The 56,919-nt window shown below is 60.3% G+C and carries 50 protein-coding genes (1 of these 50 only partly in view); 30 read left to right on the top strand and 20 right to left on the bottom strand.

Going from position 1 to position 56,919, the window contains the following annotated elements:
- Window positions 1-1,938, bottom strand: the 5' portion of a protein-coding gene (locus APH34_RS22275) for an LPS-assembly protein LptD (RefSeq protein WP_054902950.1). Its footprint begins 867 nt before the window's first position; the window shows 1,938 of its 2,805 coding nt (coding positions 1-1,938); its start codon is at window positions 1,936-1,938; the stop codon falls past the left edge of the window.
- A 130-nt stretch (window positions 1,939-2,068) separates the two neighbouring features.
- Between APH34_RS22275 and APH34_RS22270 the strand changes: the two genes are divergently transcribed.
- The 3 genes from APH34_RS22270 to APH34_RS22260 are packed head-to-tail and all read left to right on the top strand — an operon-like array spanning window position 2,069 to window position 4,522.
- Complete coding sequence (locus APH34_RS22270; protein WP_054902949.1) at window positions 2,069-3,088, top strand: aminoglycoside phosphotransferase family protein; 1,020 nt, start codon at window positions 2,069-2,071, stop codon at window positions 3,086-3,088.
- On the top strand, window positions 3,085-3,756 hold the full coding sequence (gene murU / locus APH34_RS22265) for an N-acetylmuramate alpha-1-phosphate uridylyltransferase MurU (protein WP_054902948.1): 672 nt from the start codon (window positions 3,085-3,087) through the stop codon (window positions 3,754-3,756). The genes APH34_RS22270 and murU overlap by 4 nt, the downstream gene beginning before the upstream one ends.
- 1 nt (window position 3,757) lies before the next feature.
- Entirely contained in the window at window positions 3,758-4,522 is a 765-nt protein-coding gene (locus APH34_RS22260; RefSeq protein WP_054902947.1) for a TerB family tellurite resistance protein, read from the top strand.
- Between the two features lie 42 nt (window positions 4,523-4,564).
- Here the strand turns inward: APH34_RS22260 and APH34_RS22255 are convergent, their stop codons facing one another.
- Window positions 4,565-5,563 (bottom strand): alpha/beta hydrolase family protein, encoded by a 999-nt coding sequence (locus APH34_RS22255; protein ID WP_054902946.1) that lies wholly within the window; start codon window positions 5,561-5,563, stop codon window positions 4,565-4,567.
- 95 nt (window positions 5,564-5,658) lie between these two features.
- On the opposite strand from APH34_RS22255, the gene APH34_RS22250 reads away from it, so the two are divergent.
- The 9 genes from APH34_RS22250 to trpE all read left to right on the top strand — a co-directional run bounded on the left by APH34_RS22250 (window position 5,659) and on the right by trpE (window position 16,534).
- Complete coding sequence (locus tag APH34_RS22250; RefSeq protein ID WP_054902945.1) at window positions 5,659-8,046, top strand: PAS domain S-box protein; 2,388 nt, start codon at window positions 5,659-5,661, stop codon at window positions 8,044-8,046.
- Between the two features lie 7 nt (window positions 8,047-8,053).
- The gene (locus tag APH34_RS22245) at window positions 8,054-8,686 is read left to right on the top strand and encodes a response regulator transcription factor (RefSeq protein WP_176513870.1); all 633 of its coding nucleotides are present in this window, start codon (window positions 8,054-8,056) and stop codon (window positions 8,684-8,686) included.
- A gap of 238 nt (window positions 8,687-8,924) precedes the next feature.
- Window positions 8,925-10,049 (top strand): ABC transporter ATP-binding protein, encoded by a 1,125-nt coding sequence (locus APH34_RS22240; RefSeq protein WP_054902943.1) that lies wholly within the window; start codon window positions 8,925-8,927, stop codon window positions 10,047-10,049.
- A gap of 40 nt (window positions 10,050-10,089) precedes the next feature.
- Window positions 10,090-11,124: an ABC transporter substrate-binding protein gene (locus tag APH34_RS22235; protein WP_054902942.1), complete on the top strand. Its 1,035-nt coding sequence runs from the start codon at window positions 10,090-10,092 to the stop codon at window positions 11,122-11,124.
- Between the two features lie 138 nt (window positions 11,125-11,262).
- Window positions 11,263-12,510: an ABC transporter permease gene (locus APH34_RS22230; RefSeq protein WP_054902941.1), complete on the top strand. Its 1,248-nt coding sequence runs from the start codon at window positions 11,263-11,265 to the stop codon at window positions 12,508-12,510.
- 11 nt (window positions 12,511-12,521) lie between these two features.
- Window positions 12,522-13,349 carry an ABC transporter permease gene (locus APH34_RS22225; protein WP_054902940.1) on the top strand — a complete coding sequence of 276 codons (828 nt, stop codon included), beginning with the start codon at window positions 12,522-12,524 and terminating at the stop codon, window positions 13,347-13,349.
- A gap of 146 nt (window positions 13,350-13,495) precedes the next feature.
- Entirely contained in the window at window positions 13,496-14,170 is a 675-nt protein-coding gene (gene rpe, locus APH34_RS22220) for a ribulose-phosphate 3-epimerase (RefSeq protein WP_054902939.1), read from the top strand.
- Complete coding sequence (locus APH34_RS22215; RefSeq protein WP_054902938.1) at window positions 14,167-14,985, top strand: phosphoglycolate phosphatase; 819 nt, start codon at window positions 14,167-14,169, stop codon at window positions 14,983-14,985. The genes rpe and APH34_RS22215 overlap by 4 nt, the downstream gene beginning before the upstream one ends.
- A 70-nt stretch (window positions 14,986-15,055) precedes the next feature.
- Window positions 15,056-16,534, top strand: a complete 1,479-nt coding sequence (gene trpE, locus APH34_RS22210; protein WP_054902937.1) for an anthranilate synthase component I — start codon at window positions 15,056-15,058, stop codon at window positions 16,532-16,534.
- A 35-nt stretch (window positions 16,535-16,569) separates the two neighbouring features.
- Here trpE and estP read toward each other — a convergent pair whose 3' ends face one another.
- Window positions 16,570-18,471 carry an esterase EstP gene (gene estP, locus APH34_RS22205; protein WP_054902936.1) on the bottom strand — a complete coding sequence of 634 codons (1,902 nt, stop codon included), beginning with the start codon at window positions 18,469-18,471 and terminating at the stop codon, window positions 16,570-16,572.
- A 551-nt stretch (window positions 18,472-19,022) separates the two neighbouring features.
- On the opposite strand from estP, the gene APH34_RS22200 reads away from it, so the two are divergent.
- On the top strand, window positions 19,023-20,222 hold the full coding sequence (locus APH34_RS22200) for an integrase arm-type DNA-binding domain-containing protein (RefSeq protein WP_033999474.1): 1,200 nt from the start codon (window positions 19,023-19,025) through the stop codon (window positions 20,220-20,222).
- 97 nt (window positions 20,223-20,319) lie between these two features.
- Here APH34_RS22200 and APH34_RS22195 read toward each other — a convergent pair whose 3' ends face one another.
- Entirely contained in the window at window positions 20,320-21,171 is an 852-nt protein-coding gene (locus tag APH34_RS22195) for a hypothetical protein (RefSeq protein ID WP_054902935.1), read from the bottom strand.
- Window positions 21,172-21,615: 444 nt separating this feature from the next.
- On the opposite strand from APH34_RS22195, the gene APH34_RS22190 reads away from it, so the two are divergent.
- Both APH34_RS22190 and APH34_RS22185 read left to right on the top strand, forming a co-directional pair.
- Complete coding sequence (locus APH34_RS22190; protein WP_009408457.1) at window positions 21,616-21,816, top strand: AlpA family transcriptional regulator; 201 nt, start codon at window positions 21,616-21,618, stop codon at window positions 21,814-21,816.
- Between the two features lie 303 nt (window positions 21,817-22,119).
- A complete protein-coding gene (locus APH34_RS22185) occupies window positions 22,120-22,773 on the top strand; it encodes an inovirus Gp2 family protein (RefSeq protein ID WP_054902934.1) in 654 nt (217 codons plus the stop codon).
- 55 nt (window positions 22,774-22,828) lie between these two features.
- On the opposite strand, the gene APH34_RS22180 is transcribed toward APH34_RS22185, so the two are convergent.
- Entirely contained in the window at window positions 22,829-23,704 is an 876-nt protein-coding gene (locus APH34_RS22180; protein WP_054902933.1) for a WYL domain-containing protein, read from the bottom strand.
- A gap of 244 nt (window positions 23,705-23,948) precedes the next feature.
- Here APH34_RS22180 and APH34_RS22175 point away from each other — a divergent pair, with 244 nt between their 5' ends.
- The 7 genes from APH34_RS22175 to APH34_RS22145 all read left to right on the top strand — a co-directional run bounded on the left by APH34_RS22175 (window position 23,949) and on the right by APH34_RS22145 (window position 36,824).
- Window positions 23,949-24,512, top strand: coding sequence for a hypothetical protein (locus APH34_RS22175; RefSeq protein ID WP_177337047.1), 564 nt, complete (start codon window positions 23,949-23,951; stop codon window positions 24,510-24,512).
- Window positions 24,513-24,629: 117 nt separating this feature from the next.
- Window positions 24,630-28,163, top strand: coding sequence for a helicase-related protein (locus tag APH34_RS22170; protein WP_054902932.1), 3,534 nt, complete (start codon window positions 24,630-24,632; stop codon window positions 28,161-28,163).
- 157 nt (window positions 28,164-28,320) lie between these two features.
- A complete protein-coding gene (locus APH34_RS22165; RefSeq protein WP_054902931.1) occupies window positions 28,321-29,376 on the top strand; it encodes a hypothetical protein in 1,056 nt (351 codons plus the stop codon).
- Window positions 29,377-32,265, top strand: coding sequence for a DUF1156 domain-containing protein (locus APH34_RS22160; protein WP_054902930.1), 2,889 nt, complete (start codon window positions 29,377-29,379; stop codon window positions 32,263-32,265). It abuts the gene before it with no gap.
- Window positions 32,266-32,277: 12 nt separating this feature from the next.
- Window positions 32,278-33,321 carry an ATP/GTP-binding protein gene (locus tag APH34_RS22155; protein WP_054902929.1) on the top strand — a complete coding sequence of 348 codons (1,044 nt, stop codon included), beginning with the start codon at window positions 32,278-32,280 and terminating at the stop codon, window positions 33,319-33,321.
- Window positions 33,305-33,886, top strand: a complete 582-nt coding sequence (locus APH34_RS22150; protein WP_054902928.1) for a hypothetical protein — start codon at window positions 33,305-33,307, stop codon at window positions 33,884-33,886. The genes APH34_RS22155 and APH34_RS22150 overlap by 17 nt, the downstream gene beginning before the upstream one ends.
- A 103-nt stretch (window positions 33,887-33,989) precedes the next feature.
- On the top strand, window positions 33,990-36,824 hold the full coding sequence (locus APH34_RS22145) for an ATP-binding protein (protein WP_054902927.1): 2,835 nt from the start codon (window positions 33,990-33,992) through the stop codon (window positions 36,822-36,824).
- 37 nt (window positions 36,825-36,861) lie between these two features.
- Here APH34_RS22145 and APH34_RS22140 read toward each other — a convergent pair whose 3' ends face one another.
- The 6 genes from APH34_RS22140 to APH34_RS22120 all read right to left on the bottom strand — a co-directional run bounded on the left by APH34_RS22140 (window position 36,862) and on the right by APH34_RS22120 (window position 41,016).
- The gene (locus APH34_RS22140; protein ID WP_054902965.1) at window positions 36,862-37,164 is read right to left on the bottom strand and encodes a hypothetical protein; all 303 of its coding nucleotides are present in this window, start codon (window positions 37,162-37,164) and stop codon (window positions 36,862-36,864) included.
- Between the two features lie 123 nt (window positions 37,165-37,287).
- On the bottom strand, window positions 37,288-37,452 hold the full coding sequence (locus APH34_RS29640) for a hypothetical protein (protein WP_177337046.1): 165 nt from the start codon (window positions 37,450-37,452) through the stop codon (window positions 37,288-37,290).
- Window positions 37,453-37,462: 10 nt separating this feature from the next.
- Window positions 37,463-37,960: a DNA repair protein RadC gene (gene radC, locus APH34_RS22135; protein ID WP_054902926.1), complete on the bottom strand. Its 498-nt coding sequence runs from the start codon at window positions 37,958-37,960 to the stop codon at window positions 37,463-37,465.
- A complete protein-coding gene (locus APH34_RS22130) occupies window positions 37,932-38,882 on the bottom strand; it encodes a hypothetical protein (protein WP_054902925.1) in 951 nt (316 codons plus the stop codon). Before APH34_RS22130 ends, radC begins: the two co-directional genes overlap by 29 nt.
- A gap of 87 nt (window positions 38,883-38,969) precedes the next feature.
- Complete coding sequence (locus tag APH34_RS22125) at window positions 38,970-39,974, bottom strand: YqaJ viral recombinase family protein (RefSeq protein WP_054902924.1); 1,005 nt, start codon at window positions 39,972-39,974, stop codon at window positions 38,970-38,972.
- A gap of 73 nt (window positions 39,975-40,047) precedes the next feature.
- Window positions 40,048-41,016 (bottom strand): DUF932 domain-containing protein, encoded by a 969-nt coding sequence (locus tag APH34_RS22120; RefSeq protein WP_054902923.1) that lies wholly within the window; start codon window positions 41,014-41,016, stop codon window positions 40,048-40,050.
- Window positions 41,017-42,084: 1,068 nt separating this feature from the next.
- Between APH34_RS22120 and APH34_RS22110 the strand changes: the two genes are divergently transcribed.
- The 4 genes from APH34_RS22110 to APH34_RS22095 all read left to right on the top strand — a co-directional run bounded on the left by APH34_RS22110 (window position 42,085) and on the right by APH34_RS22095 (window position 45,420).
- On the top strand, window positions 42,085-42,678 hold the full coding sequence (locus APH34_RS22110) for an aminodeoxychorismate/anthranilate synthase component II (RefSeq protein WP_054902922.1): 594 nt from the start codon (window positions 42,085-42,087) through the stop codon (window positions 42,676-42,678).
- 9 nt (window positions 42,679-42,687) lie between these two features.
- A complete protein-coding gene (trpD, locus tag APH34_RS22105; protein ID WP_054902921.1) occupies window positions 42,688-43,737 on the top strand; it encodes an anthranilate phosphoribosyltransferase in 1,050 nt (349 codons plus the stop codon).
- Window positions 43,734-44,567, top strand: a complete 834-nt coding sequence (trpC, locus tag APH34_RS22100; RefSeq protein ID WP_054902920.1) for an indole-3-glycerol phosphate synthase TrpC — start codon at window positions 43,734-43,736, stop codon at window positions 44,565-44,567. Before trpD ends, trpC begins: the two co-directional genes overlap by 4 nt.
- A gap of 148 nt (window positions 44,568-44,715) precedes the next feature.
- Window positions 44,716-45,420 carry a lipoate--protein ligase family protein gene (locus tag APH34_RS22095; protein ID WP_054902919.1) on the top strand — a complete coding sequence of 235 codons (705 nt, stop codon included), beginning with the start codon at window positions 44,716-44,718 and terminating at the stop codon, window positions 45,418-45,420.
- On the opposite strand, the gene crp is transcribed toward APH34_RS22095, so the two are convergent.
- Window positions 45,417-46,061: a cAMP-activated global transcriptional regulator CRP gene (crp, locus tag APH34_RS22090; RefSeq protein ID WP_054902964.1), complete on the bottom strand. Its 645-nt coding sequence runs from the start codon at window positions 46,059-46,061 to the stop codon at window positions 45,417-45,419. The genes APH34_RS22095 and crp overlap by 4 nt on opposite strands.
- A 190-nt stretch (window positions 46,062-46,251) precedes the next feature.
- Here crp and APH34_RS22085 point away from each other — a divergent pair, with 190 nt between their 5' ends.
- The gene (locus APH34_RS22085; RefSeq protein WP_054902918.1) at window positions 46,252-46,674 is read left to right on the top strand and encodes an OsmC family protein; all 423 of its coding nucleotides are present in this window, start codon (window positions 46,252-46,254) and stop codon (window positions 46,672-46,674) included.
- A 73-nt stretch (window positions 46,675-46,747) separates the two neighbouring features.
- Here the strand turns inward: APH34_RS22085 and APH34_RS22080 are convergent, their stop codons facing one another.
- The 6 genes from APH34_RS22080 to hemJ all read right to left on the bottom strand — a co-directional run bounded on the left by APH34_RS22080 (window position 46,748) and on the right by hemJ (window position 51,176).
- Complete coding sequence (locus APH34_RS22080) at window positions 46,748-47,788, bottom strand: hypothetical protein (protein ID WP_054902917.1); 1,041 nt, start codon at window positions 47,786-47,788, stop codon at window positions 46,748-46,750.
- 10 nt (window positions 47,789-47,798) lie between these two features.
- Entirely contained in the window at window positions 47,799-48,446 is a 648-nt protein-coding gene (coq7, locus tag APH34_RS22075; protein WP_054902916.1) for a 2-polyprenyl-3-methyl-6-methoxy-1,4-benzoquinone monooxygenase, read from the bottom strand.
- 65 nt (window positions 48,447-48,511) lie between these two features.
- On the bottom strand, window positions 48,512-48,850 hold the full coding sequence (locus APH34_RS22070; RefSeq protein WP_003255518.1) for a histidine triad nucleotide-binding protein: 339 nt from the start codon (window positions 48,848-48,850) through the stop codon (window positions 48,512-48,514).
- Window positions 48,851-48,913: 63 nt separating this feature from the next.
- Window positions 48,914-49,696, bottom strand: a complete 783-nt coding sequence (locus tag APH34_RS22065) for an SDR family oxidoreductase (protein ID WP_054902915.1) — start codon at window positions 49,694-49,696, stop codon at window positions 48,914-48,916.
- A 67-nt stretch (window positions 49,697-49,763) separates the two neighbouring features.
- The gene (locus APH34_RS22060) at window positions 49,764-50,720 is read right to left on the bottom strand and encodes a nitronate monooxygenase family protein (protein WP_054902914.1); all 957 of its coding nucleotides are present in this window, start codon (window positions 50,718-50,720) and stop codon (window positions 49,764-49,766) included.
- A gap of 30 nt (window positions 50,721-50,750) precedes the next feature.
- On the bottom strand, window positions 50,751-51,176 hold the full coding sequence (gene hemJ, locus APH34_RS22055; RefSeq protein WP_054902913.1) for a protoporphyrinogen oxidase HemJ: 426 nt from the start codon (window positions 51,174-51,176) through the stop codon (window positions 50,751-50,753).
- A 141-nt stretch (window positions 51,177-51,317) separates the two neighbouring features.
- On the opposite strand from hemJ, the gene argC reads away from it, so the two are divergent.
- Together argC and erpA are read left to right on the top strand one after the other, a co-directional pair.
- Complete coding sequence (gene argC / locus APH34_RS22050; protein ID WP_054902912.1) at window positions 51,318-52,352, top strand: N-acetyl-gamma-glutamyl-phosphate reductase; 1,035 nt, start codon at window positions 51,318-51,320, stop codon at window positions 52,350-52,352.
- 146 nt (window positions 52,353-52,498) lie between these two features.
- The gene (gene erpA, locus APH34_RS22045; RefSeq protein WP_003255511.1) at window positions 52,499-52,849 is read left to right on the top strand and encodes an iron-sulfur cluster insertion protein ErpA; all 351 of its coding nucleotides are present in this window, start codon (window positions 52,499-52,501) and stop codon (window positions 52,847-52,849) included.
- A gap of 59 nt (window positions 52,850-52,908) precedes the next feature.
- Here the strand turns inward: erpA and APH34_RS22040 are convergent, their stop codons facing one another.
- Both APH34_RS22040 and APH34_RS22035 read right to left on the bottom strand, forming a co-directional pair.
- Complete coding sequence (locus APH34_RS22040) at window positions 52,909-54,000, bottom strand: anhydro-N-acetylmuramic acid kinase (protein WP_054902911.1); 1,092 nt, start codon at window positions 53,998-54,000, stop codon at window positions 52,909-52,911.
- 4 nt (window positions 54,001-54,004) lie between these two features.
- Complete coding sequence (locus APH34_RS22035) at window positions 54,005-55,423, bottom strand: peptidoglycan DD-metalloendopeptidase family protein (RefSeq protein ID WP_054902910.1); 1,419 nt, start codon at window positions 55,421-55,423, stop codon at window positions 54,005-54,007.
- A gap of 215 nt (window positions 55,424-55,638) precedes the next feature.
- Here APH34_RS22035 and tyrS point away from each other — a divergent pair, with 215 nt between their 5' ends.
- Window positions 55,639-56,838, top strand: a complete 1,200-nt coding sequence (tyrS, locus tag APH34_RS22030; protein ID WP_054902909.1) for a tyrosine--tRNA ligase — start codon at window positions 55,639-55,641, stop codon at window positions 56,836-56,838.
- The last annotated feature ends 81 nt before the right edge of the window (window positions 56,839-56,919 follow it).

Below are 56,919 nucleotides of genomic sequence, written 5' to 3'. Positions count from 1 at the left end.
GTAAGGAACATAGAGGTAGAACAGGCGCGGTTCGAGGGTCTGGCGATAATTGGAGCCGAACAACTGGGTCTGGCGGTCGAAATACAGCCCGCTGTCGACGCTGAAGATCGGTACGTCGCGGTTCAAGGAACTGTTGTAACTGCCGTAACCTGGCAAGCTTGACTGGGCGGCCGCCTCGGTCTTGCCTTGGCCATCCAGATCAAGATCGTACTGGGTATAAACGTACTTCAGCCTAGGTGTGATGTAGCCGTAGGAGGCCTGCATCGGGAGGCTGATTGCGGGTGCGATGTTAAGGCGATTGCCGTTTGCCCGAGCAATGCCGCTGACGTTCTGGTCAAGACGGCGGCCAGCGGCGCCAGCACTGAAGTCGGGGTTGCCATCCTTGTCAGTAACGAAGTCGTCCTTCAGGTTCCGGTCAAAGCGTACAGCCTCGGTCTGGTAGCTGAAGTCGAAGCCGCCCGGATGGTACGGCAGCATGCCGTCGATGGTGATCTGCGGCAGTTTGTTGTACGGGGTGATCTGCGACAGGGTCGCCATCTCGTACGCCTGGGCATTCAGGCGAGCGGTGTAGGTGTCGCCACGCCAGGTCAGTGCACCTTGCTGGTTCACCACGTCATGGCTTTCAACGCCAATCTGGTCGCTTTCCAGGTCCTGGAAGTAGAACGGGTCGCTGATATCGGTGTAATCGACTTCAGTCATCAGGCGCTCGTCCAGGCCACCTTTGTGCTGCCAGTTGATCATCCAGCGCTGTTCTTTGTAATCAGTCTGGTCTTTACGATCGTCGTTCTTGTCGTTCAGGTACGCGCCGCCGAACTGGCCTTCGCTGGACTTGGTCAGGTAGCGGAACTCGCCTTCCATCAACAAGCCGCGTTTGGTCATGTAGCGCGGGTACAAGGTGGCGTCGTAGTTCGGCGCCAGGTTGAAGTAGTACGGCGTGACCAGCATGAAGCCGGTGTCGCTGGTGCTGCTGAACGAAGGCGGCAGGAAGCCGGACTGGCGACGGTCGTCGATCGGGAAGTAGATGTACGGTGTGTAGAACACCGGGAAATCCTTGACCCGCAGGGTGACGTTGGTCGCGGTACCGAAGCCGGTCGCCGGGTTCAGGGTGATGTTGTTGCCCTTGAGCTGCCAGGCGTTGCTGCCCGGTTCGCAGGTGGTGTACGTGCCGTCCTTGAGACGGATGATGGCGTTTTCGCCACGCTTGGCGTACAGGGCGTTGCCGCGAATGTGCGACTTGTGCATCACGTATTCGGCGTTGTCGACCTGGGCTTCACCCGTGTCGAGCTGGATCTGTGCCTGGTCACCGACCACCAGCGAGCCGTTGTCGCGGATCTTGACGTTGCCCTTGAGCTCGCCGCGATTCTCGGTCTGGTACAGGTTGGCTTCGTCGGCCTCGGCCTGCATGCTGCCTTGGCGCATGACCACGTCACCGGCGAGGGTCGCGATCTGCTGCTCCTGCTGGTACTTGGAAACCTTGGCGTTGATGTAGGTCGGCGACTCGTCCTTGGGCGTGGTGTCAGCCATGCCAGGGCGGGTTGGCTCGATGTACGCGCCACCACAGTACGGGCCGGTCTCGGCCAGCTGGGCTGCGGTGAGTTTTTCGCGCGGGACCCAATCGAGATGGCTGTAGTCTTCGCTACGCGACTTCAGGCCGCGGCCCTTGCTCTGGGTAACCAGCACGGGCTTGTCGGCGCTTTCGGCCTCGGCAGACGGGGCCTCGGTGCCTGACGTGAGCGCAGCACCCTCATGCACCGGGCGCGGTGGGAGGTTGTTGACTGGGGCCTTGGGCTTGCAGTCCCAACCACCGGAGGCGGACACTTGGCAGTCGAACTGCTCGGCTGCCACCACGTACGAGGTGGCCAGAGGTTGCAGGGCCAGCAGACCGCCGGTCACCAGCAACGGAAACTTTCTACGAAACGCGGGGGATTTCAATGCCATCTTATTAGTCCGGGCTTCCTGCGTGCCATCTGCCCGCGTGTGGGGCCGCACGCCTCTCGATGGTCTGAAAAAGATGCTGGATAATAAAGCATGACCCGCTTGACGGCTAGGGCCGTCGGAGACCCTTGTAATGCCTGAACACGATGTACGCCTGCAACAGCTGACAGTCTGGCTCGCTGAGCAGCTCGATGATCTTTTCCGCAACAACGCCTGGGGCGAGGTGCCCGAGGGCAGCCTGACCGCCGCCAGCAGCGATGCCAGCTTCCGCCGTTACTTCCGCTGGCAGGGCGCAGGCCACAGTTTCGTGATCATGGATGCACCGCCGCCCCAGGAGAACTGCCGACCATTCGTCGCCATCGATCACCTGCTCGCCAGCGCGGGGGTGCATGTGCCGGTTATTCACGCTGAGGATCTGGAGCGCGGCTTCCTGTTACTGGGGGACCTGGGGCATCAGACATATCTGGACATCATTACTGACGACAATGCCGATGCACTGTTTGCCGACGCCATCGAGGCGCTGCTGGCGTTCCAGCGCCTTCCGATGGAGGCGCCGTTGCCAAGCTACGACGACGCCCTGCTGCGCCGCGAAGTCGAACTGTTCCCCGAATGGTATGCAGGGCGCGAGCTTGGTCTGGCCTTCAGCCAGGCGCAGGCCGCTACCTGGCAGCGCGTCAGCCAGTTGCTGATCGACAGCGCCCTGGCCCAGCCCAAGGTGCTGGTGCACCGCGACTACATGCCGCGCAACCTGATGCACAGCGAGCCCAACCCGGGTGTGCTGGATTTCCAGGACGCGGTCTACGGCCCGGTCACCTATGACATCACCTGCCTGTTCAAGGACGCCTTTCTCAGCTGGCCGCAGGCCCGTGTCGAAGGCTGGCTGCGCAATTACTGGGAGAAGGCGCAAGCCGCCGGTATTCCGGTGCAGGCTTCATTCGAGGATTTCCACCGCGCCAGTGACCTGATGGGCGTGCAGCGCCACCTCAAGGTGATCGGTATCTTCGCACGCATCTGCCACCGGGACGGCAAGCCGCGTTACCTCGCCGATGTGCCACGCTTCTTCGCTTATATAGAAGAAGTGATCAGCCGACGCCCCGAGCTCGACGAGTTGGGTCAACTGCTGGCAGAGCTCAAGGCGGGAGCACAGGCATGAAAGCGATGATCCTGGCAGCAGGCAAAGGCGAGCGCATGCGCCCGCTGACCCTGCACACCCCCAAGCCTCTGGTGCCGGTCGCCGGCCAACCCTTGATCGAGTATCACCTGCGCGCCCTGGCGGCCTCAGGCTTTACCGAGGTGGTGATCAACCACGCCTGGCTCGGCCAGCAGATCGAGGCGCACTTGGGCGATGGCAGCCAGTTCGGCCTGAGCATCCGCTACTCGCCCGAAGGCGAGCCGCTGGAGACGGGGGGCGGGATCTTCAAGGCACTCCCTTTGCTGGGAGACGCGCCGTTTGCGTTAATCAACGGCGATGTCTGGACCGACTACGACTTCTCGCGCCTGCAGGTACCGCTGCGGGGCCTGGCGCACCTGGTGCTGGTCGACAACCCGGGGCATCACGGCCGTGGGGACTTCCGGCTGGAAGGCGAGCGGGTGGTGGACGGCGACGAGGCGCCGGGCACCCTGACCTTCAGTGGGCTGTCGATCCTTCACCCAGCGCTGTTCGACGGTTGCCAGGCGGGCGCCTTCAAGCTGGCGCCGCTGCTGCGCCAGGCCATGGCTGCAGGCCAGGTCAGTGGCGAGCACTTTCGCGGCCACTGGGTGGATGTCGGCACCCTGGAGCGCCTGGCCGAGGTCGAGCGCTTGATCGGCGAGCGCGCCTGATATGTGGTGGCCAGGCACGGTGATCGGGCTGGGCGCAGGCTTTGCGGTCGCCAGCATCCCCGGCGCGTTGCTCGGCGCGCTGCTGGGACAGGCCATGGACCGGCGCCTGCGTGTGCAAGGCTGGGACGACATGCGCGAGCGACTGGGTGGCCGGCCGGCATTACGCGACGAAGAATTGCTGTTCGTTCTGCTCGGGCGCCTGGCCAAAAGCGATGGTCGGGTGGTGGAGCAGCATATCCAGCAGGCTCGCCAGGAAATGGTGCGCCTGGACCTGGCCGAAGCGGCACGGCTGCGCGCCATCGCCGCATTCAACCGCGGCAAAGCGGGCAAGGATCGCCTCACCGGCCACCTGCGCCGTATCCGCCTGCAACCCCATGCGGCCGAGGGTACCCTGCGTGCGTGCTGGCGCATGGCCTGGGCCGATGGCAAGGCGGGGCAGCAGGAGCGCGAACTGCTGCTGGACTGGGGGCAGAAGCTTGGGCTCAGCCGCCGTCAGGTGCAGGCCCTGTCGCTGGAGTATGAGCCGCGCAAGATGAATGCAGCCAGCTCTGGCATGACCTACGCGGCCGCGCTGCGGTTGCTGGGTGTCGAGGCCGACAGCGAAGGTGATCGGGTCAAGCAGGCCTATCGGCGGCTGGTCAGCCGGCATCACCCGGACAAGCTGGCAGGGAGCGGGGCCAGCGACGCGCAGGTGCGCGAAGCGACCGAGCGAACCCGAGAGCTGCACCAGGCCTATGCATTGATCCGCAAGCGGCGCGGGTTTTGAGGCTGCCCACGCAGACCCTTGTAAGGTTGTCGTGGGCGCCGTTTATTCCTGCGGCGCCATCCAGCCGCGTACCCGACGGAACAACTGTTCCTGCTCGGCCTCCTTGTTCGCTGGCATGGCAATCAGCGAAAGCTGCTTGTATTGGCTGTCCTTCTGCCGTTTGCTGGCTTGCAGGCGCTGCGCCGCGGCGTTGCGGTCAGCGGTGCGGGTGGCGTAGTAGAGGTCGGCAGTCGGCACCTTGAGGGTCGGCGTCAGGCTTTCCAAGTCATGCTCGACCCGTGCCGGGGTCTGCGCGGCGATCATCACCAGTTTCTGCACCTGCGGCGGCTGCTGCTCGCTGAGGTAGCGCGCTGCCCAATAGGCACCGCTGCCATGGCCGATCAGCACGATACTGCGGGCGTTGTGCTGCTGGGCATAGGCCACGGCCGCATCCAGGCGAGCGAAGATGCGTTCGGCGTCGGCCTGGTCGTTCTGTTCGCTGGCCTGTTCGGCGTCGGTGCTTTCTGCGGTGTCAGCATCGGCGGCGGTGGCCTGGGCGACGTTGGCGTTGGCATCGGCGGGCGTGTCTTTTACCGGTGCGGTCTCGCCCGTGCCTTTTGTCGGCTCGGCAGCGGGCGTGGCTTCTACCCGCGCCTGCGGGCTGTCGGCAAGCAGGTCGGGAAGGCTCAGGCTCAGGCTGTGCCAGCCGATATCGGGGAACTTGCGTCGCAGTGGGCCGACCGTGTTTGGCCAGTCGGCGTTCTCACCGGCACCCGGAACGATGATCACCGCGCCTTTCGGGTCGCTGTCGTTGGCGGGTTTCCACAGGGCCAGGAAGCTATCGGCACCGGCCTGCAGCGTCTGCTGCTCAGCCTTGGGTACCAGGCGCTCGAGGGCCTGTGCTTCTTCCTGGCTACGCTCCAGCAGAGGCGGCCTGGGAGTGGGCGCGGCAGTCGCTTCGGCAGCAGCTGCAGGTTTTTCAGCGTCGGCGGCCAGCGCGCCGATAGGTAGAAGTGAGGCGAGGCAGCACATTGCCAGCGTCGTGCGATAAAGTGTGAACATGAATCAACCCAAGGCCAGAATGATACCGGCAGCCTAATAGTATTTGCCCGCGACGGCCATGCTGCATGGCCGCCCTTGCCAAGACGAGCGTGTAGATGAAGCGATTGCGTCGCCTGTTGGTTATCGGCGGGTTGTGGTTACCCTTGATCGCCCTGGCAAACCCGCACGTACCACCGACGGTGTCGCTCGAGGCTGCGCAGCAACAGTGGCTGGATGCGCACCGCAGCCTGCGGGTGGGCGTGGTGTTGCATGCCCCCTACGCTCAGTTCGATCGCCGCCTGCAGCAACTGTACGGCGCCAATGTCGAGCTGGTGAACTGGCTGGCGCAAGCGCTCAGGCTGGACCTCACCTGGCGCAACTTCCCCGACCAGGCCAGCCTCGAGCATGCCTTGCAGGCAGGCGAGGTCGACTTTGCCCCAGGCCTGATGCAAACACCCGCGAGCTTGCGCCTGTGGCTGTTCAGCGACCCGTACATGCGCGTCCCGCAACTGGTGGTCGGGCCGCGTACGGGCGCGATGGCCGTGGAGCTGGAAAAACTCCAGGCCGGCGACCGCGTGGCGGTGCGCATGCCCAGCGTGCTGGCTGACTATCTGCGGGGCAACTACGTCAACCTCAGCCTGCAGGGGGTGCCCAACGAGCGCCAGGCCTTGCAACGGGTGATCGGCGGTCAGGCCAGCTATGCGGTACTGGATGAAGCTCAGCTCAGCCGGTTATCCCGTGAGAGCGAGTTCGGCGAGTTGGCGATTGTCGGCGATATCGGCCTGCCACAATTGCTGCGGGTGGGTTCGCGGCGTGACTGGCCGCTATTGGCTGATGTGCTTGAGCGTGGCCTGCAAGCCATGCCGGCCAAGGACCTGGAGCAACTTCACCAGCGTTGGTTGCAGCCTAAGTACCCGCGCCTGAGCGAATCGGCCGGCTTCTGGCAGAACCTGGCCTTGCTGTTCGGCCTGCTGTTGCTCTGTGCCCTGGCGACGCTGGTATGGCAACGCCGGCAGCAGCGCCAGCTGGAGCGCAGCTTGCTGGCAACGCGGGAAAGCCTGGCTGAACGGCAGGTGCGCGAAGAGGCGCTGCGCCTCAGCCAATTCGCCATCGACCAAAGCACGGTGGGTATCCTCTGGGTCAATTGGGACAGTCATGTGCGCTACGCCAACCACGCTGCCGAACGCATGCTGGGCTATGACGAGGCCGCATTGCTGGAGCGCCCACTGATCGACTTCGAACCGAACCTGAGCATGGACCGCTGGCTGCAGCTATGGAAGGGCGCACGCGCCGGGGAGACGGGGGCACGGCAGTTCGAAACGCACTGCCTGCGCGCCGATGGCAGCCTGTTGCCCGTGGAATTGTCGCTGAGTTTTCTGCGCTTTCGCGATGCCGAGTACCTGGTGGTCTATCTGGCTGATGTCACCGAGCGCCACCGCGCCCTGGCGGCGCTGCGCGAAAGCGAGGCGCGACTCAAGGGCATTGCTGGCAACGTGCCGGGGTTGGTGTTCCGCCTGGAACCCACGCCAGCGGAGGGTGACCTTGAGTTTCCTTATATCAGCGAGGGCAGCGAGGCACTGGTGGGCTACACGCCCGCGCAAATCCAGCACCCGCAGATGGGCTTGCGCAATCTGGTCCACCCAGAGGACAGGGCGGATTATCACCAGGTACAGGACTTGGCCATAGCCAGCGATCGGGACTGGTCCTGGCAGGGCCGCATCCTGACCCGCGACGGCGAAGAGCGCTGGGCCGATATCAAGGCCAGCACCCGGCGCCTGGCCAATGGCCGTGTGGTCTGGGACGGCATCGTCTGGGACATCACCCAGGGCAAGCGGGCAGAGTTGGCGCTGGCCAGGTCTCAAGAGCAGTTGCGCGAGCTGTCGGCGCACCTGGAGAGTGTGCGTGAGGAAGAAAAGGCGCGCATTGCCCGTGAGGTGCACGATGAACTGGGGCAGATGCTCACGGTGCTCAAGCTGGAAGTATCAATGTGCGAGCTGGCCTTTGCCGAGCTCGACCCCGGGCTGAACGAACGGCTGGCCAGCATGAAGCGCCTGATAGCCCAGCTGTTTCAACTGGTACGAGATGTGGCCACGGCGCTGCGCCCGCCGATCCTCGATGCTGGCATCGCCTCGGCCATCGAATGGCAGGCACGGCGTTTCGAGGCGCGCACGCAGATTCCCTGCCTGGTGCAGGTGCCGGATAATCTGCCAGCATTGAGCGATGCCAAGGCCACCGGGCTGTTTCGCATACTGCAAGAGGCCCTGACCAATGTCATGCGCCATGCCCAGGCGCACAGCGTTGAGATCGAGCTGGTGCACGAGCAGGGGCTGCTGCGCATGACGGTCAGCGATGATGGCATCGGTTTTTGCCATGATCAGCCCCGCCCCTCCTCGTTCGGCTTGGTCGGGGTGCGTGAGCGGGTGCTGATGCTCGGCGGCAGCGTGCAGTTGCACAGCGAGCCAGGCGAGGGCACCAGCCTGAGCGTGACCATTGCGTTGGACTAGGAGAGCGATTGTGATTCGAGTGTTGGTGGCAGAAGACCACACCATTGTCCGCGAAGGCATCAAGCAGTTGATCGGCCTGGCCAAGGACCTGCAAGTGGCGGGGGAAGCCGGGAACGGCGAGCAACTGCTCGAGGCGCTGCGCCATACGCCCTGCGAAGTGGTGCTGCTGGATATCTCCATGCCAGGGGTGAATGGGCTGGAAGCGATTGCGCGCATCCGTGCGTTGCACAACCCGCCGGCGATCCTGATGCTGTCGATGCACGATGAGGCGCAGATGGCCGCTCGCGCGCTCAAGGCAGGTGCGGCGGGGTATGCGACCAAGGACAGTGACCCAGCGCTGTTGCTCACGGCCATCCGGCGGGTGGCTGGAGGCGGGCGCTACATCGACCCGGCGCTGGCCGACCGCATGGTGTTCGAGGTGGGCCTGACCGAGAACCGGCCGTTGCATACCCTGCTCTCGGAGCGCGAGTTCTCGGTGTTCGAGCGCTTGGCTCAGGGCGCCAACGTCAACGACATTGCCCAGCAGCTGGCGCTGTCGAGCAAGACCATCAGTACCCACAAGGCGCGGTTGATGCAGAAGCTCAAGGTCAGTTCGCTGGCCGAGCTGGTGAAGTACGCCATGGAGCATAAGCTGGTGTGACTGTTCTGGTTACGACACCGGCCTCCCGGGCAACTGCTGTGCCCTGGGAAGCGGATTTGCCCGTGAAGAGGCCAGACCAGACACGGTGCAGCATTCCAATCCCGCCATCTTTGTAGGGCGATCCCTACAGCAAGTCTTCTCTCAGGATGATGGCATTCTCTCTGCGGCCCCGATTTCCGGGCCTTTGCGCCTTCTCTAGTCTTTGCCTACGCAGTCATTCCAACAAGAAGGTGCAGGCATGAGCGAGGCGAATTCGAACGCGGCTACCAGCGAGACGCTGGTCAGCTTCCGTGGTGTGCAGAAGAGCTACGACGGCGAGTCGCTGATCGTCAAAGACCTCAACCTGGACATTCGCAAAGGTGAATTCCTCACCTTGCTTGGCCCGTCCGGCTCGGGCAAAACCACGAGCTTGATGATGCTCGCCGGCTTCGAGACCCCCACCGCCGGTGAAATCCAACTGGCAGGCCGCTCGATCAACAACGTACCGCCCCACAAGCGCGACATCGGCATGGTGTTCCAGAACTATGCGCTGTTCCCGCACATGACCGTGGCCGAGAACCTGGCCTTCCCGCTGAGCGTGCGCAACCTGAGCAAGACCGATATCAGTGAGCGGGTCAAGCGGGTGCTCAACATGGTCCAGCTCGATGCCTTCGCCAAACGTTACCCTGGCCAATTGTCCGGCGGCCAGCAGCAGCGGGTGGCCCTGGCCCGCGCATTGGTGTTCGAGCCACAGCTGGTGTTGATGGACGAACCCCTCGGTGCCTTGGACAAGCAACTGCGCGAGCACATGCAGATGGAGATCAAGCACATTCACCAACGCCTGGGCGTGACCGTGGTGTACGTCACCCACGACCAGGGCGAAGCGCTGACCATGTCCGACCGTGTGGCGGTGTTCCACCAGGGCGAGATCCAGCAGATCGCCGACCCGCGCACCCTCTATGAAGAACCGCGCAATACCTTTGTCGCCAACTTCATTGGTGAGAACAACCGCATCAACGGCACGCTGCTGGCCAGCGACGGCCACCGCTGCCAGGTGCAACTGGCCCGTGGCGAACGGGTCGAGGCCCTGGCGGTGAACGTTGGCCAGGCCGGCGACCCGGTCACCCTTTCGGTGCGCCCGGAGCGTGTGCGCCTCAACGGCCACAGCGAACATTGCGTAAACCGCTTCTCTGGCCGTGTGGCTGAATTCATCTACCTGGGCGACCACGTGCGGGTGCGCCTGGAGGTCTGCGGCAAGGCCGACTTCTTCGTGAAGCAGCCGATCGCCGAGCTCGACCCGGCTCTGGCCGTGGGCGATGTGGTACCGCTGGGCTGGGAGGTGGAGCACGCTCGCGCGCTCGATCCGATTGCCGAAGCCCACTGATGGAATGCTTCACCAACCCTGTACTGTGGAGAGAATAATAATGCGCAAGCAGTTGAAACTGACCGCCCTGGCCCTCGGCCTGTTCGCCGCCGGCCAGGCCATGGCGGCTGACCTGACCGTGGTGTCCTTCGGCGGTGCCAACAAGGCGGCCCAGGTCAAGGCGTTCTACGAGCCGTGGGAGAAAGCCGGCAACGGCAAGATCGTCGCAGGCGAGTACAACGGTGAGATGGCCAAGGTCAAAGCCATGGTCGACACCAAGAGCGTGTCCTGGAACCTGGTGGAGGTGGAGTCGCCAGAGCTGGCGCGTGGTTGTGACGAGGGTATGTTCGAGGAGCTCGATCCGGCCCTGTTTGGCAACGAAAGCGATTACGTGAAGGGGGCTATCCAGCCGTGCGGCGTGGGTTTCTTCGTCTGGTCCACGGTGCTGGCCTACAACGCCGACAAGCTCAAGACCGCGCCTACCAGTTGGGCGGATTTCTGGGACACGAAGAAATTCCCGGGCAAGCGCGGCCTGCGTAAGGGCGCCAAGTACACCCTCGAGTTCGCCCTGATGGCCGATGGCGTGGCGCCGAAGGATGTGTACCAGGTGCTTGGTACCAAGGAAGGCGTGGACCGCGCGTTCAAGAAGCTCGATGAGCTCAAGCCCAGCATCCAGTGGTGGGAAGCTGGCGCCCAGCCACCGCAGTATCTGGCCTCGGGTGATGTGGTCATGAGCTCGGCCTACAACGGCCGCATTGCCGCCGTGCAAAAAGAGAGCAACCTCAAGGTGGTCTGGAACGGCGGCATCTACGACTTCGACGCTTGGGCCATTCCCAAAGGTGCCAAGGATGTCGAGCAGGCAAAGAAATTCATTGCCTACACCGTGCAGCCGGAACAGCAGAAGACGTACTCCGAGAATATCGCCTACGGCCCGGCCAATTCCAAAGCCGTACCGCTGTTGGCCGATGAGGTGAAGAAGGACATGCCGACCACGCCTGAGAACATCGCCAACCAGGTGCAGATCGACGTGGCTTTCTGGGCTGACAACAGCGAGCAGCTGGAGCAACGCTTCAACGCCTGGGCGGCGAAGAAGTAAACGACCCGGAGCCGCTGTGCGGCCCATCACCGGCAAGCCGGCTCCCGCAGTGAGCTTAGCACTGTACCTGTGGGAGTCGGCCTGCCGGCGATGGCTGCGCAGCAGCCCTGATTTCAGCCGTTTTGTGCGGAGTTCGCCATGGCCATTGCAGTGCCCCTCAACGAAGGCGCAGGTCCAAGCCTGAAGCAGCGCCTAAAGCGCGCCGAGCGCGTCAACCGCTGGAAGGCGCAGGCGCTGATCGCGCCGCTGGCGCTGTTTCTCCTGCTGGTGTTCCTGGTGCCGATCGCTGCGCTGTTGTACAAGAGCGTCGGCAACCCTGAAGTGGTCGCCGGCTTGCCGCGCACTGTCGAAGCCGTGTCCCGCTGGGACGGCAAGGGCCTGCCTGGCGAGGAGGCCTACCTGGCCCTGAGCCAGGACCTGGCTGAGTCACGCAAGAACCAGACCCTGGGTGATCTGTCCAAACGCTTGAACATGGAGCTGGCCGGCTACCGCAGCCTGTTGGCCAAGACCGCACGAGCATTACCGTTCAAGGCCGAGCCTGGTTCCTATAAAGATGCCTTGCAGGCCCTCGACGAGCGTTGGGGCGACCCGGCTTACTGGCAGGCGATCCGGCGCAACACCAGCTCGGTCACCTCGTTCTACCTGCTGGCAGCGCTCGACCACCGCATCGATGACCTCGGCGAGCTGGCCAAGGCCACCCCCGACCAGGCCATCTACCTGGATATCTTTGCCCGCACCCTGTGGATGGGGGTGGTGATCACGGTCATCTGCCTGTTGCTGGCCTACCCATTGGCCTACCTGCTGGCCAACCTGCCGACCCGGCAGAGCAACCTGCTGATGATCCTGGTGCTGCTGCCGTTCTGGACTTCGATCCTGGTGCGGGTCGCCGCGTGGATCGTGCTGTTGCAATCGGGAGGTCTGATCAACAGTGCGCTGATGGCCATGGGGATCATCGACCAGCCACTGGAGCTGGTGTTCAATCGCACCGGTGTGTACATCTCGATGGTGCATATCCTTCTGCCGTTCATGATCCTGCCGCTGTACAGCGTGATGAAAGGCATCTCGCCAAGTTACATGCGCGCAGCGATCTCGCTGGGTTGCCACCCGTTCGCCAGCTTCTGGCGGGTGTACTTCCCGCAAACCTATGCGGGCGTGGGCGCCGGTTGCCTGTTGGTGTTCATTCTGGCCATCGGCTACTACATCACCCCGGCACTGCTTGGCAGCCCGAACGACCAGATGGTCAGCTACTTCGTCGCCTTCTATACCAACACCAGCATCAACTGGGGCATGGCCACCGCGCTGGGTGGGCTGTTGCTGCTGGCGACCGTGCTGCTGTACCTGATCTATAGCTGGCTGGTCGGCGCCAGCCGCCTGCGCCTGAGCTGAGGAGCCTAGAGATGCTGAGCCCATACATGTCGCCCGTGGAACGGGTGTGGTTCTACAGCCTGCGCATTCTGTGCGGCCTGATCCTGTTGTTCCTGGTGTTGCCGGTGCTGGTGATCGTGCCGCTGTCGTTCAACAGCGGCAGCTTTCTGGTGTACCCGTTGCAGGGTTTTTCGTTGCAGTGGTACCAGGATTTCTTCGCCTCGGCCGAGTGGATGCGGGCGCTGAAGAACAGCATCATCGTCGCCCCGGCGGCCACGGTATTGGCCATGGTGTTCGGCACCCTGGCCTCGATTGGCCTGACCCGCAGCAATTTCCCCGGCAAATCGCTGGTGATGGCGCTGGTGATTTCGCCGATGGTAGTGCCGGTGGTGATCATTGGTGTGGCCAGTTACCTGTTTTTCGCCCCACTGGGCATGGGTAACAGCTTCATTTCGCTGATCCTGGTGCACGCGGTGCTGGGTGTGCCGTTCGTCATCATCACGGTGTCAGCGACCTTGCAGGGCTTCAACTACAACCTGGTGCGAGCGGCGGCCAGCCTGGGGGCCTCGCCGTTGCTGGCGTTTCGCAAGGTCACCTTGCCGCTGATCGCGCCTGGCGTCATCTCCGGTGCGCTGTTTGCCTTCGCCACTTCGTTCGATGAGGTGGTGGTAACGCTGTTCCTCGCCGGGCCGGAACAGGCCACTCTGCCGCGGCAGATGTTCAGCGGCATCCGCGAGAACCTGAGCCCGACGATTGCGGCGGCGGCGACCTTGCTGATCGCGTTTTCGGTGGTGTTGCTGCTGACCCTGGAGTGGTTGCGTGGGCGCAGCGAAAAGCTGCGCACTCAACAGCCGGCTTGACCCGTAAGCACAGGGTGGTACCGGCGAGGCGGGCGGGGCAGGCAATACCAAACAGGCCCCCGTCCACCCAGATTGATACCAATCAGCCCGTATCCTTTTCGCTGGGTTACAATGCGCGCCACCGTGATTCTGCCAACAGGTGCGCCATGCAGCCCTACGCTATTGCCCCCTCCATTCTCTCCGCCGATTTCGCCCGACTGGGTGAGGACGTCGACAAGGTGTTGGCCGCGGGTGCCGACATCGTCCACTTCGATGTGATGGACAACCACTACGTGCCCAACCTGACCATTGGCCCGATGGTTTGCAGCGCCCTGCGCAAATATGGCGTGACGGCGCCGATCGATGTGCACCTGATGGTCAGCCCGGTCGATCGCATCATCGGCGACTTCATCGAAGCCGGTGCAACCTATATCACCTTCCACCCGGAAGCCTCGCAACACATCGATCGCTCGTTGCAGCTGATCCGCGACGGCGGCTGCAAGGCTGGCCTGGTGTTCAACCCGGCCACCAGCCTGGAAGCGTTGAAGTACGTGATGGACAAGGTCGACATGGTGCTGCTGATGAGCGTCAACCCAGGCTTTGGCGGGCAGAAGTTCATCCCCGGTACCCTCGACAAGCTGCGCGAAGCCCGTGCGCTGATCGATGCCAGTGGCCGTGATATCCGTCTGGAGATCGATGGCGGCGTCAACGTCAACAACATCCGCGAGATCGCCGCGGCGGGCGCCGATACCTTTGTCGCCGGCTCGGCGATCTTCAACACGCCGGATTATCAGGAAGTCATCGCCAAAATGCGCGCCGAACTGGCCCAGGCCCGCCCATGAGCGGCTTCGAGCAGCTGTTCCCGGGGACGCTGCCCAAGCTGGTGATGTTCGATCTGGACGGTACCCTGATCGACTCGGTGCCAGACCTGGCCGCCGCCGTGGACCGCATGCTGCTCGAACTTGGGCGCCCGCCTGCAGGCCTGGAGGCCGTGCGCCATTGGGTGGGCAACGGCGCCCAGGTGTTGGTGCGCCGTGCGCTGGCGGGCGGCATCGATCATGCGTCGGTCGATGATGCCCTGGCCGATCAGGCGCTGGCACTGTTCATGGAAGCCTATGCGCAAAGCCATGAACTGACCGTTATCTACCCCGGCGTGCAGGACACGCTGCGCTGGCTGCGCAAGCAGGGCGTAGAGATGGCGCTGATCACCAACAAGCCCGAACGTTTCGTCGGGCCGTTGTTGGACCAGATGAAGATCGGCCGTTACTTTCGCTGGATCATCGGTGGCGACACGCTACCTCAGAAAAAACCCGACCCGGCCGCGCTGTTGTTCGTCATGAAAATGGCCGGCGTCAGTGCCGAGCAGTCGCTGTTTGTCGGCGACTCGCGCAGCGATGTGCTGGCGGCCAAGGCGGCGGGGGTGAAGTGCGTCGGCCTTACCTACGGCTACAACCATGGCCGGCCCATCGTTGAAGAAACCCCAAGCCTGGTGATCGACGATCTGCGTGCGCTGCTGCCCGGTTGCGTAGACTCGGCCACTGGGATAACGTTGGCGGACCTTCAAGCCTCACAAGACAGAGAGTCCACCGTGGCGGTCACTGGCAAATTCTGGATGAAAGTCATCAAGGCCCTGGCCCGTTGGCGCTGGCGCGCCTGACTTCTGCCCGCCGGCGCTTGCCGGCCCGTCCGCTTGCCCGACCCTATTGCTGCTTGCCACGAGGCTACTCATGACCCGCGAAGAATTCCTGCGCCTGGCCGCTGCCGGCTACAACCGCATCCCCCTGGCCTGCGAAACCCTGGCCGACTTCGACACGCCGCTGTCGATCTACCTCAAACTGGCCGACGAAGCCAATTCCTACCTGCTCGAGTCCGTTCAGGGCGGTGAGAAGTGGGGCCGTTACTCGATGATCGGCTTGCCGTCGCGCACGGTGATGCGTGTGCATGGCTACCATGTGAGCATCCTGCAGGATGGCGTCGAGGTGGAAAGCCACGACGTCGAAGACCCGCTGGCCTTCGTCGAGGCGTTCAAGGACCGTTACAAGGTCGCCGACATCCCCGGGCTGCCACGCTTCAACGGTGGCCTGGTCGGCTATTTCGGCTATGACTGCGTGCGCTACGTGGAGAAACGTCTGGGGGCCAGCCCGAACCCAGATCCGCTGGGGGTGCCGGACATTCTGCTGATGGTGTCCGACGCGGTGGTGGTATTCGACAACCTTGCAGGCAAGATGCACGCGATCGTGTTGGTCGACCCGGCCGGGGAGGACGCGTTCGAGCAGGGTCAGGCGCGGCTGCAAGGCCTGCTGGAAAAACTGCGCCAGCCGATTACGCCACGGCGCGGCCTGGACCTGAGCGGCCCGATGGCCGCCGAGCCGGCGTTCCGTTCCAGCTATACCCGTGACGACTACGAGAATGCGGTAGGGCGTATCAAGGAATACATCCTGGCCGGCGACTGCATGCAGGTGGTGCCTTCCCAGCGCATGTCCATCGACTTCAAGGCGGCGCCGATCGACCTGTACCGCGCGCTGCGCTGCTTCAACCCGACGCCGTACATGTACTTCTTCAACTTCGGCGACTTCCACGTGGTCGGCAGTTCGCCGGAAGTGCTGGTGCGGGTGGAAGACAACCTGGTCACTGTGCGCCCCATTGCGGGTACCCGCCCACGTGGCGCGACCGAAGAAGCTGACCGTGCGCTGGAAGACGACCTGCTGTCGGACGAGAAAGAGATTGCCGAGCACCTGATGCTCATCGACCTGGGGCGTAACGACGTGGGTCGTGTGTCCTCCACCGGCAGCGTGCGCCTGACCGAAAAGATGGTGATCGAGCGTTACTCGAACGTGATGCACATCGTTTCCAACGTCACCGGCCATCTGCGCGAAGGGTTGACAGCAATGGATGCCCTGCGGGCGATTCTGCCGGCCGGTACCTTGTCGGGTGCGCCGAAGATCCGTGCGATGGAGATCATCGACGAGCTGGAGCCGGTCAAGCGCGGTGTCTACGGTGGCGCGGTAGGTTACTTTGCCTGGAACGGCAATATGGACACTGCCATTGCCATCCGTACGGCGGTGATCAAGGACGGCGAGCTGCATGTGCAGGCCGGCGGCGGTATCGTTGCCGACTCGGTGCCAGCACTGGAGTGGGAAGAAACCATCAACAAGCGCCGGGCGATGTTCCGCGCGGTGGCGTTGGCTGAGCAGACTGCCAGCTGACGTTGCTGATGGGGCCGCACTGCGGCCCCAACCGCTTAGAAGTCGAAGCTGACCCCCAGGCTAACCCCCTGCTGTGTCAACTCATCACTCTTGCGCCAGTTGTAGTTCCCGCGCAAATGCACCCCGGCCACCAGCTCATGGCTCAGCCCAAGGCTGGCGCGCGTCAGATTGCTATGGGGCGTATACCCGGTCAGGGTGAAGTCATTGGCCGGCAACGTCGTCAGGTGCATCGTCACATCCTGCTGGTCATCCTCGAATTCGTGCTCCCGCGCCACCTCAGCGAACACCCGGGTACTCGGCATAACTTGCACGCTGCCTAACAGCCCCGCGCCCAGGCGCCGCGACGTGCGCTTCTGATCGTCGAAGCCCAGCGCCGTCGAGCGCCCGCTCTTCTCGTCGTAACCATCAACGGTGACCCGTGCATAATCGGCGCTGATGAACGGCGCTAACTGCCAGGCACTGCTATCAGCCGCGAGGTTGTAACCCAGCCGGCCGGATACAGCCCAGGCTTGGCCATCGGTGTCGCCCTTTTCGCTGCGCGTGTTCACGCCCAGGGCAAAGGTCCGCTTGAGGTCGCTGTAGTCCAGGTGGCCCGCGGTCAAAGCGGCATCGGCCCACCAGCGGTCCTGACGGTACTGGGCGAAGGCGCTGGCCAGGTAGCTGTCGAGTTTGTAATCCGAGTCTTGCTCACCTGCTTCCAGTTTTTGCCGATAAACGCCCCCGGCAAGCCCCAGTCGCCAGGCATCGTTCAACCGATAGCTGCCACCGAGGGTCAGGTTGTAGCCGCGTCCGTCAGCGCTGGCGGCACTGCGCTGATCGTTGAAGTCCAGGTCCTGAGCGCCCGTGGCCACGAATGCTTGCCATTGGCCGATGGCCTGCCAGGGCGTCTGCCACTGGTTGCGCAATTCGTCCTGATGCGCACGCAGGCTGGCGTGGGCCATTTCGGGGAGGAGGGTCAACTCCCATGGGGCGGAAATGATCGAGTAGGCGTAGTCGGCGATCAGTTGCTGGCCGGCGATGGTCGGGTGCACCGAGTCGTTGAACAACAGCTTGGTCGGGTCGGGAGTGCTGCCGTTGAGGCCATACACCGGATTTTCCGCGCAGCTGTCGCCGCTGTAGCAGGTACCGACCAGGTTCTGGCCGCTGGCCAGGCCGAACTGAGTCGGGCTGGCGATTGCCTCGTTGAGCAGTACGGGAATGTTCAGCGGGATGATCTCGGCGTCAATCTTGCTCAGCTGGCTGACCAGGGATTGGTTGAACACTCCCGACAATTGCGACAAGGGGTTTTGCTGCGGCGTGCCGCTGAAGTTCGGCGTTTGCCCAAGGTCGGGCAGCAGCCAGACCATGATGTAGCGGGCACCGCCTTGCTGCAGGGCTTGGGCGCTGGCGGCGAGACGCGAACCTGCGGCTGCGGCGTCGGCCGGGCTGTTGACCAGGCCTTGCAGAAAGTCGTTACCGCCACCGGTCAGGTAGTAGAGGGCGTTGGGGTCGGCGCGCAGGCCGTTGGCCAGGTAGCCGGGCCGCTCGCGGAATACGAAACCAGGCAATGGCCCGTTGGGGGGCACGATCGCTTTGGACGTGTCGGTGATCGAGTCGAGAATCTGCTGCGTCGTGTAACCGCCCACTGCCCAGTTGTTGCCGTCCGGGCGACCGCTTGCAAGGTTGCCTAAAGATGTCGAGGGCCCAAGTTCAGTCGCACCGACGCCTAGCCTGTTGCCTAGGATCATCGGCGAGACAGGTGCGAAGTTGCCGTTCTCATCCCTGTTGGTGAAGCGCATGCCCGCAGTACCGCCAGTCAGGTCGGGAAACTGCCCGGCATCGCTCAAGCTGTCGCCGAATACGACCAATGTGGAATAGGGGGAGGGTGCGGCGAACGCCTGGCTGCAGGCCACCGCCAAGGTGGCCAAGGTAAAGCGCAGTAATGGTGCTTTTCGCATCGGTGAACATCCTTTTCATTGTTTTTATGAGCACAACCGGTTCGAACATAGCAAATCCCCGGGTATGCCTCCCAAGTCCATTCGTTTCCCCGTGTTTACGGGCATATTGCGCCCGCCGCCCCGGTAGGCTACTGTGCCTGCAAGTATGAGCGAGACCTATCCTGTGTTGATCGTCAGCAAACTCTTGATGCGCGTAATCAAGGCCCACGCCCGTTGGCGTTGGCGCGCCTGACTTTATCTCTCGCCGGCCCGTCCGGCCCGCCCCCGTTTGCCTTCCTGTTTGTGTACGAGCGCCCTTAGTGGCAACGCCGTGTCTGTTTTCGGTGTAGGAAGGTTCGACTTTTAAAGTCAGTAGATTCTAGAGGTTCCGCCTGATGTTACTGATGATCGATAAGCGGCATCGGCTTCTTTTGGTGTCCGTTGACGTCTACGCCTCCCTCCCAGTCCCTCTATTTTAAAGGCTTTCACGTTCGTTGGTGTCCATGGCGTCCGTTGGCATCTATGGATAATGCGGGTATCGTTGCGGGTATCAATGTACGGATACCCGCACCATGCCTCTAACCGATGCCAAAATCCGCAACACTAAGGCTGGCGATAAACCCCTCAAGCTCACCGATGGTGGTGGGCTGTACTTGGAGGTTCGGCCGACCGGTACCAAGCTATGGCGTTTGCGCTATCGCATAGGCGGTAAGGAAAACGTTTTTGCTATCGGTGCTTATCCGCAGATCGGCTTGGCGGATGCGCGTGATGCGCGGGAAAAGGCCAAGCCTCTGATTCGTCAAGGCATCCATCCATCGCATAACCGGCAGGCTGAGCGACTGGCTAGCAGCGCTGCCAATGCGAACACATTCGAGGCAGTTGCCCGCGAGTGGATCAAGAAGAAAGCTCCCAGTTGGACTCCGTACTACTTGCGGCAGGTTGAGAGGTCCATGGCGGCCGACGTCTTCCCCTTCGTGGGGAGGCTGCCGATACGCAATGTATCTGCCGCGCATCTGTTGGACATTCTCGGTCGGATTGAAGCCCGAGGCGCTGCAACGGTGGCTCTGCTCGTAAGGCAGTGGTCGTCGGCAATCTTTCGGTACGCCGTCGCGACATTGCGCGCCGACGCCGATCCGGCGGCAGCCCTGAAAGGCGCTATCCACCGGCCCAGGGTGCAGCATCACAAGCCGCTCAGTCGTGAGCAGGTAGTTGAGTTCTTCAGAGCATTGGAACAATACGGCGGCTACAGGACTACGGTGATCGCACTGCGTCTGATGTTGTTCACATTTGTTCGCACCGTAGAGCTCCGCAAGGCGGAGTGGAGTGAATTCGATCTGGATCGGGCAGAGTGGCGTATTCCTGCAGAGCGCATGAAGATGCGAGAGCCGCACATCGTTCCGTTATCCAGGCAGGCCGTGGATCTGTTGCGTGAACTGCATGCCCATACTGGTGGTCGTCGGCTGCTTTTTCCAAACTATCGAAAACCGAACGAATGTATGACAGCAACGACATTGAATCGAGCGCTTGAGCGCATGGGGTTCAATGGTAAAGACAGTATCGGTTTTTCGGCTCATGGATTTCGCGCAACAGCTTCGACAATGCTGAACGAAATGGGCTACCGCTCAGATGTTATCGAGCGTCAGTTGGCGCATGCCGAGAGAAACAAAGTGCGCGCAAGCTACAACCAAGCGGAATATCTGGAAGAGCGGCGCCAGATGATGCAGGCTTGGGCTGATGATATTGACGCAAATATTGCCAAGACTCTTCCTTGATTTCTGATTTCTGATTTCTGATTTCTGGATGCGATCTAATTGGGTTTTTATTTTCTTATGGCTGATCACCTGCTTGGTTCGATTGAGTTGAGATGGGCTAAGTTATTCCTTTTGTGATGCTTTTCTTTTCTTGAATGTAAGTTCCTTTTTCTTCTTCCATCTGGAGCAGTATCTCCAGCACTTCGGTTCTTTTTAAGTCGTGTTTCTCGGCTAACTTATCAAGGCGATTAATTGCTTTGTCGGATAGGATGAAGTTGTACTGCTTCTTGCCTGTTAATTTGGCTCTGTATTTGTTTTGGCTCCACCGTTTTTTGATGGAGTCCATTAGCAATATTTTTTCGTGTATGGAAATGAATTGAGAGTCGAGTAGAGTTATAAAGTCATCTTTTTCCTTTGGAATGCTTTGCTGGAATGTCAGCATGGGGTGCTTGCTTTTTGTTATTTCCCAGGCTGTTTCTAGTTTTTGTGTGGCGTCGGCGCCATCTAGCCATTTGAATATGTGATCTGAGCTTGAATGTTGCTCCCATTCAAACTTTATCTGATTTGCCAGCCATAGTTTTTGGCTTATTTCAACTGTCCATATGTCAATTGTTGTAATGGTTAGTGGTCTGCCTGACAGGGTGGTTGTTCCAATTATTGGATAGTTCCCGTTTTTCTCAATTAATTTTCTGGCTACGAATAAGTTCTGTCTCTTGTTATTTGTTATCCACTCTAGATCTTTCTCGGGCAGCAGGGACATGGCGCTTTGTGCCTCAACAAATTCTGCGCCTGTTGGGGTGTTTTGGATGAGGTCTGCTATGCGGTCTCGCATGCCGGGGCTGCCGAGTTCACCCAGGTTGGCATGTGGGGCTTGTCCTTTTAGAAAGTGCCATAGCCAGTTGCCTAGTCTGCTATCGACATTGAGTCCGTTGAGCGTCTTCTGAAGCCTGTCATTGATTGCATTGGTCATGGGATGGTTCTTTCTGAAAGGATAATCTCTAGTAGAAAAATAGTGGTTTTTGTGAGGGATTCATGCCGTCTTCATGAGGTTTTCTACTTGTTTTCTAGTGTATTTTTAAAGCTTCATCTCAGTGTACATCAGGATCTACAGGGGGGATCTAGCCCTGAATGGCTTTTCGCACCGAAAAAAGCATCAGATTGTCGAGGACTAAGAGACTGACTCCAGGCAGCGCGTGACGGCACGCTGCGCAGCGAGCTTGTCCAGTCAGTCGTTAGACGGGCGCAGTCTGCTGGAGCTTTTGTTTCTGGGTGCGGCGGAGAAAGACGAGGGCGGAGGAATGTTGGGGCGGTTCAGGGGTTGTGAAATGGGGTGTCTGTTATCCGGGTCGATACCTGGCGGCATGTAAATAAATACGGGGAAGCCAGATCTGATGAGTCAAATTAGGAGCTCATCATGAAAGTGATTCGACTGCAGCAGGTAATGGAGATGACTGGCCTTGGGCGCTCCACGATTTACAAGTATGTTTCTGAAAGCTGGTTTCCGAAGCCAATTCCCTTGGGCGGGAGGAGTGTGGGTTGGCTGGAGAGTGAGGTAGCTGAGTGGATCCTGGAAAGAGTGTCAGAACGAGACTTGCAAGAAGTCGCTATGGCGTGAAGGCAAGGCTGGTTTAAGGGTATTTGGCTATCACCATGACCGGGCACGCCCGGTCATGGTGATATTTTCCCGGAGTGAGATTTTTGTGGCTTATTGCGGTGTATGCCATGACGTGTGTGTTGTTTGTTCTGTATTTTGGTGTTTCGGTTCTCGGTATTGGTAGTATGCTTTAACTTGTCTTGTTCTGGTGTGACTGTGTGTATGGCAAGCACTTACAGTGCTTGTTGATAATTTGTGTATTGGTGTCTGTTAAAAATTACTCGCTGTTAGAAGGTTATGTAATCAACAGCGAGGTATCTAGCAATGCAGCGTCATCATGCAAATCACAATCTGAAGATTCATCATGGGGCAGACTACTGTGGTCTGCCTATTCAGGGTGATAAGGGTCCGTTTGTTCAGCAGTATCTGGAAAGGCTGCATAACACGATTGAAAATGCGCTTCAGCAATATTCGAGGGTCTTTGCTTTTAGGGTTGATTTGAGGTTTCCTGCTGGAATAGATCTGCCGGAAGTCTATTCGAATCACGTAGTAGAGCGCTTTGTCGAGTCCCTCAAGGCGAAGATCCGTCATAATCGGCATATGGCACGCCAAGAGAACGGGTATGCGCATGGCAGCAATGTACGATTTGTATGGGCACGGGAAGTAGGGCTGTATGGCAGGCCCCACTATCACATGGCTATTTTGCTGAACTTCGAAGCCTTCAATTCTCTGGGCAAATTCGAGCCAGGGAGAGACAACATGTTCAACCGACTTACTCAGGCTTGGGCAAGTGCTTTGGGGCTACCAGTGGAAGGCGTTAGGGGGCTGGTAGAGATACCTGCCAACCCAACCTATTGCCTGCTTCGTAACGATCCACAGAGCCAGGCTGACTTTTTCTACAGAGCCAGCTATCTCTGTAAGGTCGCTACTAAGGTCTATGGGAATGGCCAGCATGGTTTCGGTGCAAGCAGGCTCTGATAGCCGCTGCCTTGCATGTCTAGTTTGGGCGCATTGAGTCAGGCCTCAATGCGCTTCATTGGTACAGCCAAGGCTGTAGTTCATCTAGGTTGGCGGCCACGATCTGCTGAGCAGTTGCTTTGGCGTGCACTTTGGTTGGGTCGATCTGGTAACGCTGCAGCACGTATTGCACCAGGGCGCCACGGGTTTCGATTAACAATTGGCCATCCTGCATGCCGTAGTCAGCCTCGATAATGGCGCGCTGTTCGGCTTTCAGGCGCGAGTCCGGCTCGATGATGACAGCGAGTCGGGTGTTCCAGCCGCTATCCAGTTCGCGTGTGTGGCCTGACAGGTCATCCATCAGCGTGGGTTCACCACGGAAGCGGCTGAGCACGAAGTCGCGGTAATCGCGGTTCCTCTCGCAGTAGGCGCGTACATGCCAGCGCATGCCAGTGTAGATGAGCGTATGTGGCGCGATCAGCCGGGTTTCGCCGTCCGGGGTACTGAATGACACATACTCGCATTCCAGGCGCAGGCCTTCACGGCAGGCCTTGAGCAGTGGGCGCAGTAACTGCGCGCGGACCGAGCGATCCGGCACGTCGAGCACCTCGGTGTGTGCATATGCCAGTGCCAGGCCCTCGATATGCGGGGCGCGCTCGTGGTTCTGGTTGAGCAGGTGCAGATAGGCACTGGCGCTGTCGTCGATGAACAGCGGTTGGAAGCGGCGGCTCGGGACGTACCCCTTCAAATGCTTGTCATATTCGAGGTTCTTCGGCGCATGTTCGCTGAGGTAGGTGTTGATGTCCTTCGACGCTTGCTGACGGCTGATGCCGAAGCTCTGCATCAGGTGATTGGTGGTCAGGCGGCCCTCCCACCAAGCTACTGTCTCGATGAGGCGATAGCGCAGGGCCAGATCCCAGCGCACGGACTCGATTGATTGTTTGCGTTTCATAGCTACTCCATCTGCTCGAAAACTTTACCTGTACAGGCAAACACTCTAGATACGTCCGGTCACGCTACATATCTTGATTGGCACAAGCAAGCCAACAGCGCCGGTCAAACCGGGAAGAACAATCAAGGAGTAGCAACATGGCATTGATCAACTGTGAAGAATGCGATCGCATGGCAAGCGACCAGGCGGCGGCTTGCCCACACTGCGGAGCGCCTATCGCTAATCAGGCCGCCCAGCTCAAGCCGTGCCACACACTCTGGTCAGCCGCAATGTTGGCTTCTGGCTCGGCGTGGGTATTTTTCTGTTCCCGATCATTTTCGTCTGGTTTTTGCTGCGCTCAGGTCACAGCACCACCAGCCGTGTGATTGGCTTTGCCTGGCTGGCGCTAATGTTGTTCGGCATGGCCAATAGCGAGCACAGCACCTCCCGGCCAGAGGCTACGGTCAGGACTCAGAGTCAGCCGGCCAAGGTGGCCCTACCTGAGGAGCCTCTGCACGAATACACCGCCCAGCAACTGGCTCAGGCCTACGACCGCAACACCGTCGCGGCGGATCAGCAGTTTAAGGGCAAGCGTTTCAAGGTCACAGGTGTGGTGGACTCCATCAACACAGATCTGTTTGGCAACCCCTACGTCACCTTACGTGGTGGGGTAAACCAGTTCATGGAACCTCAGTTTCAACTGGATGAGGCGCACGCCAATTACGCTGCTGGGCTGCAAAGCGGCATGCGCATCAGTCTGTTGTGCACGGGGCGCGGCGATATAGCAAAAACGCCTATGTCCAAGGAATGTGTGCCGGATGCTCGATGAGCGGCTGGTAAGCATTTAATGCTCGCTCAGGCTTCTAGATTGGCGGGTTCGAATCGAGTGTCGATGTCTGTCATATCCAAGTAAACTCACCAATTTGACGATTATCTGGAAGCTTAAATGGTCAAGCTGGAAGACATCACAAAAGACGCCCAGATTCGTGGCCTGCATGGCGACGAGGTGGTCAAGATTGTCAGTGTCGACAAGGTCGGTGATTCGGCAATCAGCGTCGTCTACCAGAAGAGTGCGGGCGGCTACGGCGACCAGATGCTGTTTCGTGACGATGAGCCCCGTCTTGAACTTGCCCAGGCCGGCAAGGCCTGGGCTTTCGATGCGCCAGGAGGCGACTTCAAGCTGGCCCTAGAGGCCTGGCGCATCCAGTTGGCTCACCTGTTCGATCCGATGATGGCGGTGCACACCTCCAACGTCGACCCGCTACCGCACCAGATTTCCGCCGTCTACGAATCTATGTTGCCGCGTCAGCCGTTGCGCTTTGTGCTGGCTGATGACCCAGGTGCTGGCAAGACCATCATGGCCGGTCTGTTAATTCGCGAGCTGCTGATGCGTGCCGATGCTCGGCGCATCCTCGTGGTGTCGCCAGGCTCGTTGACCGAGCAATGGCAGGACGAACTGCTGGAGAAATTCGGCATCAAGTTCGAGGTGTTCAGCCGTGAGAAGCAGGAACAGTGTGCCACCGGCAACTACTTCGAAGAGCAAAACCTGCTGATCTGTCGTCTCGACCAGCTGTCGCGCAACGAGGACTATCAGCTCAAGCTCAAAAATACCGACTGGGATCTGATCATCGTCGACGAGGCCCACAAGCTTTCGGCTAACTATTTCGGCAACAAGGTCAACAAGACCAAGCGTTTCGAGCTGGGCGAGCTGCTCGGTTCGATAACCCGTCATTTCCTGCTGATGACTGCCACCCCGCACAACGGCAAGGAAGAAGACTTCCAGATCTGGCTGTCGCTGCTCGATGGCGACCGCTTCTACGGCAAATTCCGCGAGGGTGCCCACAAGGTTGACGTATCCGACCTGATGCGGCGCATGGTCAAGGAAGAGCTGCTCAAGTTCGACGGCACCAAACTGTTCCCGGAGCGGCGCGCCTACACAGCCAATTACTCGCTGTCTGATCAGGAGGCGGCGCTTTATCACGATGTGACAGAGTACGTGCGCAACCAGATGAACCTGGCGGATCGTCTCGATGGTCAGCGTAAGAACAACGTCGGCTTTGCTCTGACACAACTGCAGCGCCGTCTGGCTTCAAGTCCTGAGGCGATCTATCAGTCCCTGCGCAATCGCCGCAAGCGTCTGGAGAATCGTGTCGAGGAAGAGAAGCTGCACCTACGCGGTGGCGGTGTCGCCAGTGTGTTGGGCGAGTACCTGGTAAAAAAACGCATCGAGGTGCCAGACAACCTCGATGATATGGAAGACGAACTCAGCGCAGACGAGTACGAGCTGTACGCCGACCAATTAGTTGACCAGGCCAGTGCTGCTGAAACCATCGCAGAGATGGAAACTGAAATCTGCCTGCTCCTGGGCCTGGAACAGCAGGCCCAGCGCTTGGTGGCTTCCGGAAGTGACCGTAAGTGGGAAGAGCTGTCCTGTCTATTGCAGGACTCCCCTCAGATGTACAGCGGCGAAAGTCGCCGCAAGCTAATCATCTTCACCGAGCATCGCGCCACGCTGGATTACTTGGTCAGGCGCATTGCCGACATGCTGGGGGATCCGCAGGCCATCGTCACCATCCATGGCGGCACCAACCGTGACGAGCGGCGCAAGGTGCAGGAAGAGTTTCGCCACAACCCGCGCGTGCTGGTGCTGATCGCCACCGATGCGGCGGGTGAGGGCGTCAACCTGCAGAACGCCAACCTGATGGTCAATTACGATTTACCGTGGAACCCCAACCGCCTGGAACAGCGTTTTGGCCGTATTCACCGTATCGGCCAAGATCAGGTCTGCCACCTATGGAACATTGTCGCCAATGAAACCCGTGAAGGTGAAGTGTTCCAGAAGCTGTTCGAGAAGCTGGAAATCGAAAAGCAGGCGCTGGGCGGCAAAGTGTTCGACATCCTGGGCGAGGCGTTCGACAACGTATCGCTCAAGGATCTGCTGATCGAAGCCATTCGCTATGGCGACTCGCCCGAAGTACGAGCACGGCAAAACCAGGTCATCGAAGGGGCGCTGGACACCGAGCACCTGCGTGAAATCCTTCGGCGCAACGCGCTGGTCGAGCAGCACATGAGCCTCGACCAGCTGTATGCTGTCAAAGAAGAAATGGAGAAGGCCGAAGCCCGCAAGCTGCAGCCCTATTTCATCCGCGCTTTCTTCAATGAAGCCTTCACCAGCATTGGCGGCGAGTTGCGAAATCGCGAACCTGCGCGCTATGAGATTCGTCACGTACCGGCCGCATTGCGCGAGCGTGACCGCGTAATCGGTGAAACCCGCACGCCTGTGCTCAAGCAGTACGAGCGCATCTGCTTCGAGAAGCAGCAGGTGCGTGTGCCGGGCAAGCCCATGGCGGACCTGATCCACCCCGGCCATCCGCTGATGCAGGCGTTGACCGATATCACCCTCAGTGCCCATCGCGGCAAGCTCAAGCAGGGCTCAGTGCTGGTCGACCCCAATGACGACAGTCTGATCCCCAAAGTGCTGTTCATGCTCGATCACAGCGTGCGTGAGAGTGCGAGCCACACTAATGACCAGCCCAAAATCGTTTCGCGCCGTTTGCAGTTTGTGGAGATCGACCCGCAGGGCCAAAGCAGCAATGCGGGTTGGGCGCCGCACCTTGATCTGTTGCCGATCAAGCCGGAGGAGCTCGCTCTGGTGCAGGGCGTGCTGAGTGCCTCCTGGTTGCAACAGAACCTGGAAAATCTCGCGCTGCAGCATGCCTCGCAACAACTGGTGCCCGAGCACTTCAGTGAAGTGAAGACCCGCATTCAGCGCCAGGCCGAGCGCGTGCTGGCGGCTGTCCATGAGCGCCTGGTCAAGGAAATCAACTACTGGTCAGATCGCTACCTCAAGCTCAGCGATGACGTGGCTGCCGGTAAACAGCCGCGTATGCAGCCGGAAAATGCACGTCGCCGCTATGAGGAGCTGACAGCCCGACTGGATCAGCGCACTCGTGAGCTGCAAGCCATGCAACAGGTCAGCTCTGCCACCCCTGTGGTGATTGGCGGAGCCCTGGTGATTCCTGCGGGTCTGCTGGCTCAGCGCCAAGGTGATACTGCTTTTTGTGCAGATGCAGAGGCGCGCTCGCGTATCGAGTGGGCCGCCATGCATGCCGTGATCGCAGCCGAGCAGGCCTTAGGACACAGCGTCAGGGATGTGTCTGCCGAGAAGTGCGGCTGGGATATCACTGCGCGCCCGCCGGTTGCCTCTGATGGCAGCATCAGGGATGACCGTCATATCGAGGTCAAAGGGCGCGTCAAGGGCTCAACCACTGTCACTGTCACCAAGAACGAGATCTTCTCCAGCTACAACCAGGGCGAGAAATACATCCTCGCCATCGTGCTGGTGGATGGCGATCAGACAGACGGCCCCTACTACATCAAGCATCCGTTCAAGAGCGAGCCGGAGTTCGGCGTAGCCAGCGTCAACTATGACCTCCAGGAGCTGCTAGGCCGTGCGATCCGGCCGGAGCAAAGCCTGTGAAATGCTCCAGGCGGCACTTGAGCAACTACCGGTGCTTTGAAGGCTTTGAGGCGGATTGCCAAAAATATGCTGAGTCAGGGGACGCCGGGACTGCTAGGGCCGCTCACATTAAATCGAGAGCGTGTTACAGCCAGCCACGCCTGGAGGCCCGGGCCAGATGAAGCAGCACGATATATTCGATTCACTCGCGAGGAACGCCTTCGACTTCCTGGAGCGGGGGATAGACGAGTTCGACAATTCTCCCAAATATTCGGTGATCCACTTCTGCGCTGCTGTGGAGATGTTGCTCAAGGCGCGCCTGATGAGGGAGCACTGGTCACTGATCGTTGCCAAACCAGAGCAAGCCAATCTCGCCAAATTCATGGCTGGAGATTTTGCCTCGGTTACGATGGATGAGGCACGAGCACGGATTCGTGATGTCGCGGGTGAAGACATCGGTAGCGAAGCTTTCACTAGCTTTCGAGCACTGGCCAATCACCGCAACAAGATGATCCACTTCTTCCATGCCGACATGGAAGAAGATGCTCAAGCCAAAGAGCTCATCGTCGCGGAGCACTGCCGCTCTTGGTTCCATCTCCATCGCCTCTTGATCCGTTGGGGCGCCTACTTCAGAGACTTTCAGGTAGAAATCTCACAAGCTGATCGCTCGATGAAAAAGCACCGAAAGTATCTGAGCACCAAGCTCAAGACACTCAAGCCCGAGCTGGATGCTGCGCGCAAAGCTGGCCGAAAACCTACGAGTTGCAGCGCCTGCGGCTTCAAGGCCGCCATCCCTCAGGATGAAATACACGATCAGATCAAAACGGTGTCTTGCCGCGTATGTGACTACGCCGGAACGCAAGTCGAGATCGACTGCCCACACTGCGACAAACCCATCGTTGTCGCAAATGAAGGGTATGCGACCTGCGATCACTGTCATGGAGCAATTGAGCCTGAGCACCTGGTAGATGCACTGGCCGATCATGACGCAATACACAGCGCCATCAAGGATGGTGACGATAGCTGGGAGCTGGCCAACTGCGGTACCTGCGAGGGGTATCAGACAGTTGTCCGGCTAGACGATATGTATTTTTGCGCCAACTGCTTTGAGCTCTCGGATCACCTTGAGCAATGTGAATGGTGCAATACCCCAAATACCGGGGATATGGATGGCAGTTACTTAACAGGCTGCAGCCATTGCGATGGCAGAGCAGGCTGGGAGAATGACGATTAAATGAATATCAAAACCCCGAAAAAACTCATCGAAGTCGCTTTGCCGCTGGACGCGATCAACGCCGCGGCTGCTCGTGAAAAGTCCATCCGCCATGGCCACCCCAGCACCCTGCATCTTTGGTGGGCGCGGCGGCCGTTGGCGGCGGCGCGGGCGGTGATCTTTGCGCAGATGGTGAATGACCCCGGCTACGAGCGCCATCTGGGCCGTGGGGTGAACAAGGAAAAGGCCGCTGCCGAACGCGAGCGGTTGTTCAAAATCATCGAAGAGCTGGTGCAGTGGGAAAACACCAACAACGAAGAGGTGCTGGCGCGCGCGCGAGCAGAAATATGGAAGAGCTGGCGCGAGACCTGCGAGCTGAACAAGGGCCACCCGCAGGCCGCCGAGCTATTTAACCCGGAGAAGTTGCCGGGCTTCCATGACCCCTTTGCTGGCGGTGGCGCACTGCCGCTGGAGGCGCAGCGCCTGGGGCTGGAAAGCTACGCCTCCGACCTCAACCCGGTGGCGGTGACCATCAATAAAGCGATGATCGAGATTCCGCCTAAGTTCGCTGGCTGTGCGCCGGTTGGGCCGGAAATCGATGCCGACAAGGGCGGTAAGAAGCGCGCGACCCGTGATGCCTTTGAGGATTGGTCGGGTGCCAAAGGATTGGCAGAGGATGTGCGCCGTTATGGCGCTTGGATGCGTGAAGAGGCCCAGAAACGTATAGGCCATCTGTACCCGCAGATTGAAGTCACTGCGGAGATGGTCGCTGAGCGGCCGGATCTGGCGCAGTACCAGGGCGATAAGCTTACTGTTATCGCTTCACTATGGGCGCGGACCGTGAAAAGCCCCAACCCGGCGTTTAGCCATACCGAAGTGCCCCTAGCCGGTACATTTGTTCTCTCGAGCAAGGTGGGCAAGGAGGCCTACATCGAGCCAGTGATTGATGGCGATAGCTATCGGTTCGAGGTTCGTATGGGGACGCCACCAGAGTCAGCCAAGGCCGGAACCACGGCCGGAAAGCGCAGTGCGTTTATCTGTTTGTTGTCTGGCGTGCCGGTTGATTACAGCTATATCCGGGCCGAAGGTCAGGCTGGTCGAATGGGCCAGCGGCTGATGGCGATCGTAGCGGAGGGAAGTCGTGGTCGGGTCTATTTGTCGCCGGTGCAGGCCCAGATTGACGTGGCGCAGTCAGCCCAACCCGAGTGGGCTCCTGAAATGGATTTACCCAACAATCCGCGTGACTTCAAAACACCGAACTATGGACTCGGCAAGTTCGGCGATCTATTCACCTGTCGCCAGTTGGTCGCGCTAACTACCCTCTCGGATTTGGTGCAGGAGGTGATTTCCCGTGTGCGTGAGGATGCGCTGGCTTCTGGCATGGCTGATGACGGGATGGGACTGGATCAAGGTGGCGTAGCAGCCACTGCTTATGCACAAGCGGTGGGGCTTTATTTAGGGCTTGCTATTAGCAGAACTACCAACACAGTGAATGCTTTGGCTGTATGGTCTCAGAGTCGAGAGCAGAGTGTGAACCTTTTCAGCCGCCAAGCAATTCCAATGGCTTGGGATTTTCCTGAGGTTAACCCTTTTGCAGGTGCTGCTGGCGACTTCGCAGCTACCACCGCGTCAATGAGTAAAGTGCTGTCTGATTTCTCTACAAACCCTGGCTTTGTAACGCAAGCTGATGCTCAAAATCAGAGCGTTAGCGCTGGGAAACTGATCTCGACTGACCCGCCCTACTACGACAACATCGGTTATGCCGATCTGTCAGACTTTTTTTATGTCTGGTTGCGTCGCTCATTGCGACCAATCTTCCCCAATCTGTACGCCACCTTGGCCGTACCCAAGGCAGAGGAGTTGGTGGCTACGCCGTATCGGCATGGAAGTAAGGACAAGGCTGAATCCTTCTTTCTTGATGGTATGACTGAAGCCATGCATAACTTGGCTGAGCAGGCTCATCCAGCCTTCCCGGTCACCATTTACTATGCCTTTAAACAAGCTGAAACTCAGGCGGCTACTGGCACCTCTAGTACTGGCTGGGAAACTTTCCTGGCAGCTGTACTCAAGGCTGGGTTCGCACTCACGGGCACTTGGCCAATGCGTACTGAGCGCCCAACGGGCGTTAAAGTTGCCATGAATGCTCTGGCCTCAAGTATCGTGCTGGTCTGCCGTCCTCGTGCCGCCAATGCGCCGGCAATCTCGCGCCGCGAGTTTATCCGCGAACTCAATGCCACCTTGCCGGACGCACTCCTGGATATGACTCGTGGAGGTATCAACTCACCGGTAGCCCCGGTGGATCTGTCGCAGGCGATTATTGGCCCTGGAATGGAGGTGTTCAGTAAGTACAGCGCTGTGTTGGAGGCTGACGGCTCGCCTATGAGCGTGCGCAGCGCGCTTCAACTGATCAACCGCTTTGTCGGCGAAGACGACTTCGACCACGACACTCAGTTTTGCCTTGCGTGGTTCGAGCAGCATGGTTGGGCAGAGGGCAAATACGGAGATGCCGACGTGCTGGCCCGTGCCAAAGGTACCAGCGTCAACGGCTTGGTAGATGCCGGTGTAGTGGAGAGTGCCAATGGCAATCTACGTCTGCTCAAGTGGGCAGAAATGCCCCGCGACTGGTCGCCGGAAGACGACATCCGCCTGCCCGTGTGGGAAGCCCTGCACCAGTTGATCCGCGCCCTTAATCAGGACGGCGAAACCGCCGCGGGTCAACTACTGGCGCGCATGCCCGACAAAACCGCTGGCCTCACTGCGCTGACCTATCGCCTCTACACACTCTGTGAGCGTCAAGGCTGGGCCAATGAAGCGCGCGCCTACAACGAACTGCAGGGGGCGTGGCTCGGCATCGAACAAGCCAGCCAGGACGCTGGCCACATCGGCAGCCAGGCTGCGTTGGACATCTAAAGGGATATCACCATGCTCAAAAGCGCAACGATCAAAAACTTCGGCCCGCTGCCCAGCGGCGAGTACAAGTTTGCTCCTGGCCTGAATGTGGTGGTTGGCGAAAATGGCAGCGGCAAGAGCCAGTTGCTCAAGCTGCTGTATGCCTTGCTCAAGTTGCAGGCCGACAGCAAGGAGCTGAACAAGACGACGCTGCAGAAGGAATGTGCTGACAAGCTGGTGGGGGTATTCCGCGCGGATGCCCTGGGCCGGCTGGTCACTCGCCGCCAGGGACATGATCGCTGTGAGGTTGCCCTCTCCATGCAGGAGCAAAAGCAGGATCTGGCCATCAGCTTGTCTACCCGTTCCAGCAGTAGCGTACAGATTGACGTGCTGCCGACGACGAGGCTTGAGCTGTCGCCGGTCTACCTACCGACCCGCGAGCTGCTCACCCTGTGCCCCTGGTTCGTACCGCTGTACGACAACCACCATGTGCCCTTCGAGGAAAGCTGGCGCGATACGGTTTCGCTGTTAGGTAAGCCGGCGCTGAAAGGCAAGCGCGAGGCAGTGGCCGCCGGCCTGCTGCAACCGCTGGAAGAGGTGATGGGCGGCAAGGTCGTGGTGGATACGCCCAGCGGGCGTTTCTACCTGCAGGTACCCGGCGGGGGCAAGATGGAAATGCCGCTGGTTGCCGAGGGCTTGCGCAAAGTGGCCATGCTGGCTCGCTTGATCGCTACCGGCACCCTGCTGGAGCAGGGCTATCTGTTCTGGGACGAGCCGGAAACCAACTTGAATCCAAGGCTGATCCGCAAGATCGCTGCCAGCATCATGTCGCTCTGCCGGCAGGGAATTCAGGTGTTTATCGCCACGCATAGTTACTTTTTACTCAAGGAACTGGATCTGCTTTCGCGTCAGCAGCCTGTTGCGCAGTGCTATATCGGTCTGTCACTCGATGATGCGAGGCAGGTGCAGTGTGAGCAGGTTGATAGCCTGGCAGAGCTGAATTGCCTCGTTGCGTTGGATGAGGAACTGGCCCAGTACGACAGGGAAATGGAGATATCCCATGACGCAGCTGGTTGAAGATGGTCTGCGTCTGACGTTCCCGGCGGGCTGGCAGGCGCTCAAGTTTGATGACACGTCCTGGCATCGCCAGCGATTTGGTCATCATCAGGCGGTGGATGTTCTCGCTACCCATTCTGGTCAGCACTGGTGGATTGAGATCAAGGACTGTGAAGGGTTTGAACAAGATAACCGCCCGCGCATGTCACCCGCTGAGCCGCAGGAGGTAGAGCAGGCGCGTACATGGGTCAAATCACAAGGGCTGGAAAGCCGTGTGCGGTTGACACGCGCCAAGCCGTTCATCATCGATGAACTGATCGAGAAGCTGCGCAGTACTTTGGTCAGTGTGCTTGCCGCAAAGCGCCAGGGAGAGGCCGAGTTGCAGCCCTATGTGGCCGTCTTCGAACAGGGGATGCCATTTAGCGTGATCTTGTTGCTTACTTGGGACATCGCCGATTTCAACCGTCTAGCCCAACGTCTGCAGCAGAAGCTGAATAGGGCATTACTGCCGTATGGGCTTCAGGGCCTGGTGGTTAATGACCTTGGGCGTGTGGCCGGCCTGGCCTGTCAGGTATCAAGAATTTGAACGTCGCTCGCGGTGCTGTGCGTGGCTGAATTATTTGCGCCGTAAAGGACGCGCATGGGGAGGGAGCGCCTGGCTCTGCCCCGGTAATCGAGGAAGCAAAAGAATGACTTTGAAACCCTGGCGTTTGATCGCCGAACCCCACGAAGACGTGCGTAGCGGCACCTTTGTTCAGGCTGAGTTCGCTGCGGATATCACGCGAGTGCACACCGGTACGGCGGCAGCGGAGTATCAAGATCCGAAGCTGTTCTTCCAGCGAACTTTTATCACTGAGGGCATGCGCCTGTTGCTGGATTCGGTGGTCAAGCGGCTGTCCGGCAAGGGCGGGGATCCGGTTATCCAGTTGCAGACGGCGTTCGGCGGCGGCAAGACCCACACCATGCTGGCGGTCTATCACCTCGCTCAGGGTAAGGTGCCGGCCAGTGAGATGCCGGGTGTTGGGACTATTCTGAACAAAGCCGGTGTCACCGAGCTGGCACCTGCGCGGGTAGCGGTGTTGGATGGCATCAAGTCCTCCCCCAATCAGCCGGTACAGCACGGGGGCTGCGCTGTGCGCACGCTCTGGGGTGAGCTCGCCTGGCAGCTGGGTGGCGAAGAGGGCTATACGCTGGTCGCTGACGCCGACCTGTCTGGCACATCGCCGGGCAAGGATATGCTGGTGACGCTGCTTAGCCGTTATGCACCATGCGTGATCCTGGTGGACGAGTTGGTGGCCTATATCCGTCAGTTCGAGGAAGGCGTTTCGCTCGCCGGCGGAACCTTCGACTCCAACCTGACCTTTATCCAGGCGCTGACTGAGGCGCTCAAGGCTGTGCCGACGGCGGTGATGTTGGCCTCGCTGCCTGAGTCCGAAAAAGAAGCTGGCAGCCAGCGTGGAGTGCGCGCCCTGGAGGCACTGTCGCACTACTTCGGTCGTGTGCAGGCACTGTGGAAGCCGGTGGCGACTGAGGAGGCGTTCGAGATCGTTCGTCGCCGCCTGTTCAGCCGAATCAATGACCAACTTGCTGCTGAGCAGGTGTGCCGTCAGTTCGCGGATTTCTACATTGCCCATAGCGGCAAGTTCCCGTCTGAAACCCAGGAAAGCCATTACTACGAGCGCCTGAAGCAGGCTTACCCCATTCATCCTGAGGTATTTGACCGGCTCTATGACGACTGGTCGAGCCTCGATAACTTCCAGCGCACCCGTGGCGTGCTGAAGATGATGGCTAAGATCATCTACAGCCTCTGGAAAGACGGAAACAACGATCCGTTGATCATGGCTGGTAGCCTACCGTTTGCGGATACCGACACCCGCAACGAGTTCACCTATTACCTGCCAGCAGGCTGGGATCCGGTAGTGGATCGGGATATCGACGGACCGCGTGCCGAAACCGTCGCCATCGAAAACCACGATGCACGTCTTGGCGCTGTGCATGCATGTCGTCGGACGGCGCGTACCATTTTCCTCGGTAGTGCGCCGACAACCTCCAGCCAGCTTGTTCGCGGTATCGAGCTTGAGCGCGTGTTGCTGGGTAGTGCTCAGCCGGAGCAGCAGCTGGGCCTGTATGAGGATGCACTGCGCCGCCTGGGTGACAAGCTGCATTACTTGAACAGTGCCAACAGTCGCTACTGGTTCGACACGCGTCCGAACCTGCGTCGCGAGATGGAGGAACGTAAGAAGCGCTTCAAGGATCGTGAGGATGTGTTCCCGATCTTAAAGGATCGTTTGAAGGGGTTTGGGAACAACTCATTCTTCGTACATCCATTCAATGAGAGTTCGGACGTTCCAGATGACTGGACACTGCGCTTGGTGGTGTTGGCGCCTAGCGCGCCCTACAGCAAAACTGGACCGAACGCGGCGCTGATAAAAGCGCTGGAGATCCTCAAAAATCGCGGTGAGCAGCCTCGGCAAAAGCAGAATCGCCTGATTTTCCTGGCTGCGGATGCCGACAACGTTAGTCGCTTGAAGGATCACGCGCGTTCGGTATTGGCCTGGGAATCCATCGTCAGCGATTACAAGGACAACCGCCTTACCCTAGATAACCTGATGGCCAAAAATGCCTCAGCCAGCTTGGAGCAGGCCCGCGAGACGCTGAATCGTACCCTGCGCGAAACCTGGAAATGGCTGCTGGCGCCTGTGCAACATGCCAGTAATTTGACTGAGATCGTTTGGGAGCCTTATGCCATAAATCCGGGCGCTTCGAGCCTGTCCCAGGAGATCGAAAAGGTTCTGCGGGAAAACGAATTGCTGATCACCGAGTGGGCGCCGATCCATCTTTCCAACATGCTCAAACGCTGGTTCTGGAAGGACGGAGTGGCTGAGGCTGGCGCACTGGATGTGTGGCAGAAAACCTGCTGCTACCTGTACCTGCCGCGCCTGCGTGACGATCAGGTGTTCGCGCGCACGCTGAATCAAGGTGTACAGAGCAAGGACTTCTTCGGCGTTGCGCAAGGTAAGGAAGGCGACCGCTATCCGGGCTTTGTGTACGGCAAGCCAACCTCGGTCATTCTCGATGGATCTTGTCTGCTAATCGAACCAAGCGCGGCATCGGACTATGCCGAGGCACTCCGAGCCAAGGAGGCTGCGGCTAGTGCAACGTCTACGATGCAGTCGCCTGGAGATCTGATCCATGACACTCCTACCGGCAGCTCCGGCGGTACAGTTGCTGGTGCTGGTGCTGGTGCGGTGGGCGGTTCGTCGGGTTCGGTCGATGTGCCAGTGACTAAGGCATTGCCGACGCAGTTCTATGCCAGCGCCGAGCTGGACCCGGTCAAGGCCAAGATGCAGTTTGCAACGCTGGTCGATGAGGTAATTCAGCAGTTCACGGCTAAGCACGGCGTGAACGTGACCATCTCCATCGATATCCAGGCCAGCAGCACGGCTGGTTTTGATGACTCAGTGCAGCGGTCGGTCAAAGAAAACTGCAGCGTGCTGAAGGTGAATACTTACGAGTTTGAGTAGAGCTATTCGCGGCGGGCGTCCTGGTTGACGTCCGCTGCTACAGCCAGTGAGCCGGGATTTCGATGGCGTAGTTCTTGGCGACAGTTTTCAGTGTGGCGAGGATCTCTGCGTGCCTTGCGTGGTCGTTGGGCTCCCAGGAGCTGCGGGTATCCAACAGGCTTTTCAGCTCGCCCAGGTTGTACATGCCAAGGCGATGAAAGTTGCCCCAGCTGGGAATGCCAAACAGGTTGTAGATGACCACGGTGGCGTCGCGTTCGCTGGCAAGGCGCTTTTCCCCGCTGAGCTTTTCTGCAGCGGCTTCGGCTTCATCACGGTCGTCGTAGGTGTTGAGCAGTTTCATCAGTGCTGGGCTGTAGTTCAAATGGGCGGTGGATTCTGCCTGACTGGCAAAAAAAGAACATCCAAGGATCTGTTCAGGGAGAGCCGCTGGCAAGCGGCTCTCCCTGAACATTGGCCTATCGCATTAGCTCCTTTGTAGCCGACTCAAGATCCAGCATGCCAGCACCAAGGCAATTAGCAGCGGTGGAAAGCGCACCATCAGAATCACCAGCAGCAACATTGCCAGACAGCCTGCGAGGATGCCGACAAATACGAACACTGCTGCAAATGTGCGAAGTAATAGCTTCATGCCAGACTCCTCACAGGTAACCCAGTTCTGCTAGTGACACACAGCCTTCTTGGCCCACTACGATATGGTCGAGTGTGCACACGCCTACCAGGTTTAGCGCCTCCTGCAGTTTCGTGGTGAGCATACGATCTGCCTGGCTGGGTTCGGGGTCTCCTGATGGGTGGTTGTGTACCAGGATCATGGCGGCAGCGTTGTATTCCAGGGCGATCTTCACGACTTCCCTGGGGTAAACACTTGCTCCATCGAGGGTGCCGCGAAACAGCTCCTGAAAGGCAAGCACCCGGTGCCGGCTGTCGAGCATGAGCAAAGCGAACACTTCATGCTCATAGCTGGCCAGTAGCGCCTGTAGGTGGCTGAACACCTCTTTTGGTGAAGTCAGTGCTCGCCCCCGGCGCAGACGCAGATTCGCCAACTGCCGGGCCATCAGCAGGATGTCGGTTTCGGTGACCGGCGACTCGACCAGGTAGGTGCCGGTCGGTTCACTGGCCTTCAGCTTGTGCAGACGCATGCTGGACTCCTTGATGGTTATCGGTCGGTGGGGTGTGGCGCAGGGCTTGTGCGTCCAGCTTCTCGGCCAGGCTGGTTTTCGCCAAGCGCTGAGAAATGTTGGTGGCTGGAGATGGGGTTTCCTCCGTGAGGTAAAACTCCTCGGCGATGGCGCCAGCGTCTTCTTCGCTGTCCTCGAAGGCGCCATTGCCAAAGCCACGCTGCGCGGCTTTATCCAAGGCGGCCTGATCGAAGCCGGCTGCTTGCCGCTGCGTATCGAGCTCATTGGCCGCCAGCAGTACTTCCGCAATGTCCATACCGCCGCGCACCGTCAGGTCGACGTAGAAGATCGGCGTGCCATGGCTTTGCCGGGTGGACTTACCACGCAGGCGCAGTTCCAACGGCAGACACGCCAGACGGTTGCCCGATATGGCCTGGAAGTAATGCAGACGAGCCGCCAGGGTGCGGATGCTGTTGAAACCGGTGGTACGGAACACGAAGCTACCCAGCGGATCGTCATCGCCAATGACCACGTTCAGTCGACCGTAGGGCCTGCAGGCATTGCCTTTGGCCAATGAGCAGGCATCCGGCGAAGGGCAGGGCAGCGACTGCATGCCGTCCTGAGTGACGCGCTTGCAAGTCTCGCCATTGCCGACGCACAGCGGCCGTCCGGACTGGCGATCGAACAGCGTGTAGTCGGCGCGGAAGTTCAGCTCCGGTTCGTTGAACAGCAGGCGCACTGGGATGTTGCGCAGCTTGTCGTCCTGGCCTTTGCGCAGCTCATCATTGAGCGGATGCAGCAGCCAGCCTTCCTTGCCCTGCACCTGAGAAGTGATAGTGAACTGGTCATCCTTCTCCGGCAGACGCTTGCCATTCTTCTCGATGACCTTGCCGATGGAAATCCGCCCGAGCACCGGCGGGGTGATTGCTAAACCTTTGAGCATGATGGCTCTCCTGGAAATGAAAAAGGCCAGCCACGCAGCGCGAACTGCATGGACTGGCCAAGGGGAAGGAAATGAGGGAAGTGAAAATCAGCCGACCAGGAAGCGCCGCGCACCTGGTTTCGTCAGCGGATACTTGGCCTGCAGGTAGGGCTTGTCCTGGAGCAGTTGAGAGACATCGAGACCGATGCTGTCCTTGGCCTTACGCCAGCTGACGTAGCCGCTGGAGAACTCCGCCCGACTGGCATCGCCCATGGCCTGCTGCAGCATCTGCTTGAGCTCGGCTTCGCGCTTTTCCTTGTCGGCAATCGACTGGCGCAGGGCCTTGAGCTCGATGAAGGCAGCGCTCAGTCCGGCATGGCTGCTGAAGTCGACGACCTGGCCGTTGTCCTCCGGGTAGAGGCAGCGCAGGGCCAACTCAGCGGAAGCCGTGCCATCAGCCGGCGGCGGAGTATCCGTCTCGACGTAGTGCCAGAACTGATGCTCCAGATCGATCAAGCGAGCGATCATCTGCTCGTCCCGCTCGATGCGATGAATCTCCAGCGTCTGGCCCCCGAGCAGCACGGCGACATCCGCTGCCTGCTTGCCGGTGACAGCGAGCTGGTGCATCACTTGAAGTTGCACATACTCCGGCACGCCCTCCTTCCAGAGGCGTGCGCCGTTTATGCCGGAGGTCTTACATTCGAGGATCTGCACATCGTCGGCCCCGATCACCTCGCGGTCGATGTTGGCCAGCATCCAGGGCAACTCCGGATCAGGATGCTGCAGCACGGCGTTGACGCGTCGTACCTTGTTCTTGGTGCGTTTGCTGTAATGCCAGGCCACGATGGGCTCCAACACGTTGCCCCAGTACATCGGGCTTTCCTCATCATGAGGATCGGACTTGGGCAGGCCGGAATCGCGACCGGTCTTCTCCAACCACAGTTCCAGCTGCGACTTGTATGGATTCAGTCCCACCGCAGAGGCTGCATCCGAACTGCCGATGCCTTGCTTGCGGATTTGCAGCCAGTCCTCGCGCGGCAACTCCTTGGTACTGACCAGGCGTAGGGCTGGGCATTTCTTGCTGGTGCTGCCGTTCAATGACGTTGCTTTCATGGTGTTCACCTGCAGGCATAAAAACGCCCGATCAGCACAAGGCTGACCGGGCGCGAGAGTTGGTGATTGAGGGTTAAGCGGCGAGTTGTAGTGCAGCATCCAGGGCGCGCTGCTTGATCTGAGCGCCCTGGCCGAACCAGGCCGAGTCCATGCGGTACTCGTTGCTGCGCGCCCGACGTTCGTGGTCGACGTACTCGGTCACGGCGTTGAGCAGACCCCAGGCGGTGCCGCGTGCCGAGTCCAGCTGGCTACCGCGACCACGGCCTTCGTAAAGCTCCTGCACCTTGCGCAGAGCGCGCTCGTTGGGCAGTTGCTCCGGCAGCGCGCCGGTCGGACTGGTCTCGCACATCACGTTCATGAAGAAGCCCAGTGCCTCATGCCACTGCACCTTGCGCTCGGCCAGCGCGCGCATGCGGTACATGAAGTCGTCCCATTGCGAGACGGCGATGCCGAGTTGCTTCTTCACTGCTTTCGGATCGAAGCGGGTGTTGTGCGGCACCTTGATCGCCCTGCTGGTGCCGTCCAGGGCGATGGTCAGGGTGTTGTTGCACACTACGCGCACAGTGGTTGGGGTGGCTGTGGTAGCCAGAGTGCCGTCGCAGGAGGTGGCCAGCAGCAGGTAGCCGTTCACCTGGTCATTACCCCTGAGTGCAGCCCCTTGTCCGGTACGCGCCAGCGCCCAGAACTTGCGGCCACCTTTGAGCATGCCAGCTGTTTCCAGCTCGTAGCCAGAGACCTCGGTCAGATCCCGGTAGAACTCCAGCACCTCACGCGGCTGCACGGTGTGGTAACGCTGCGAGACCACCGACAGTGGTGCCTTAGTGTCCGAACGGAACAGCACCTTTTGTTCGGGGAAGGAATGGATCGCGCCCAGGTGGCCGACAGAATCCGACTTGAAGTGCACGGGGCTTTCCAGAATCTGCCAGTCCATCCCGGCTTCGTGTTGCCAGACTTCAATGGGCTGCTTCTGCGTGAGTTGGTTGCCCAGGCCGTGCCACGGGGTGGCGCCAGCGTAAGCCATGGTTTCGATGAGATGTGCCATTGGAAACTCCTTGTCGGTACAAGCGACAGACGGCATAAAGCCTGGCCCGCTATGGGCCAGGCTTTATGCCGTTCAAATATTCGATAGGGGAGGGGTTAGGCGGTGCAGCTGGGGTGTGTTGGATCAGTAATCGTTTTGGGAGAAGGCCAGGCCACAGTGCTGGCACTCGAAGTTGTCGAGCACGCGAGAGTCTATTTCTTCGCCCATTCGCGCCCCAGCCAGGCTGCCGGCGGTGCCGCCCGCCAGGCCTCCCAGGATCGCTCCAGCAAGGCCGCCCAAGGTAATTCCAATCGGCCCTGCGATTGCTCCCAGGGCTGCGCCGCTTTGAGCGCCCGACAAAGCGCCAGCGGCGCCGCTGGCTGTTCCACCAACAGCACCAACTACTCCGCCGAGTTTGCGAGCATGATTACGCGCGACAATGCGCAGAGAACCGCAAGAAGGACAGCAAATAGTCATTTGTTCAGACTCCTGGGTAACTTGACGTCAAGGGAGTGCGGGCACTATCTGCCCGTGCTCACATGAGTAATAAAGGTCTGAATTTTTTTTGAATCGATTTCTGAGGAATATCCGGAAGGCTGGCTGACGCCTTAAAGGAGATATGGGATGAGCAATAGTCCGAAGCGTTTGGGTGTCTGTTCTTTTTGTGACCAATTGGACGATTTGTGACTTATTTGTCGAGATTGGTTCTTGGTGGCTGGGTAAGAAGGTGGGGTGAGGGCAAGCTGAACTTTACTGTGAAGCAGAGTGGCCTCCACAAGTGGTGATCGGTACAGTGTTATTGCATCGAACTGCGCGGTCGGCTACTGTGCCCGGATAGCAACGCGAGATATCTCCGTGAACACCAGTAGTGCCCTCCTGATGCGCGTCATCAAAGCCCTCGCTCGTTGGCGCTGGCGCGGCTGACTTTCTCCTGCCGGCATAGCCGGTTCGTCCTTGTTCGCTCCTGTTTCCCTTGGCTGATGGCCTGACCCCGACCCTGTCCAGTAACAGAAAAAGCGGGTACATATGCGGGTATCAAGGCGGAGTGAATTTATAGAAAGGCAGTAAAACCAAGAGGTTAAGCTTAAAATGCTGCTGATGATCGACAATTACGACTCATTCACTTACAACGTTGTTCAGTACCTTGGCGAGTTGGGCGCCGAGGTCAAGGTCATTCGCAACGACGAAATGACCATTGCCCAGATCGAAGCCCTCAGCCCCGAGCGTATCGTGGTCTCCCCCGGGCCATGCACGCCAAGCGAGGCCGGTGTATCCATCGAAGCCATCCTGCATTTCGCTGGCAAACTGCCCATTCTTGGCGTATGCCTGGGCCACCAGTCCATCGGCCAGGCCTTTGGCGGCGATGTGGTGCGTGCCCGTCAGGTCATGCATGGCAAGACCAGCCCGGTGCATCACCGTGACCTGGGTGTATTCGCCGGCCTCAACAACCCGCTGACCGTCACCCGCTACCACTCCTTGGTAGTCAAGCGCGAAACCCTGCCAGATTGCCTGGAAGTGACCGCCTGGACCGCCCATGACGATGGTTCGGTCGACGAGATCATGGGTGTGCGCCACAAGACGCTGAACATCGAAGGGGTGCAGTTCCACCCCGAGTCCATCCTGACCGAGCAGGGCCACGAGCTGTTCGCCAACTTCCTCAAACAGACCGGCGGCCGCCGCTAAGGATTGCACATGGATATCAAGAGCGCGTTGAGCCGTATCGTCGGCCAGCTGGACCTTTCGACCGAAGAAATGCGCGACGTCATGCGCCAGATCATGACCGGCCAGTGCAGCGAGGCGCAGATCGGTGCCTTCCTGATGGGGATGCGCATGAAAAGCGAGAGCATCGACGAGATTGTTGGCGCGGTGTCGGTGATGCGTGAGCTGGCCGACAAGGTCGAACTGAAAAGCCTTGATGGCGTGGTCGATATCGTCGGTACCGGCGGTGATGGCGCCAACATCTTCAATGTGTCCACCGCGTCGTCGTTCGTTCTGGCGGCGGCGGGTTGCACCGTGGCCAAGCACGGTAACCGCGCGGTCTCGGGCAAGAGCGGCAGTGCCGACTTGCTGGAAGCCGCCGGCATCTACCTGAACCTGACCCCGATTCAGGTAGCGCGCTGCATCGACAGCCTCGGCATCGGTTTCATGTTCGCCCAGAGCCATCACTCCGCCATGAAGCATGCCGCCGGCCCGCGTCGCGACCTGGGGCTGCGCACGCTGTTCAACATGCTCGGCCCGCTTACGAATCCGGCCGGCGTGAAACACCAGGTGGTCGGTGTGTTCAGCCAGGCCCTGTGCCGTCCCCTGGCCGAGGTGTTGCAGCGCCTGGGCAGCAAGCATGTGCTGGTGGTGCACTCCAAGGACGGGCTGGACGAGTTCAGCCTGGCGGCGCCAACCTTCGTAGCCGAACTGAAAAACGGCGAGATCCGTGAATACTGGGTCGAGCCGGAAGACCTCGGGATGAAAAGCCAAAGCCTGCACGGCCTTGCTGTCGAGAGCCCGCAGGCTTCGCTTGAGCTGATTCGCGATGCACTGGGCCGGCGCAAGACTGAAAACGGTCAGAAGGCCGCCGAGATGATCGTGCTCAACGCCGGCGCAGCACTGTATGCCGCTGACCACGCCATGAGCCTGAAGAGCGGTGTGGAACTGGCCCACGATGTGCTGCACACCGGGCTGGCTTGGGAAAAGCTGCAGGAACTGGGTGCCTTTACAGCGGTATTCAAGGTGGAGAACGAAGCATGAGTGTGCCGACGGTGCTGGAAAGGATCATTGCTCGCAAGTTCCAGGAAGTGGCCGAGCGCAGCGCGCGCGTCAGCCTTGCTGAACTGGAGCGCTTGGCCAAGCTTGCCGAAGCGCCGCGGGGTTTTGCCAATGCCCTTATCGATCAGGCAAAACGCAAGCAGCCAGCGGTGATCGCTGAAATCAAGAAGGCCTCGCCGAGCAAAGGCGTGATTCGCGAGCACTTCGTACCGGCGGACATCGCCGTCAGCTACGAGAAGGGCGGGGCGACCTGCCTGTCGGTGCTCACCGACGTGGACTACTTCCAAGGTGCCGATGAGTACCTGCAGCAGGCGCGTGCTGCGGTTTCGCTGCCGGTGATCCGCAAGGACTTCATGGTCGACCCGTACCAGATCGTCGAGGCGCGCGCCTTGGGTGCCGACTGTGTATTGTTGATTGTGTCGGCGCTGGATGACGTGAAGATGGCCGAGCTGGCCGCCACCGCCAAGGATGTTGGCCTTGATGTGCTGGTCGAAGTGCACGATGGCGATGAGCTGGAACGTGCATTGAACACACTCGATACGCCGCTGGTGGGGGTGAACAACCGCAACCTGCACACCTTCGAGGTCAGCCTGGAGACCACGCTCGATCTGCTGCCGCGCATCCCGCGGGATCGCCTGGCCATCACCGAGAGCGGCATTCTCAACCGCGCCGATGTCGAGCTGATGGCGATCAACGATGTCTACTCGTTCCTGGTAGGTGAGGCATTCATGCGTGCCGAGCAGCCAGGGCTTGAACTGCAGCGGTTGTTTTTCCCCGATCAGGTGAAGAAGACTGTTCAGCAACTGGACTGATCGAACGAAGCCGGCTTATGCCGGCTTTTTTTTGTGCCTGCTCCGGTCTTTCCCAGGTGATGCACACGCCTTGAGGGCAGCGGCATAACCTGTGGTAGCGGGTTGACCCGCGAAGGGGCCAGAGAAACCAACACTAAAAGGTGGATCAATGACCGATCAACCCCTGGCCCTGACCGTCGAACAAGGCCTGCATGCCGAACAGGACCTGCTGGCAGCGGTGTGCCGCGGTGAACGTGAATCTGGCGTGCTGTTTTGGCGCCCCACCGATCACGCCTTGGTCATGCCGCGCCGCATGAGCCGACTGGACAATTTCGAAGCTGCCTGCTCGGAACTGGCGATTGCCGGCTGGCCGGTGCTGTTGCGTGAAACTGGCGGCGAGCCCGTACCGCAGTCGCATGCAACGGTGAACGTGGCGCTGGTGTATGTGGCACCGCGCAGCGAAGGCGACCACGGGCGTATCGAAAACGCCTATGAGCGCCTGTGCCTGCCTCTGTGCGATGTGTTGCGCGAATGGGGCGGCGTGGCGTCGGTAGGCGAAATTGACGGTGCCTTCTGCGATGGCCGCTATAACGTCAACCTCAACGGGCGTAAGCTGGTCGGCACGGCCCAGCGTTGGCGCCAGGGGCTAGGCGGCAAGCGCCCAGTGGTGCTGGTGCATGGCGCGCTATTGCTGGACAACGAACGCGAATCGATGGTTGCGGCGGTCAATCGCTTCAATGAGTGTTGCGAACTGGAGCAGCGTTGCCGCGCCGATAGCCATATCGCTTTGCACGAGGTGGCGCCCGAAGCGCCCTGGTTCGAACGGTTGTCGCAGGCCTACAGGCAGGTACTGGCAGCCCTGCCTAAGGATTAACGGGTACCGTAGACCACCATGGTCTTGCCTTTGACTTGCACCAGGCTGCGTTCTTCAAGGTCTTTGAGAACGCGGCCGACCATTTCCCGTGAGCATCCGACGATACGTCCTATTTCTTGGCGGGTGATCTTGATCTGCATGCCGTCTGGGTGGGTCATGGCGTCCGGCTGCTTGCACAGGTCAAGCAGGCAGCGGGCAACTCGGCCGGTGACGTCGAAGAATGCCAGGTCGCCCACCTTGCGCGTGGTATTGCGCAGGCGTTGGGCCATTTGGCTGCCGAGGGCGTAGAGAATGTCCGGGTCTTGGCGGGCCAGGTCGCGAAACTTGTCGTAGCTGATCTCCGCCACTTCGCACTCGGTCTTGGCGCGGACCCAGGCGCTGCGTTGCTGATCGCTGCCGGCAGGTTCGAACAAGCCCAATTCGCCGAAGAAGTCGCCGCTGTTGAGGTAGGCGATGATCATCTCATGGCCTTCGTCGTCTTCGATGATGATGGTGACTGAACCCTTGACGATGAACGACAGCGTTTCGGCCCGGTCACCGGCGCAGATGATGTTGCTCTTGGCGGTGTAGCGGCGGCGCTGGCAGTGCACCAGCAGCTTGTCGATGTTCTTGATCTTGGCGGGTAGGGCTGAGACAACCATCACGAAATCCTGTTCGATGCGACGCATAGGCTCTTGTTAGCGTTGGCTGACGTGGGGCGCCAGTCAATTGGCGCCAGCTTATCAGACACTGCAGGATGTTTCGGCACAAATGCGCCTCGCATTGAGCTTTTCCGACAGCCATTCAAGGCTTAAGCTGACAACCTTTTGCGAATTCCAGGAGTACGGACAGATGAAGGCACGCATCCAGTGGGCCGGTGAAGCGATGTTTCTCGGCGAATCGGGGAGTGGCCACGTGGTTGTCATGGATGGCCCGCCCGAGGCCGGTGGCCGCAACCTGGGCGTGCGCCCGATGGAAATGCTCCTGCTCGGCCTCGGTGGCTGCAGCAGTTTTGATGTGGTGAGCATCCTGAAGAAATCGCGCCAGGCGGTGGAAAGCTGTGAAGCCTTCCTGGAGGCCGAGCGCGCCAGTGAAGACCCGAAAGTGTTCACCAAGATCCACATGAATTTCGTGGTCAAAGGCCGTGGGCTGAAAGAGGCGCAGGTCAAGCGGGCGGTCGAGCTGTCGGCCGAGAAGTATTGCTCGGCGTCGATCATGCTGGAGCGTGCCGGAGTCGAAATCACTCACGGCTACGAGATCATAGAGCTGGGTTGAACCCCAGAGCATGGGCTGCTGCGCAGCCCATCGGCTAGCCGGCGCTGGGGGGGCAAAGCGGTCTGCGCGGTCTTCAGTTGCGCAGTGCCGGGAGAGCGACCACCAACCAGCGTGGGACGCAACGTCGCAATGACTGGCTCAAATGCTCCCGGCGCTTCTGATACCCCAGCCCCAGGCCGATTACCCCCAGCCCGATCAGCGTCACCACCACCGGGAACAGCAGCGAATCGGCAAACACCTCGTAGGACAGGTACCCCAGGTAAGCCGCCACCCCCAGTGCCCCAAACACCATGAATACCGGCCGGCGCAGCAGCACCGCCAGTGCCATCAGCCCAAGGTTGATCAGGCAATACAGCGCCTTGCCCAGCTCACTGTCGCTTTCCATCATCGTCAGCCCGCCCCAGAACGCTGCCAACCCAGCCAGGTAGCCCCAGTAAGCGTAATCCTCACGGGTACGGCCATCCACCAGCAGAAACACCAGCAGCAGGCCGAGGCCGAACCACAGCGAAACGGTACGTCGCTGCTCCCAACTGAACGGCGAGCCATACACCCATTCGCTGAGGTCCATGGACATGAACCACAGCGCTACAGCAATTGGCATGACGATGAACGGGTAGGGGATCAAGCGCAGCATCAGCAGCCCGGCCAGCACCGTTGCGGCTTCCATCACCAGCCAGCCGCCCTGCACATAGGTGTAGTACTGGTGATAGTCCGTTTGCACATCGTCAAGCGGCCACCAACCGGACAGGCGTTCGATGGCGAACACCGCCAACGGTACGATGCTCACTGCAACCGCTGCCAGCACGCCAGCGGCGACAGGTTGCCGACGCTTTTGCAGGGTGAGGGCGAACAGCGTCAGCAGGCCGATGTACAGCAGCGCGATGAACAGTAGTGCGCCGTCCCCGATGCGCATCCAGGCCTCGGTCAGCAACCAGCCCATCGCCGCCATGATCAACAGGGCGCCGAAGTAGAATGCGACGTGTGCCAGCTGGAAGTTGCCACGTGCTGGCGGCTGCTTGTGCAGGAACGCCAGCAAGGCCTGGTCCTGGCCCGGCTGGAGAATGCCGGCTTGCACGGCGCGCGCCAGGTCCTTGGCGTCGATACGGTCCGTCATGGGCGTGCCCTTAGATGCGGTAAGTGCTCTTGGTCATGACCTTGGCCAGCAAGCTCATGCCGAAACGTACTGGTGCAGGGAAGCGATAGCCGCCAGCCTCGAGTGCAGATTCGGCGTGCTGCTCTTCATCCACGCGCATTTGCTCGAGAATGGCGCGAGACTTCTCGTCTTCGTGGGGGATTTGTTCCAGGTGCTCGTCCAGGTGCTTGCACACCTGATGTTCGGTCGCGGCGACGAAGCCCAGGCTGACTTTGTCGCTGACCAGCCCGGCAAGGGCGCCGATGCCGAACGACATGCCGTAGAACAATGGGTTGAGCACGCTCGGGTGGCTACCCAGTTGGCGGATACGCTGTTCGCACCAGGCGAGGTGGTCGACTTCTTCTTCGGCGGCGTGTTCCATGGCTTTGCGCACCTGGGGCAACTTGGCGGTCAGGGCCTGGCCCTGGTACAGCGCCTGGGCGCAGACTTCGCCGGTATGGTTGATGCGCATGAGCCCGGCAACGTGACGCGTCTGGTGGTCATCGAGTTCGGCGTCCGGCTGGATGATGGCCGGGGACGGGCGGGACGGTTGGCCGCTGAAGGGCAGCAAGGTGCGCATGGCGGTATCGGCCTGCAGCAACAAGCGGTCGAGCGGCGAGTAGTGACGTTCGGTAGCCATCGGGCACCTCCGCTGAGTGATGCCCGACAGTTTACCTCAATCGCCCGGAAGGGGCTTGCCTTGGGTCAGCCCGGTGGCCAGTTCATCTGGCGCTGGCCGAGCACATGCATGTGGATGTGGTAGACGGTCTGGCCGCCTTTCGGGTTGCAGTTCATGACCACGCGGAAACCTTCTTCGCAGCCTTGCTCGACCGCCAGGCGCTGAGCGGTGAACAGGATATGGCCAGCCAGGGCCTTGTCTTCTTCGGTCAGGTCGTTGAGGGTGCGAATGTGTTTTTTCGGGATGACCAGAAAATGCACTGGCGCCGCTGGGGCGATATCCTTGAAGGCCAGGATCTGGTCATCTTCGTAGATGATATCCGCCGGTATTTCCCGGTTGATGATTTTGAGGAATAGATCGTCCACAGCACTTGCTCCATGGTGAGGGTCGAGCCGAGTGTACTCAGCCAGGCGCCACTCGCCCAGTGGCTATTCCATGCCGACCGGGCAGTATCGGCGGTGAATGAAACCTGCAAGTTTGCGCACCAGCCAGCGTGGCAGCACACGAGGGGCAAAAGCCAACCAACGGTTACGGCGCACCGGCATGATCAGCGCGCGGTTCTTGGCCAGGGCACGCACGGTGTACAGCGCCACTTCCTCGGGGCTCAGGCAGCGGCTATTGCCTTCGAGCCGTGGGATAGGCCGGCGCGCTGAACGCACAGGGCCGGGGCACAGTACCGAGACCTTGATACCGGTGGGTCTGAGTTCTTCGCGCAGGGCTTCGGTGAAGCTCATCACATAGGCTTTGCTGGCGGCGTAGGTGGCCATCCACGGGCCGGGTGCCACGGCGGCCAGCCCGGCGACATTGAGGATCTGCCCGCCACCCTGCACCGCCATCAGGTTGCCGATGGCATGGCACAGGCGGCTCATCGCCAGGATGTTGACCTCTAGCAGGTCCTGCTCGTCTGCCCATTCGTGGGCGAGGAAGGGACCATAGGTGCGCTGGCCGGCGCAATTGACCAGCAGGTCGATGCGCCGCTCGCCTTCTTCCAGTTCAAGCACGAACCCGGACAAGCGTAGCGGCTGGCTGAGGTCACAGGCACGCAACAGCACCTCGACACCGAAACGCTGGGTCAGCTCGATGGCCACAGGCTCCAGGGTTTCGCGGTGGCGAGCCACCAGAATCAAATTGCGCCCGCGCCGCGCCAGGGCTTCCGCCAGGGCCAGGCCCAGGCCACTGGAAGCACCGGTGATCATGGCGTAACGGGTCATGCAAGGCTCCTGGGGGCTGAAGAGGGCGCCTAGTGTACAGCTTGGCCAGGCAAGGTGTTGCCTTTTGCTACCGGGCCTTGTCGCCCAATACCTGGGTGTGTTGCAGCGCTGCATGGTACTCGCTGTGCAAGCGTTCGATCAGCTGTGCGGCGCCGGGCAGGTCATGGATGTCGCCCACCCCTTGGCCTGCGGACCAAACGGTTTTCCAGGCTTTGGCCTCATCATCGATGGGTTTGAGCTTGCCTTGTTCGTGGCCGGTTTGCAGTGCGTTCATGTCATAACCGGCTTGCTCCAGGCTGGCGCGCAAAAAGCTCGCAGGAATACCGGAAACCGCAGGCGTGTGGATGATGTCGGCGGCCTGGGCGTCAAGCAGCATTTGCTTGTAGGCCTCCTGCGCATGGCTTTCGCCGGTCGCGATGAAGCGCGTACCCATGTAGGCCAGGTCGGCTCCCAGCACCTGGGCGGCAAGAATTTCATGGCCATGGTTGATGCAACCTGCCAGCAGCAGCGTCTTGTCGAAGAACTGACGGATTTCGGCCGCCAGAGCGAACGGGCTCCAGGTGCCGGCGTGGCCGCCAGCGCCCGCCGCCACGGCGATCAAGCCATCGACGCCCGCCTGCGCGGCTTTTTCGGCATGGCGCCGGGTGGTCACGTCATGGAACACCAGCCCGCCATAGCTGTGCACAGCATCCACGACCTCCTTCACCGCGCCCAGGCTGGTGATGACGATCGGCACGCGGTGTTCGACGCACAGCGCCAGGTCAGCCTGCAAGCGCGGGTTGGTAGGATGGACGATCAGGTTGACGGCATAGGGGGCCGGCGCCTGTAACTGCGCCAGGCCCGCTTCGATCTCTTCGAGCCAGGCCTTGAAACCTGCGCTGTCACGTTGGTTCAGCGCAGGAAAGCTGCCGACCACGCCGCTGCCACAGCAGGCCAGGACCAGCTGGGGATTGGAGATCAGGAACATCGGTGCGGCCATCACGGGCAGGCGCAGGCGTTGTTCGAGCGAAGCGGGCAGCGTCATGGGCGAGGCTCCAGTGCAGAATGGTTAACGTCAGAACGGTTTGACCACCACCAGAATTACGATGCCCAGCAGGAACAGCACCGGTACTTCGTTGAACCAGCGGTAGTACACGTGGCTACGAGTGTTGGCGCCGTTGGCGAAGCGTTTGCGTTGGGCGCCGCACATGTGATGGTAGCCGGTGAGCAGGATCACCAGCGTGAGCTTGGCGTGCAGCCACCCCTGGCTCAACCAGCCCGGGGTGAGGTAGAGCATCCAGGCGCCGAACACATAGGTGGCGATCATCGCCGGGTTCATGATGCCGCGATACAACTTGCGCTCCATTGTCACGAAGCGCTCCTGGCTCAGGCTGTCCTGGCTTTGGGCGTGGTAGACGAAAAGCCGGGGAAGGTAGAACAGGCCGGCGAACCAGCAGACCACGCTGACGATGTGCAGCGCTTTGATCCATAGGTAAAGCATCTAGAGAGTCCTTCAGGTATTCACGGTCGTCAGATAGTAGTGGCCAAGTACCCGAAGGGTCACCCGGAGAGTTGTTACAGGCGCCCTGCGCCCCTATCATCGTGCGCTTTCCAGACGGCTCGTTGATAAGGGGCAAGCGTTATGATCAAGGTCGGTATCGTCGGCGGCACGGGTTACACCGGCGTCGAACTGTTGCGTCTGCTGGCACAGCATCCACAGGCCGAAGTGGCAGTCATCACTTCGCGTTCCGAGGCGGGCGTTGCGGTCGCCGACATGTACCCGAACCTGCGCGGCCACTACGACGGCCTGGCTTTCAGCGTGCCAGACAGCAAGGCCCTGGCGGCCTGCGACGTCGTGTTCTTCGCCACGCCGCACGGTGTCGCCCACGCCCTGGCCGGCGAACTGCTGGCTGCAGGCACCAAGGTCATCGACCTGTCCGCGGACTTCCGCCTGCAGGACGCTGCCGAATGGGGCAAATGGTATGGACAACCGCACGGTGCCCCTGAGCTGCTCAAGGATGCGGTCTACGGCCTGCCTGAGGTCAACCGCGAAAAAATCCGCCAGGCGCGCCTCATTGCGGTGCCGGGCTGCTACCCGACTGCCGCGCAGCTGGGCTTCCTGCCACTGCTCGAAGCGGGCCTGGCCGACCCGTCGCGGCTGATCGCCGACTGCAAGTCGGGGGTCAGTGGTGCTGGCCGCGGAGCCGCAGTGGGTTCGCTGTTCTGCGAGGCTGGCGAGAGCATGAAGGCTTATGCAGTCAAGGGCCACCGCCACCTGCCTGAAATCAGCCAAGGCCTGCGTCTGGCTGCTGGCAAGGACATCGGCCTGACCTTCGTGCCGCACCTGACGCCGATGATCCGTGGTATCCACGCCACGCTGTACGCGAATGTTGTCGATACCTCGGTCGACTTGCAGGCGCTGTTCGAGAAGCGCTACGCCGACGAACCGTTCGTCGATGTGATGCCCGCTGGCAGCCACCCGGAAACCCGCAGCGTGCGCGGCGCCAACGTCTGCCGCATTGCCGTTCATCGCCCGCAGGGGGGCGACCTCGTGGTGGTGCTGTCGGTGATCGACAACCTGGTGAAGGGCGCCTCTGGCCAGGCGGTACAGAACCTGAACATCCTGTTCGGCCTGGACGAGCGTATGGGCCTGTCCCACGCGGGCTTGCTGCCGTAAGCGAGCTGCGATCGAAATGGCCCGCCTTGCGCGGGCCATTTTGTCAGTCGCGACTAAAGCCGCACAATTCTTGACCAATTTTCTCGGGAAAGCGGATAATGCGCGTCATCGAGTTTTAAGGCGGCAACTGCGCCGGGAGAGTCAACATGAGCGTCGAAACCTTCACCCCTACCGGTCTGGAATTCACCCATGGGGCAGCCCAGAAAGTGAAGAACCTGGTCAATGAGGAAGGCAATGAACGTCTGAAACTGCGGGTGTTCGTGACCGGTGGCGGCTGCTCGGGCTTCCAGTACGGCTTCACTTTCGATGAGGATGTGGCCGAAGACGACACCATCGTCGAGCGCGAAGGCGTGTCGCTGGTGGTCGACCCGATGAGCTTCCAGTATCTGGCTGGCGCCGAGGTGGACTATCAGGAAGGCCTGGAGGGCTCGCGCTTTGTGATCAAGAACCCAAACGCTGCCACTACGTGCGGTTGCGGGTCCTCGTTCTCGATCTGAGGCCTGGCCATACGAAAACGCCGCGCAATTGCGCGGCGTTTTGCTTTGCGGTGTAGCGGTTATGCCGGGTAGATTGCACCCAGTACCCGCAGGCCCTTGGCCGCCGTCACGCTTGGGCGGTTGGCGCTGATGCCTTCGAGGCAGCAATGCGCCAGCCAGGCAAAGGCCATGGCCTCGACCCAGTCAGGGTCTACGCCATGGGCGCCGGTGCTGGCGACACGGGCCTTGGGTAGCAGTTGGCCAAGGCGGGCCATAAGGGCGCCGTTACGTGCGCCACCGCCGCACACCAGCAACGCTTCTGTGCCCTGCTGGGCATTGCTCAGCGAGTCGATGATGCTGCGCGCGGTAAGCTCCAGCAATGTCGCCTGTACATCCTCGTCCCGGTAAGCGGGCTGGCCCGCCAGGTGACCGTCCAGCCAAGCCAGGTTGAACACCTCGCGGCCCGTACTCTTCGGGCCGCTGCCAGCAAAGAACGGGTCGGCCAGCAATGCACTGAGCAAGCCCGGCTGCACCACGCCCGAAGCCGCCCAGGCACCATCGGCATCGTAGGCCTGGCCGCGCTTGCGCTCTATCCAGGCATCCAGCAGCACGTTACCTGGGCCGCAGTCGAAGCCGTGGACCGGCTTGTCCTGCTCGATCAGGCTGAGGTTGCTGAAGCCGCCCACATTCAGGATTGCCAGGCGCTGGCCCAAGTGACCGAACAGGGTTTCGTGGAAAGCCGGTACCAGCGGTGCGCCTTGGCCTCCTGCAGCCACATCGCGCCGGCGGAAGTCGGCAACCACGCTGATGCCGGTAAGCTCGGCGAGCAGCGCCGGGTTGCCGATCTGTACGGTAAAACCGCGTGCGGGTTCGTGGCGAATGGTCTGGCCGTGGCTGCCGATGGCGCGGATGGCATCGGCCTGCAGCCCCTGACGGGCCAGCAGTTGGCGGATCCCTTCGGCTGCCAGGCTGGCCCAGCGGTTTTCTGCCAGCGCCGCACGCGCGATCTCGTCAGGGCCGCTGCTGCACAGGGCAAGCAGTTGCTGACGCAGGTCGCTGGGCATGGGCAGGTAATGGGTGGCGAGCAGTTCAAGCTGCTCGCCTTGTTCGATCAAGGCAATATCCAGGCCGTCGAGGCTGGTCCCGGACATCACCCCCAGGTAGAGCGCCATGGGCTTAGCGCTTGTTCGCTGCGAGCATGGTGGCCTTTTCCTGATCCATGCGGGCGATCAGTGGCTGGCTCTGCTGCAGGAACCGCTGGCGTTCTGCCTTGGCGATCGGGTCTGCCATCGGCACCTTCTGGCTCAGGGGGTCGACATGCACGCCGTTGACCTGGAACTCATAATGCAGGTGCGGCCCAGTGGACAGCCCGGTCGTACCGATGTAGCCGATGATCTGGCCCTGCTTCACGCTGCCGCCGGTCTTGATGCCCTTGGCAAAGCCCTGCATGTGCCCGTAAAGGGTCTTGTAGCTGTTGCCATGGGCGATGATGACGGTATTGCCGTAGCCACCCCGGCGCCCGGCCAGCTCGATGCGTCCATCGCCGGCCGCCTTGATGGGGGTGCCCCGTGGGGCGGCGTAGTCGACACCCTTGTGTGCACGGATCTTGTTCAGAATCGGGTGCTTGCGGCCAGCGGAAAAGCGCGAGCTGATACGGGCGAAGTCTACGGGGGTGCGGATGAATGCCTTGCGCAGGCTGTTGCCATCAGCGGTGTAGTAGCTGGTATTGCCCTGCTTGTTGGTGTAGCGCACGGCCGTGTAGGTTTTGCCACGGTTGGTGAAGCGGGCGGACAGGATGTTGCCGGTGCCGACCACCTTGCCGTCCATGACCTTCTGCTCGTACACCACGTCGAATTCATCGCCCGGGCGAATGTCCTGAGCGAAGTCGATGTCATAGCCAAGCACCTTGGCCATGTCCATGGTCATGCTGTGGGACAGGCCCGCGCGCTGCGCTGAAGCCGACAGCGAACTCTTGATGACCCCGTGTGCATAAGCGGTGCGCACCAGCGGCTTGCTGATTTCGCGATCGAAGGTGTAGCCCTTGGCGGACTTGGTCAGGCGGATGGTCTCAAGGTTGCTGACCTTGCTGTGCAGGCTCGCCAGTTGGCCATCCTTGTCCAGTTCGAACTGCAGTACCTGGCCGTGCTTGAGCTGGCTGAACTGTTTGGCCTGCTTGTTGCTGGCCAGCAGGTCATGCACTACGTTGGCCGGCAGCCCCACTTTGGCGAACAGCGTCGACAAGGTATCGCCGCGTGCGACGACGACTTCGCGATGGCCAGGTTCCTTGGCTTGTGGCTGCTGCTCCGGCGCTGGTGCTTGCTGAGCGGTTTGTTCGTTGGGTGATTCGGCGCCTTCGATCTGCGCGAAGGGAGAACCCTGGTCGGCTTCGCTCTGTACCAGCGGTGCTGCCTTGGATTCGTCCTTCAACTGCTCGGCAGGGCTCTCGAGCTCCAGGCTGAGAGTGGTTTTCTTGGCTTCGACTTCGCTGGACGGAAATACCAGCAGGGCCAGGCTGAGCAGCGCGGCAATGCCGCTGGCGGCCAACAGATGGCTTTTCGGATAAAGCGGGGGCGCTTTAGGCGTTTCGTTGGTCATAGGTAAGGGGACTTTGAAGAAAAGTGAATATGGAAAAGATGAATGACATGATGAAGATGAAATAACTGTATAAAATATAACCAAATCCATTTTCACGCAAGGGCGCGTAGACGCCGCAAACCTGTGGTCAGGTCACATTCCTTTGCAAAACTTGTATTTGATGGCCGATCTTGTATGGTTGGCTCCCCTTGAATCTGAGCCTTGCGGGTCTGTCTATGAAGTCGGTTGAAGAGCAGCTGGCGCTTATCAAGCGCGGTGCGGAAGAAGTGTTGGTCGAGTCGGAACTGGTTGAGAAGCTCAAGCGCGGCCAGCCTCTGCGTATCAAGGCAGGTTTCGATCCGACCGCGCCCGACCTGCACCTGGGGCACACGGTGCTGATCAACAAGCTGCGTCAGTTCCAGGATCTGGGCCATCAGGTCATTTTCCTGATTGGTGACTTCACCGGGATGATTGGCGATCCGAGCGGCAAGAGCGCCACGCGTCCGCCGCTGACCCGTGAGCAGGTCCTGGATAACGCCGAGACCTATAAGCAGCAGGTGTTCAAGATTCTCGACCCGGCCAAGACCGAAGTCGCCTTCAACTCAACCTGGATGGATACGCTGACCCCGGCGGACTTTATCCGCCTGGCGTCGCAGTACACCGTGGCGCGCATGCTCGAGCGTGATGACTTCGACAAGCGTTACACCACCAATCAGCCGATCGCCATCCACGAGTTCCTGTACCCGTTGGTGCAGGGGTACGACTCGGTGGCGCTGAAAGCTGACGTGGAGCTGGGGGGGACCGATCAGAAGTTCAACCTGTTGATGGGGCGTGAGCTGCAGCGTGCTTACGGCCAGGAAGCGCAGAATATCGTGACCATGCCGTTGCTTGAAGGGCTCGACGGCGTGAAGAAGATGTCCAAGTCGCTGGGCAACTATGTGGGTATCCAGGAAGCCCCGGGTGTGATGTACAGCAAGCTGGTATCGATTCCGGACACGCTGATGTGGCGCTACTTCGAGCTGCTGAGCTTCCGTTCGATGGACGAGATCGACCAGTTCCGTGCCGATGTCGCCAATGGCGCGAACCCGCGTGATATCAAGATCAAGCTGGCAGAAGAGATCGTTGCGCGCTTCCATGGGGAAGAGGCTGCTGCCAATGCCCACCGTGCGGCGGGTAACCGCATGAAGGAGGGCGAGTTGCCGGAAGACCTGCCCGAGATCGAAGTGGCTGCAGCCGAAGCCTTGCCGATCGCTGCTGTACTGAACCGTGCAGGCCTGGTGAAGAACTCGGCGATGGCGCGGGACCTGCTCAATGGTGGTGCGGTGAAGGTCGACGGCGTGGTGGTTGGGCGCGACTTCATGTTTGCACTCGGCGCCACCCACGTGTGCCAGGCGGGGAAGAAAGCGTTTGCCCGAGTCACCCTCAAGGCTGAGTGATCGCTTGGCGCTGTAGCTATATATAGAAGCGGGGAGGCCGAAAGGCCTCCCCGCTTTGTTTTGCAGCATTATTAAGGTTTA

The organism is Pseudomonas sp. NBRC 111131 (assembly GCF_001320525.1).
GTDB classification, from domain to species: Bacteria; Pseudomonadota; Gammaproteobacteria; order Pseudomonadales; family Pseudomonadaceae; genus Aquipseudomonas; species Aquipseudomonas ceruminis.
The sequence above is the reverse complement of the archived record's forward strand: the minus strand, read 5'-3'. Positions and strand labels throughout refer to the sequence as shown.

Excerpts from the sequence above, each read along its gene's own strand:
- APH34_RS22255 (WP_054902946.1), bottom strand. The coding sequence starts at position 5,563 with ATGTTCACACTTTATCGCACGACGCTGGCAATGTGCTGCCTCGCCTCA.
- murU (WP_054902948.1), top strand. The coding sequence starts at position 3,085 with ATGAAAGCGATGATCCTGGCAGCAGGCAAAGGCGAGCGCATGCGCCCG.
- APH34_RS22150 (WP_054902928.1), top strand. The coding sequence starts at position 33,305 with ATGACGCAGCTGGTTGAAGATGGTCTGCGTCTGACGTTCCCGGCGGGC.
- tyrS (WP_054902909.1), top strand. The coding sequence starts at position 55,639 with ATGAAGTCGGTTGAAGAGCAGCTGGCGCTTATCAAGCGCGGTGCGGAA.
- trpC (WP_054902920.1), top strand. The coding sequence starts at position 43,734 with ATGAGTGTGCCGACGGTGCTGGAAAGGATCATTGCTCGCAAGTTCCAG.
- APH34_RS22065 (WP_054902915.1), bottom strand. The coding sequence starts at position 49,696 with ATGACCCGTTACGCCATGATCACCGGTGCTTCCAGTGGCCTGGGCCTG.
- APH34_RS22270 (WP_054902949.1), top strand. The coding sequence starts at position 2,069 with ATGCCTGAACACGATGTACGCCTGCAACAGCTGACAGTCTGGCTCGCT.
- coq7 (WP_054902916.1), bottom strand. The coding sequence starts at position 48,446 with ATGGCTACCGAACGTCACTACTCGCCGCTCGACCGCTTGTTGCTGCAG.
- crp (WP_054902964.1), bottom strand. The coding sequence starts at position 46,061 with ATGGTTGTCTCAGCCCTACCCGCCAAGATCAAGAACATCGACAAGCTG.
- APH34_RS22225 (WP_054902940.1), top strand. The coding sequence starts at position 12,522 with ATGCTGAGCCCATACATGTCGCCCGTGGAACGGGTGTGGTTCTACAGC.
- APH34_RS22155 (WP_054902929.1), top strand. The coding sequence starts at position 32,278 with ATGCTCAAAAGCGCAACGATCAAAAACTTCGGCCCGCTGCCCAGCGGC.
- APH34_RS22185 (WP_054902934.1), top strand. The coding sequence starts at position 22,120 with ATGCAGCGTCATCATGCAAATCACAATCTGAAGATTCATCATGGGGCA.
- APH34_RS22235 (WP_054902942.1), top strand. The coding sequence starts at position 10,090 with ATGCGCAAGCAGTTGAAACTGACCGCCCTGGCCCTCGGCCTGTTCGCC.
- radC (WP_054902926.1), bottom strand. The coding sequence starts at position 37,960 with ATGCGTCTGCACAAGCTGAAGGCCAGTGAACCGACCGGCACCTACCTG.
- APH34_RS22260 (WP_054902947.1), top strand. The coding sequence starts at position 3,758 with ATGTGGTGGCCAGGCACGGTGATCGGGCTGGGCGCAGGCTTTGCGGTC.
- APH34_RS22230 (WP_054902941.1), top strand. The coding sequence starts at position 11,263 with ATGGCCATTGCAGTGCCCCTCAACGAAGGCGCAGGTCCAAGCCTGAAG.
- trpD (WP_054902921.1), top strand. The coding sequence starts at position 42,688 with ATGGATATCAAGAGCGCGTTGAGCCGTATCGTCGGCCAGCTGGACCTT.
- APH34_RS22130 (WP_054902925.1), bottom strand. The coding sequence starts at position 38,882 with ATGCTCAAAGGTTTAGCAATCACCCCGCCGGTGCTCGGGCGGATTTCC.
- APH34_RS22200 (WP_033999474.1), top strand. The coding sequence starts at position 19,023 with ATGCCTCTAACCGATGCCAAAATCCGCAACACTAAGGCTGGCGATAAA.
- APH34_RS22145 (WP_054902927.1), top strand. The coding sequence starts at position 33,990 with ATGACTTTGAAACCCTGGCGTTTGATCGCCGAACCCCACGAAGACGTG.
- trpE (WP_054902937.1), top strand. The coding sequence starts at position 15,056 with ATGACCCGCGAAGAATTCCTGCGCCTGGCCGCTGCCGGCTACAACCGC.
- APH34_RS22250 (WP_054902945.1), top strand. The coding sequence starts at position 5,659 with ATGAAGCGATTGCGTCGCCTGTTGGTTATCGGCGGGTTGTGGTTACCC.
- APH34_RS22165 (WP_054902931.1), top strand. The coding sequence starts at position 28,321 with ATGAAGCAGCACGATATATTCGATTCACTCGCGAGGAACGCCTTCGAC.
- APH34_RS22095 (WP_054902919.1), top strand. The coding sequence starts at position 44,716 with ATGACCGATCAACCCCTGGCCCTGACCGTCGAACAAGGCCTGCATGCC.
- APH34_RS22110 (WP_054902922.1), top strand. The coding sequence starts at position 42,085 with ATGCTGCTGATGATCGACAATTACGACTCATTCACTTACAACGTTGTT.
- APH34_RS22170 (WP_054902932.1), top strand. The coding sequence starts at position 24,630 with ATGGTCAAGCTGGAAGACATCACAAAAGACGCCCAGATTCGTGGCCTG.
- erpA (WP_003255511.1), top strand. The coding sequence starts at position 52,499 with ATGAGCGTCGAAACCTTCACCCCTACCGGTCTGGAATTCACCCATGGG.
- APH34_RS22190 (WP_009408457.1), top strand. The coding sequence starts at position 21,616 with ATGAAAGTGATTCGACTGCAGCAGGTAATGGAGATGACTGGCCTTGGG.
- hemJ (WP_054902913.1), bottom strand. The coding sequence starts at position 51,176 with ATGCTTTACCTATGGATCAAAGCGCTGCACATCGTCAGCGTGGTCTGC.
- argC (WP_054902912.1), top strand. The coding sequence starts at position 51,318 with ATGATCAAGGTCGGTATCGTCGGCGGCACGGGTTACACCGGCGTCGAA.
- APH34_RS22195 (WP_054902935.1), bottom strand. The coding sequence starts at position 21,171 with ATGACCAATGCAATCAATGACAGGCTTCAGAAGACGCTCAACGGACTC.
- APH34_RS22080 (WP_054902917.1), bottom strand. The coding sequence starts at position 47,788 with ATGACGGACCGTATCGACGCCAAGGACCTGGCGCGCGCCGTGCAAGCC.
- APH34_RS22040 (WP_054902911.1), bottom strand. The coding sequence starts at position 54,000 with ATGGCGCTCTACCTGGGGGTGATGTCCGGGACCAGCCTCGACGGCCTG.
- APH34_RS22035 (WP_054902910.1), bottom strand. The coding sequence starts at position 55,423 with ATGACCAACGAAACGCCTAAAGCGCCCCCGCTTTATCCGAAAAGCCAT.
- APH34_RS22085 (WP_054902918.1), top strand. The coding sequence starts at position 46,252 with ATGAAGGCACGCATCCAGTGGGCCGGTGAAGCGATGTTTCTCGGCGAA.
- APH34_RS22160 (WP_054902930.1), top strand. The coding sequence starts at position 29,377 with ATGAATATCAAAACCCCGAAAAAACTCATCGAAGTCGCTTTGCCGCTG.
- APH34_RS22180 (WP_054902933.1), bottom strand. The coding sequence starts at position 23,704 with ATGAAACGCAAACAATCAATCGAGTCCGTGCGCTGGGATCTGGCCCTG.
- APH34_RS22125 (WP_054902924.1), bottom strand. The coding sequence starts at position 39,974 with ATGAAAGCAACGTCATTGAACGGCAGCACCAGCAAGAAATGCCCAGCC.
- APH34_RS29640 (WP_177337046.1), bottom strand. The coding sequence starts at position 37,452 with ATGAAGCTATTACTTCGCACATTTGCAGCAGTGTTCGTATTTGTCGGC.
- APH34_RS22140 (WP_054902965.1), bottom strand. The coding sequence starts at position 37,164 with ATGAAACTGCTCAACACCTACGACGACCGTGATGAAGCCGAAGCCGCT.
- APH34_RS22060 (WP_054902914.1), bottom strand. The coding sequence starts at position 50,720 with ATGACGCTGCCCGCTTCGCTCGAACAACGCCTGCGCCTGCCCGTGATG.
- estP (WP_054902936.1), bottom strand. The coding sequence starts at position 18,471 with ATGCGAAAAGCACCATTACTGCGCTTTACCTTGGCCACCTTGGCGGTG.
- APH34_RS22120 (WP_054902923.1), bottom strand. The coding sequence starts at position 41,016 with ATGGCACATCTCATCGAAACCATGGCTTACGCTGGCGCCACCCCGTGG.
- rpe (WP_054902939.1), top strand. The coding sequence starts at position 13,496 with ATGCAGCCCTACGCTATTGCCCCCTCCATTCTCTCCGCCGATTTCGCC.
- APH34_RS22240 (WP_054902943.1), top strand. The coding sequence starts at position 8,925 with ATGAGCGAGGCGAATTCGAACGCGGCTACCAGCGAGACGCTGGTCAGC.
- APH34_RS22215 (WP_054902938.1), top strand. The coding sequence starts at position 14,167 with ATGAGCGGCTTCGAGCAGCTGTTCCCGGGGACGCTGCCCAAGCTGGTG.